Raw genomic sequence first — 42,594 nt, 5'->3', positions numbered from 1 at the left:
GGCGCGGCCTGGGCCGTACCGGCGGCCACGGCCGAACCGGCCATGACCAGACCGGCCAGACCCGAAGCCCGCAGCAGCGTACGACGCGACGAGGCCGAGGTGTGATGGTGCGGAACGCTCATGCGGACTTCGCCTTCCGAGAAGTGCCGAAAGTGAGGAAGCGTTCCTGCGGTGGACTGCCGTGAGGCGGATGGCTGAAAAGGGTCCGGCCGTCGGATGTCCACGACGCAGTGGGCAGGCGTCGGAAGCGGGCCGGAAGGGGTAAATCGCCAGTGACGGAAGAATGTCACTGCGGTTGGCAGGGAACCTACGGCGGGTTATGTCGATCGGTCAAGACCTGAATCCGTCGGAATTCGGCGTGTCACTGTCGGACGCTCCGTCCTCCGCGTCGTCGACCCAGCCCAGCGAGACGCTGATCCGGCGGGCCGCGTCCCGGACCTGGCCGCCCAGTTCCTGGTAGCGCCAGGCCGGCAGGCCGAGCTTGAGACCGGTGATGGAGATGGCCCCGGCGCACACCGACCGGTCGTCGAAGACCGGCGCACCGATGCAGATGATGCCCTCGGCGTCCTCCTCGTCGTCCAGGGCGTAGCCGACCCGTGCGATGTCCCGCAGATGCGACAGGAAGGTGGCGGGGTCGGTGATCGTGCGGGAGGTGCGCCGGGGCAGCCCGAACCGCTCGACGACCGCGGCGGCCTCGCTCTGCGGCATGGCGGAGAGCAGGGCCTTGCCCAGCCCCGTGCAGTGCGGCAGCTCGCGCTGGCCCATCCGCAGATCGAGCCGGACGCGCTGGTCGAGCTCGACCTGGTCCACGACGACCGCGTGGCCGTCCTCGGGCACGGCGAGCCGGGACGCCATGCCGGTGGTCCGGGTGAGCTCGCTCAGCACGGGCCGGGCCACCCCGCGCAGGGAGACCTGGGAGCGGGCCCGGTCGCCCAGCCGGGCCAGGCTCATGCCGAGCCGGTAGCGGCGGTTCATGCCCTCGCCGTCGTCCGAGACGAGGCCGTAGGCGCGCAGGGTCTGGAGCATGCCGAAGGCGGCGCTCTTGGAGATCGAGCAGGCCTGGCCGACCTCCGTGACGCTCAGGCCGTTGCCCTGCGTGGGGGCGGCGAGCGCTTCGAGGATGTCCGCTGCCCTGGCCACGCTCTTGACCCAGTACTTCGGTTCTTCTGTGGCAGAGCTGTTCGTCATAGCAGAACAGCGTAGTGCCTCCGGGGGAGCCGGAAGGCGCTTTCGTCGTGAAAGAAGCGCGACAGCCAGCCTTCTGATGCCTGGAGGGGGGTTGACCGGCCCCAACGCCGCACGTAATATCCAGGCACTGTTCTGCTCTACAGAACAGTGTTCGGAAAAAGCGAGACGCACCACCCAAGCACCACGGATCATCCTCTTCCTGCGGCGACTGCCGGGCGGATGGCGCCAGGGACTCACGGGCCGGGCAGGGCCTGCGAAAACCGACGACTTTCGACGCAAGGAGCAAGCGATATGAGTTCAGGCCCGGTAGGCAACGATTCCGGAGCCCGACTCGCCGAGCGCGCCCGCCAGGTCGTACCCGGCGGCGTGAACAGCGGTCAGCGCAGCGTTCCCGGACTGACCGACCTGGTCGTCACCGGGACCGACGGCGCACGGTTCCGTACCGCCGACGGACGCGAGTACACCGACTTCCACTCGGCGTTCGGCCCGCCGCTGCTCGGTCACAACGACCCCGACGTGGCCCGCGCCACCGCCGAGGCCGGTGCCGCCCTCGGCCACATGGGCGTCGGCGTCACCGAGGGCGAGGTCCTCCTCGCCGAACAGCTCACCGAGCTGATCCCGTCGATCGAGAAGGTGCTGCTCACCAGTACCGGCAGCGAGGCCACGTTCCACGCGCTGCGCGTCTCCCGCGCCGCCACCGGCCGCCGTCTGGTCGTCAAGTTCCAGGGCTGCTACCACGGCTGGCACGACGCGGTCAGCCTCAACGTCATCTCCGCCCCCGAGAAGGTCGGCGGCCACGACCCGATCTCGACCGGCATCCTGCCCGAGGTCCTCGAAGCCACCCTCGTCCTGCCGTTCAACGACAGCGAGGCCGTCCGCCGCACCTTCGCCGAGCACGGCGCCGACATCGCCGCCGTCATCGTCGAACCCGTTCCGCACAACGTCGGCGCGCTCCTGCCGTACCAGGAGTTCCTCACCACGCTGCGCGAGGAGACGACCAGGGCCGGCAGTGTCCTGATCTTCGACGAGGTCATCACCGGCTTCCGGCACGACATCGGTGGCTGGCAGAAGATCTCCGGCGTCACCCCCGACCTCACCACCCTCGGCAAGGCCATCGCCAACGGCGCCCCCGTCGGTGCGATCGGCGGCCGCGCCGACCTGATGGACCTCTTCTCCACCCGTCCCGGAGCCCCCGCCTTCTTCGCGGGCACCTACAACGGCCACCCGTCCGTGGTCGCCGCCGCCCTCGCCACCCTGCGCAAGCTCCGCGAGGAACCGGTCCACGAGCACGTCTTCCGGCTCGGCGAGCGCGTCCGCACCGAACTGACCGGACTCTACGAGCGCCTCGGCGTGCCCGCCGTCGTCACCGGTTACGGCTCCGTCTTCGTCAGCTACTTCATGCCGGGCGAGACCCCCCGTACCTATGCGGACCTGCTGAACAACGATGCCTCCCTGTTCGTCGGCTACCGTCGCAAGCTCCTCGACCACGGCCTGTTCGAGCTGCCGCTCAACCTCAAGCGCAGTCACATCAGCTATGCCCACACCGATGCCGACGTGGACCGCCTGATCGAGGGCACCGAGGCCGCGGTCGGGGCCGTCCTCGCCGACGGCGGTGCCCGCGACCTGGAGAACACCTCGACCATGGGCGGAGCGACCCGCTGATGCTGACCGTCAACCGCACCCGCCCCGCAGGCCCCGCCGGACGCATCAGCCGCGTCGAGACCCTGATGCTCGGCACCTCCTGGCGCGACTTCGGTTACGTCCGGGTCCACACCGACGAGGGCCTGACCGGCATCGGCGAGATCACCCACCCCTACCGGGTCCGCGAGGTCTGCGCGCTCACCGAGGCACTGGCGCAGCGCCATCTCATCGGCGCCGATCCCTTCGACATCGAGGAACTCTGGCTCCGCGTCTACCAGGGCGACTTCCTGCGCGGCGGCGACATGGGCGGCGTCGCCCTGTCCGGCCTCGACCAGGCGATGTACGACCTGATGGGCAAGGCGCTCGGCGTCCCCGCATACCGGCTGACCGGCGGAGCGTGCCGCGACAGCGTACGTGTGTACGCCAACGGCTGGTACACCGGCGAGCGCGAGCCCGAGACCTTCGCCGCCAAGGCGAAGGAGACCGTGGCGAAGGGCTTCACCGCCCTCAAGTTCGACCCGTTCGGCCCCGGGCTGCACGAGCTGGAGCGTGCCGAACTGCGTCGCTCCATCGACCTCGTGGCCGCCGTCCGCGAAGCCATCGGGCCGGACGTCGACCTGTTCATCGAGGGCCACGCGCGGTTCGCCATGCCGACCGCCGCCCGACTGGTGCGCGAGTTGGAACCGTTCGACATCGGCTGGTTCGAGGAGCCGATGCCCTGGACCCACATCGAGCGCTACGCGGAGCTGCGCCATCGCGCCGCGTTCCCGATCTCCGGCGGCGAGCACTTCCACAACCGCTACGAGTACAAGCAGCTCTTCGCCACCGACGCGGTCGACATCATCCAGCCCGACCTCTCGATGGCCGGCGGCTTCACCGAGGTCAGGAAGCTCGCCGCGATCGCCGACACCCACGGCATGCTCGTGGCCCCGCACAACTCCAACTCGCCGCTCTGCACCACCGTCTCGGTGCACGCGACGCTCGGAATCCCCAACTTCAAGATCCTCGAAACCTTCGACGGGCTCCTGGAGGACTACGTCTTCGACGCCCTCAAGGGCACCCTCCCGATCGTCGACGGCCATATCGGACTGCCGACCGCTCCGGGGCTCGGTGTCGAACTCGTCGACGAGGTCTTCGAGGAACACCCGCCCAGCCACCGCTTCTGGAACATGTTCGCGGACGGCTGGGAGAAGCGGAACCGGACATGATCGTCGACGTCCACTCGCACCTCTTCCGGCACAGCCACGACTTCACCGACCCGTTCAAGTCCGACTCCGCCCGCGCCCACGCGGGCGAGGTCGACCTCACGGTGAAGTGGGAGGAGTACGCCGCCACGGCGCCCGAGGGCACCCGCACGATCGTCGTCGGCGGCAAGGCGCGGCGCAGCGGGCTCTGGGTCGACGACGCGGCCGTCGCCTCGTACGTCGGACAGCACCCCGACCGGCTCATCGGCTACCTCTCCCTCGACCCCACCCAGCCCGGCTGGCAGGACGAACTCCGTTACGGCCACCAGGAACTGGGCCTGCGCGGCATCAAACTGATGCCGATGTACGCGGGCTTCGACCCGGCCGCCGAGGAGTACGACGAGCTGTACGGCTACGCCGAACGGCACGGACTCCCGCTCCTGGTGCACACCGGCACGACCTTCGTGTCGAAGGCGCCCCTGGAGTGGGCGATGCCCCGCCATCTGGACGCGGTCGCCATCCGCCACCCCGAACTGCGGATGGTCCTCGCCCACCTCGGCCACCCCTTCGAGGGCGAGTGCATCGCGGTCATCCGCAAACACCCGCACGTGTACGCGGACATCAGCGCCCTGCACTACCGGCCCTTCCAGCTCTGGCACAGCCTCCGGCTCGTCCAGGACTACGGGGTCTTCGACAAGCTGATGTTCGGCAGCGACTACCCGTTCACGACGGTCGACGACTCGGTGAAGGGGCTGCGGGAGATCGCCCGCATCCCCGGCATCCCCGGACTGCCGCCGCTCGACGTGGACGCGGTGGAGGAGATCATCCACCGGCCGTCGCTGGACCTGCTGGGGCTGAGCGGCTGACCCGGCCGTTCCCCACGAACCTGTCGACCGGCGCCCGGGGCCGCCCCCCTGTCCGAGGGCGCCGGCCGGCAGCCGGGCCGCCGCGCTCCCACCCCAGTGTCCCTGCGCGGCGGCCCGGACCCCTCCGGCGGACCAGGGCCGGAACCACCGCACCCCTCTTCGTACCTCTCCGCCTGGAGGAACCCCGTCATGACCGCAGCCGTCCCGCCCCGCGGAACCGACCGCTTCGACCTGACCGGCCGCACCGCGGTCGTGACCGGGGCCGCCCGGGGTCTCGGCCGGTCCTTCGCCGTCGGGCTCGCCGAGGCGGGCGCCGATCTGGTCCTTGTCGACCTGCCCGGTGCCGACGGTGTCGCCGAGACCGCGGCGGCCGTCGAGGCGATCGGCCGCCGGGTCCACACCTACGGCCAGGACCTCGCGGACATCGACGCGCTGCCCGGCTTCGTCGATGCCGTACGCGCCGAGGCCGGACCGTTGCACATCCTGGTCAACAACGCGGGAACGGCGGCACTGGAACGCTTCAACGAGATCACCCCCGCGAGCTGGTCGCACATCATGCGGGTCAACGTCGACGCCGTCTTCTTCCTCAGCCAGCGCATCGCCGAACACATGACGGCGGACGTCGTCGCCGGCCGCATCATCACCATCACCTCGAAGAACGCCCTGGTGGCGGAGGCGGGCCTGGCCCACTACAACGCCTCGAAGGCCGCCGCTCAACTGCTCACCGAGACCTTGGCGGTCGAACTCGCCCCGCACGGCATCACCGCCAACACCCTCGCCCCCGGCATGGTCGAGACCCCCATCGACGGAGAGTTCCCCTTCGACCGGGAAGCCTTCGAATCCGCCTACCACGAGCGCATCCCGCTCGGCAGGTACGCGCAGCCCGACGAATGCGTGGGCGCACTGCTGCTGCTCGCCTCGGACGCCGGCGCGTATCTCACCGGGGCGCGCATCGTCGTCGACGGGGGAGTGCTGGCCGACCAGATGCCGCGGATGCGCTTCATGCCGCCGTACCGCAACACGATCTGACGTCCGCGCCTCGTCCCGCCGTACCGCAACACGATCCGACGTCCGCGCCTCGTCCCGCCGCACCGCAACACGATCCGACGTCCGCGCCTCGTCCCGCCGCACCGCAACACGATCCGACGTCCGCGCCTCGTCCCGCCGCACCGCAACACGATCCGACGTCCGCGCCTCGTCCCGCCGTACCGCAACACGATCCGACCGCGACCGACCGGCAGTCGGTCCTCATCGAGCACGCATCGACACAGCGAGGAGCACCTCCGCCATGTCCGTCAATGCATCGTCCCCGAACCCGTCCTCCGCCTCGTCGCGTCGTACGCTGCTGCGGGCTTCGGGTCTGGCCGGTCTGGTCATGGCCGGTTCGGCCGTGGCCGCCGGTACGGCCCAGGCCGCGCCGTCGCACACCGGCGACGTACTGTGCCTCGACACGGTCGCCGAGCTGCGCGCGCTGAACACCAGGCCGCTCGACGACGGCACCCAGGTCCTGATCGCCGGATACCACACCCCCGGCGACGGCGGCGCGATGGCCGTGCGCTGGAACAAGAAGTCCGACGCCGCGCACAACGGCGGAACGGTCATCGCACCCACCGGCACCAAGTCCGGCCGCTGGCACCAGCTCCACCACGGCACCGTCGACTTCCGCACCTTCGGCCACTTCGACGCCGAGGAACCGGCCGACGCCGCCCTCGACGCGATGATCACCGACCAGAGCATCCACCGCGTCGAGGCCCACACCGACCTCCTGTTCACCCAGCGCCACCTGTTCGCCCGCTCCCACATCGAACTCGACTTCGGCGGCCACCGCATACGCACCGAAGGCATCGAGAAGAACACCCACGACAACCCCTTCGGCGCCGTCCTCTCCTTCCGCGGCACCGTCACCGACACCACCGTCGAACACGCGCTCTCCGGCAAGGTCATCGAACTCACCGACACCTTCCCGGTCCCCGACGCCAAGGCGTTCGAGGTCGGCCAGTGGTGGTCGGTCCAGGTCGAACCCGTTGTGGGCGGCGGCCGTGACGAACGCGAACTGCAGAAGCTCGTCGAGATCACCGAGATCATCGACGCGGACCACATCCGGATCGGCTACCTCAACGGCTGGGAACTCGCCGAGGGCCGCACCCTGACCTGGACCCGCGTCGAGCCGGTCCGCGACACCCACGTCCGCAACATGGTCTTCGAGGGCGCCGGCCCCGACGAGTACACCGGCTCGCACCCCGTCAGCTTCGAGTACGCCGTCGGCTGCGACGTCTCCGGAATCCACGCCACCGGGACCTTCTGGCCGGTCATCATGCGCCGCTGGTGCACCCGGTTCCGCACCGAGGACTGCTCCCTGAAGAATCCGCCCACCGTCGAGTACGGCGGCGCGGGCTACCTCACCCAGCAGATCTACTGCCTGTACGGACGGGTCGCGGACTGCACGACCAGCAACGTCCGTCATCTCAACGACCTCACCGCCTCCGCCTACTGCACCGTCGTGAACTGCCACGGCGACGGCGACGACGCGGGCGGCAACCCCTTCACCACCCACGGCCAGTACGAGCACGATCTGCTCTTCGACGGCAACTCGGGACTGATGGACATAGCCAACTCCGGTGCGCAGTGGGGGATTTCAGCCAAGCGGATCACCGTACGCAGACATGTCTGCTCCTGGTTCACCGCCAACACCAAGATCACCGATCTGACGCTCGAAGACATCACGGTGATCGCGCGCCCCACCTTCGACCAGGCCGGCACCCTCACCGTCAACGCCGACGGCGCCCAGGTCCGCGGCTGCACGGCCAAGACCTTCGCCGTCGCCCAGCGCTCCGCCCGTTCCACCCGGCCGACCACCATCAGCGACTGCTCCTTCGAGCCGCCCGCGGGCGCCGTCCTCGTCCAGACCCCGGTCACCGCGCCCGTCCACTTCGTACGCTGCGTCTTCAAGGGCGTCGACGGCGCGATCCTGCGCGGTGCGGGGCCCGTCCGCTTCACCGACTGCACCGTCACCGGCTCGGACGACGCGGCCCCGCTCTCGGTCGGATCGGCGGATCTGCGGATCGACGGCGGCAGTTACGACAACACCGGCATCGAGCTCAGTGCCGTACGCGACCAGCGGATCACCGTGACCGGCGGCGCCCGTCTCACCGGCAGCAACAAGGCCAAGGCGCTGCTCGGCCGCGCGGCCGGGCCCGGCAGGGTGACCTGGGACATCTCCACGCTCGGCAGCGCCGCCTCTGGACCGGACACCGCGCATGTGCGCATCGCCGACGGCGCGAACCACTACGCGGCGACCGGCAGCCGCTTCACCGGCGGCACGCTCCACCTCGCCCCGGAAGCCCTGGACTCGGTCCTGCACACCGCGTGCGTCGAGGACGGCACCCGGCGCAGCGCGATGCCCGCGAACGGCGGCTCGGTACGCACGGACGGGAACCTGACCCTGTGACCGCCGTCGTCAGGACCGCGACCCCGGCCGACGACCCGGCCCTGGCCGCCCTGTGGCAGCGCTGCTTCGACGCTCCCCAGATCGCCCGCCTGCACGCGCTGGACCCCGACCGCCACCGCCACACGTTCGTCGCGCAGAACGGTGCGGAGGGCGGGATCGACGCCGTCGTCGTCTATGTGCCGAGGCTGATCCGCGACGCGCACGGCACGCCGCAGCGGGTCGGCGGCATCGGCAGCGTCGCCACCCGCCCCGAGGCCCGCGGCCAGGGGCTGGTGCGGCGGCTGCTGGTGGAGGCCGAGCGCACCATGACGGCCGAACAATGCGCCTGGTCCCTGCTGTTCACCGGGACGCCCGGCGTCTACCGGGGCTCGGGGTGGCAGGAATTCGGCAGTACGTACACCGAGGGGGTGCTGGTGCCCCCGACCGCCTCCGGGGCGTTCCGGGTCCGCGGAGTCACCCCGCGGGACGCCGTGGAGGTGACCGCGCTGCACCACGCGTACAACGCGAACAGGCCGCTCAGCTCGTTGCGGGGACCGGAGGACTGGGCGGTGCGCGTACCCGCCTGGTACGGCGCGCCCGACCGCTCGCTCGTCGCGGTGGACCCCGCGACGGGCAGGCTCGTCGGCTGGATCGTGGCCCAGCACGAGGGGGAGTGCGTGGAGGTGCGCGAATTCGCGGGTGCGCCCGAGTGCCTGGGCGAGCTGTTGGCCGCCGTCGGTGCGCGGGGCCGGGCCGCAGGGCTGACCCGGGCGAGGGTCAGGCTCCCGGACGGTCCCGAGGTACGGACGGCCCTGCCGGCCCTGCTGGCCGACCCCCGGACGGTGGTGGAGCACGTGGGCATGGCACGACCGCTGCACGCCACCGCCGAAGCCGTCCGGGCCACGGTCACGGCACCGGGCGCGGTCCACTGGTACGGCGACTGTTTCTGAGGGCCGGGCGCTCGTCGGAACGGGGGAACGGCCGTGACACCCATCGGTCCGGCCGGGAACGCCGTGGCGTACTACGCCTTGTCCGTCGGCGTCGGCTCGTCGTACGCCGACGTCCCCGAGTCCAGCAGGGGCTCCTGGGTCTTGAGGTGGGCCGGGGCGAAGGCCCGCAGCGCGTGGTAGCCGGTGATCACCACGATGGTGCCCAGCGCGATGCCGCTCAGCTCGAAGTTGTCGGTGATCTTGAGACTGACCCCGCCGACGCCGATGATGATGCCCGCCGCGGCCGGAACCAGGTTCAGCGGGTTGCGCAGATCGACCTTGGCGTTCAGCCAGATCTGGGCGCCGAGGAGGCCGATCATGCCGTACAGGATGACGGTGATGCCGCCGAGCACACCGCCGGGGATGGCGGCGACCACCGCACCGAACTTGGGGCAGAGCCCGAAGAGCAGGGCGAAGCAGGCGGCGGCCCAGTACGCGGCGGTGGAGTAGACGCGGGTCGCGGCCATGACGCCGATGTTCTCCGAGTACGTGGTGTTCGGCGGACCGCCCACCGCCGTCGACAGCATCGACGCGGCGCCGTCTGCGGCGATCGCGGTGCCCAGCTTGTCGTCCAGCGAGGCGCCGGTCATCTCGCCGACGGCCTTGACGTGTCCGGCGTTCTCGGCGATCAGCGCGATGACCACGGGCAGGGCGACAAGGATCGCCGACCACTCGAAGCTCGGCGCGTGGAAGGACGGGAGCCCGATCCAGTCGGCCTTGGCGACGCCCGACAGATCGAGCCGCCAGTGGTCGACGGCCTCGGCGCCGCCCGCCGGAGAGTGGATCTTGCCGAAGATCCGGTCGAGGACCCAGGACAGCGCGTACCCGAAGACCAGGCCCAGGAAGATCGCGATGCGTGAGAAGAACCCGCGCAGGCACACCACGGCCAGTCCGGTGAACAGCATCACCAGCAGTGCCGTCCACTGGTCCTGCGGCCAGTACGTCGACGCGGTCACCGGAGCCAGGTTGAATCCGATCAGCATCACGACGGCGCCGGTGACCACCGGCGGCATCGCCGCATGGATGATCCGCGCACCGAACCGCTGCACGGCGAGACCGGCGAGGAAGAGCACCACACCGACGGCGAACACCGCGCCGGTGACCACGGCGCTGCTGCCGCCGCTCGCCCGGATCGTCGCGGCGACCCCGACGAACGAGAGCGAACAGCCGAGGTAGCTGGGCACCTGCCCGCGCGTGGCCAGCAGGAAGATGGCCGTCGCGACACCCGACATCATGATCGCCAGGTTCGGGTCCAGGCCCATGAGCACCGGGGCGACGAACGACGCACCGAACATCGCGACCACGTGCTGGGCACCGAGCCCGAACGTACGGGGCCAGGAGAGCCTTTCGTCCGGCCGGACCACGGCCCCCGGTGCGGGGGTCTTCCCGTCGCCGTGCAAGGTCCAGCGCACGCCGAGGCCCATGGTCGCTCCCTGTGTGTAGGTGCGGAGTCCAGTGCCTCGCCCGGCATGGTGCTCACCGCAGAAATGATCAGCGCAATGGTAATGCCGGAACGCACCGCGCTCGCGGCCGGGCTGTGGGCCGGCCGCTAGCGCACGAAGGGCTGCGGGGGCCGGGCTGTGGGCCGGCCGCCCCGCGTACGAAGGACCGCAGGGGCAGAGTCTGTCCAAGGCGGTCGACCATCTGCTGCCCGCCGCGACCGGGGCCGCCCCTGGTTCCACCCGGAGCCGGAGTTCCACCGGTACGCGGCCGGTCACGTCGTGCACGTCGCCACCGACACCGGCGAGGCGAAGGCCCGCGCCGCCCTCGGACGGCTCCGGGCGCTGCCCGACGGAGACCTGTGGGCGCTGCGCCCCGCAGCGCAACAGCTCGACCCGATCGCCGGCCGAACCGCCCGCCGCGCCCCGCGGAGCCGAGGACTCAGGGGCGCGGCTCGGCGGCTGTCGCGCTCGGAGCGCCGGCGTCCGAGGACGACACCGACGACACCGCCCGGCGGTCACCCGCCCGCAGCACCCCGGCCCCCAGCACCAGACCGAACGCCAGCACCGTCACCAGGCCGAACGACACGACCAGCGAGGTCGCCTCGGCCAGCGAGCCGATCGCGGACGGGGCGATGAGCCCGGAGGTGTACGTGATGGTGGCGACGCCCGCGATCGCCTGACTCGGGTTCGGCCCGCTGCGCCCGGCCGCCGCGAAGGCGAGGGGGACGACCACGGCGACGCCGAGGCCCAGGAGACCGAAGCCGCACATCGCGAGCGGCGCGCTCGGTGACGTGACCACCAGGAGTCCTCCCACCGTCGCCAGGGCGCCGCCCACCCGCACGGTCCTGACCGCTCCGAAGCGGTCGACGACCTTGTCGCCGACGATCCGGGCGACCGCCATGGTGAGCGCGAACGCCGTCGTGGACGCAGCGGCGAGCCCGGCGGAGGTGTCCATGATGTCCCGCAGATAGACCGCCGACCAGTCCAGGCTGGCCCCCTCCGCGAACACCGCGCAGAAGCCCACCGCGCCGATGATCAGCGCCGACTTCGGCGGCAGCGTGAAGCGCGGCGGCGGCTCTTCGTCCGGCTCGCTGCGCAGATCCAGCACGCCGCGGCAGGCGAACAGGCCGAGCGCGGTGAGGACGAGGGAGGCGAGGGAGTGGTGCAGCCGGGCGTCGGCGCCCAGATGCGCGGCGACGGTGCCCGCGGCCGAGCCGATGAGCGCGCCCACGCTCCACATCCCGTGCAGCCCGGACATGATCGACTTGTCGAGGCGGTTCTCCACCTCGACGCCGAGGGCGTTCATCGCCACGTCCGACATGCCGGCCGTCGCGCCGTACACGAAGAGCGCCGCGCACAGCGTCAGCAGATTCGGCGCCAGCGCGGGGAGGACCAGCGCCAGCGTCCACAGGGCCAGCAGTCCGCGCAGCGCGGTCCTGGCGCCGAAGCGATGGCTGATCGCGCCGGCCAGCGGCATCGAGAGCGAGGCGCCGATCGCCGGGAACGCGAGGGCGAGACCGAGCTGCCCGGCGCTGACCCCGGCATGGTCCTGGATCCAGGGCACCCGGGTGGCGAAGCTGCCGGTCACCGCGCCGTGCACGGTGAAGACCGCGGCCACGGCGAACCTGGCCCGCCGCACCTGTTCCATGCCGAAGACCGTCTCGGTGGAATCCGTCGTCATACCGCCGTGCCCTCCCCTGGGAATCCTCTGTCACCGGCCACCCCGGTGCCCGTCTTCACGGTGCGCGCAGTAAACTATCAGGAACCCTGCCTGATAAATAGCCCACCCGCTCCACCCGTGCGGCAGTGATCTGGAAGGATCCCGGCATGCCCGCATCACCGAGCACCGCCCGAGCCATCAACGACCGGCTCGCCCTGCGACTGCTCCAGCAGGACGGCCCGCTGACGGCCACGCAGTTGAAGACCCTGACCGGTCTCTCCCGCCCCACCGTCGCCGACCTCCTCGAACGGCTCCGGGGGGCCGGCCTGGTCCGGGTGGTCGGCGAGTCGGGCGCCGAGCGCCGCGGTCCCAACGCCCGGCTGTACGGGATCGTCGCCGACCGTGCCCACCTCGCCGCGCTGGACGTGCGCACCGGCAGCGTCGCCGTGGTCGTGGCCGACCTGCTCGGCGCCACGCTGGCCGAGGCCACCCTGCCCATCGGTGGCGACACGGGCACCGAGGCCGCCGCCGAACAGGCCGCGGCACTGCTGGAACGCACCGTCCGCGAGGCGGGCGCCGCCCCGCTGCACAGCGTCGGCATCGGCGCGCCCGGCCTGATCGACCCCGTCACCGGCGAACTGCGCGACACCACCGGGCTGCCCGCCTGGCACCGGCGACTGGTGCGCGTGCTCCAGCAGCGGCTGCCCGCCACCGTGCTGGTCGAGAACGAGACCAATCTCGCCGCCGTCGCGGAGCACCGCATCGGCGCGGCCCGCGAACGCGACACCTTCGTCCTCTTCTGGCTCGGGCACGGCGTGGGCGCGGCCGTCATGCTGGACGGGCAGCTGCGCCGCGGGGCCTCCGGCGGCGCGGGCGAGATCGGATTCCTGCCGGTCCCCGGCGCGATCGGCACCCCGTCGGCCGTCAATTGCGACGGAGGTTTTCACTCGCTGGTGGGTTCCGCCCCGGTCTGTGCACTGGCCGCCGCCCACGGCATCGCGGCGCCTGCCGAAACGTCCGACGGGGACAAGGAGCCGGGCGCCGCGTTCGCCGTACGGGCCGCGCTGGCGGGGGAGGGGGAGAGCGAGGCGTTCCTGGACGCCCTTGCCGAGCGGCTCGCACTCGGCGCCGCCGCGATCGCCTCGGTCCTCGACCCCGGCTGTGTGCTGCTGGCGGGCGAGGTCGGCCACGCGGGCGGCGACGCGCTCGCGGCACGGGTCGAGGAGCGGCTGGCCGGAATGTCCCCGCTGCGTACCGAGGTGAGGGCCGGGCGGCTCGGCGGTGCCGCGGTGCTCCGCGGCGCGCTGCTCGCCGCACGGGAGTCGGCCCAGGACGAGCTGTTCGCCCCGGCCGACTGAGCCGCTCGGCGAGAAGGTGCTCGAACAGCGCCTCCCCCGCCCGCCCCTTCCGGGCCGGAGAGGTCCCCACCGTCCGGCAGTCACCTGGCCGCCGGGTGCCGGGGCGGCTCGTGTCCGGTCACTCGGTCCGGTGCGTCCGTGACGCCGACCGCACCAAGTGACCGGGGGCGAGCCGGTCACCGCCGGGCGGTCGGGAGGGCCGGCAGGCCCCGAGGTCCGGCCAGGTGCCCCGGTCACCGGCGGATCCGGGCGTCTCGCCCTTCGTCCACCCCTTGGCCTTCCACCGGCGCGAGCCGTGGCCGACCGCCGTACCGGCGCCGTACTCGGAGCCCGCGCTCCGCGTTCCGCGCCGCCTGTGAGCCACTCCACAGACGCACACCCATATGGCCCATCGGCGGGCATGGCACACTGATCGTGTACCAGCAGCAGCGCACTCCGGGGTCGGTGAAATTCCGAACCGGCGGTTATAGTCCGCGACCCGTCCGCATCCAGCGGCCGGTTGACCAGGTGGGATTCCTGGACCGACGGTTAAAGTCCGGATGGGAGGCAGTGCGCGGCGGGCCGTTTCACGGGTACGCCGCCGTCGGCGGATGGTCTTTCGGGCGACCGATCCATCCGTTCGTTCCGGCATTTCGGCGTCCCCGCGTCGCGTTCCCGCTTCATCTGTCGTCATCGACAGGCCCCGGAGTCCGTGCCCGAAGAGGCAGGAGGACCCGGTGGCCACCGCAGCCGACATCACCGCCATGCGCCGAGCGATCACGCTCGCGGCCCGCGGTCTCGGCTCCACCAGTCCCAACCCGGTCGTCGGCTGTGTCGTCCTCGACGCCGCGGGACACCAGGTCGGGGAAGGATTCCACCAGCGTGCCGGCGGGCCGCACGCCGAGATCCACGCCCTGCGCGCCGCAGGCGACGGAGCCCGGGGCGGCACCGCCTACGTCACCCTCGAACCCTGTAACCACACCGGTCGCACCGGCCCCTGCGCCCAGGCCCTCGTCGAAGCCGGTGTCGCCCGGGTCGTCTACGCGGTCGGTGACCCGAACCCGCAGGCCACCGGTGGTGCGGACACCCTGCGCGCGGCCGGGATCAAGGCCGAGCAGGGGCTACTGGCGGACGAGGCCGCGGCGGGCAACACGGCCTGGCTGACCTCGGTGCGCCTCGGCCGCCCGTACGTCCTGTGGAAGTACGCGGCGACCCTGGACGGCCGGATCGCGGCCGCCGACGCAACCAGCCGCTGGATCACCTCTCCCGAATCCCGCGCCGACGTCCACCGGCTGCGCGCCGAGGCCGACGCGGTCGTGGTCGGCTCCGGCACCGCCCGTACCGACGACCCCCAGCTCGGTGCGCGGGGTGTCGAAGGCGCCGTGCAGCCTCTGCGGGTGGTCGTGGACACCGACGCCACCGCCGTACGCCCCGGGGCCCGGGTTCTCGACGACACCGCGCCCACCCTGATCGCCGTCGCCGACGACGCCGACACCCGCCGTCTCCCCGAAGGGGTCGTCCTGCGGCTGCCGCGCGCCGCCACCGGCCCCGGCCTGGACATCCCCGCCCTGCTCGCCGCCCTGTACGGGCGCGGCATCCGCTCCGTACTCCTCGAAGGCGGCCCGACCCTGGCCGGGTCGTTCGTCGCCGCGGGAACGGTCGACAAGGTCGTCGGCTATCTCGCACCCGTACTGCTCGGCGCCGGTCCCGCGGCCCTCGCCGACGCCGGAATCTCCACCATCGCCGAGGCGTTGCGCCTCGATGTGACCGAGACCGTCCGTATCGGCCCCGATCTGCGCATCACCGCCGTCCCCGGCCCTGCCCGGAAGGGAAACTGAGTGTTCACCGGAATTGTCGAAGAACTGGGTGAAGTCACCGCCGTCGAGGAACTCGGCGACGCCTCCCGCTTCCGCCTGCGCGGTCCCGTGGTCACCGAAGGCGCCAAGCACGGCGACTCCATCGCCGTCAACGGCGTCTGCCTCACCGTCGTCGACCTCGGCGACGGCGAGTTCACCGCCGACGTGATGGCCGAGACCCTGAACCGGTCCAGCCTCGGGGCCCTGGAAACGGGATCCCGGGTCAACCTGGAACGCCCCATGGCGGTCGGCGGCAGGCTGGGCGGTCACATCGTCCAGGGCCATGTCGACGGCACCGGGCGCATCGTCGAGCGCAAGATCTCCGAGAACTGGGAGATCGTGAAGATCTCCCTCCCGGCGGACCTGACCCGTTACGTGGTGGAGAAGGGGTCGATCACCGTCGACGGGGTCAGCCTGACCGTCGTGGACGCCGGACCCGACTACTTCACCATCAGCCTCATCCCCACCACCCTCGCGCTGACCACGCTCGGCATCAAGGAGCCCGGCGACCCGGTCAACCTGGAGGTGGACGTCATCGCGAAGTACGTCGAGCGGCTGCTCGGCCACACTCCGCGGCAGCCCGAGGAGCCGGCGAAGTGACCGCGCTGAACTGGCTGAACTCGCAGGCGTTCACCGTCTTCGGTCAGCACATCATCTGGTCCGACATGATCGGCAACACGGTCGGTCTGATCGCGCTCACCCTGGGCTGGCTCCGCTCGATCTGGACCTGGCCCGCCCAGCTCCTGTCCGGCGTCGTCCTGGTCGCCGCCAACGTGTCCGTGCACCAGGCGGGCAGCGTCGGCAAGCAGCTCGTGGTCGTCGCCGTCGCCGTCTGGGGCTGGCAGCAGTGGACCCGGGGCAGGCGACAGGCCCAGGACGGCTCCATCGCCGTACGGTTCGCCACCTGGCGCGAGCGCGGCCGGCTGCTCGGCGGCGCCGCGCTCGGCACCCTCGCGGTCGGCGGTCTGTTCACCGCCTTCCCCTCGCTCTCCTGGAGCCCGTGGGCGGACGCGTACATATTCGCCGGCACGCTCGTCGCGATGTTCGCCCAGGCCCGCGGCATGGTCGAGTTCTGGTTCGCCTGGCTGCTGGTCGACCTGGTCGGCGTACCGCTGAACTTCCACAGCGGTCTCGCCTTCTCCGGACTCATCTACGTCGTGTACGGCGCCCTCGTCCTGTGGGGCATGCGCGACTGGTGGCTGCGTTCACGGACCCCCGCTCTGGAAGGAGCCACGGCATGACTGCCCAGCCCACCTGGTTGCACCGGGACCACGGGAGCGCCGTCGAGGACCTCACGCTCGACCCCGTCGAGCAGGCCATTCGCGACATCGCCGCCGGACGGCCCGTCGTGGTCGTCGACGACGAGGACCGCGAGAACGAGGGCGACCTCGTCCTCGCGGCCGAGAAGGCCACCCCCGAGATCGTCGCGTTCATGATGAGCGAGTGCCGCGGCCTGATCTGCGCACCCATGGAGAACGACGAGCTGGAACGGCTCGAACTCCCGCAGATGGTCGACCACAACACCGAGTCGATGCGTACGGCGTTCACCGTCTCCGTCGACGCGTCGGCGGCCCACGGCGTGACCACCGGCATCTCCGCCGCCGACCGGGCCGCCACCCTCCGGCTGCTGGCCGGCGGCGAGGCGGGCCCCGGCGACTTCGTACGGCCCGGCCACATCTTCCCGCTCCGCGCCCGCTCCGGCGGTGTGCTGGTCCGCAACGGCCACACCGAGGCCGCGGTCGACCTCGCCCGGCTCGCCGGGCTGCGGCCCGCCGGAGCGATCGTCGAGATCGCCGGCGAGGACGGCGTGATGCTGCGGCTGCCCCAGCTGATCCCGTTCGCCCGCAAACACGGCCTCACGATCATCTCCATCGAGGACCTGATCGCCTACCGCCGTACCTCGGAGCCGACCGTCCGCCGCGAGGCCGAGGTGCGGCTGCCGACGGGCTTCGGCGCGTTCACCGCGTACGGCTACCGCTCCACGGCCGACGGCGTCGAGCATGTCGCGCTCGTCCACGGCGACATCGCGGACGGCGACGACGTCCTGGTGCGGATCCACTCCGAGTGCCTGACCGGCGACATCTTCCAGTCGCAGCGCTGTGACTGCGGGCCCCAGCTGCACGCCTCCATGCGACGGATCGCGGAGCGGGGCCGCGGCGTCGTCGTCTACCTGAGAGGTCACGAGGGGCGCGGCATCGGCCTGCTGTCCAAGCTGCGCGCCTACGAACTCCAGGAACGGGGCGTCGACACCCTCGACGCCAACCTGGAGCTCGGTCTGCCGGCCGACGCCCGGGACTACGCGGCCGGCGCCCAGATCCTCAAGGACCTCGGCGTCCGGAGCCTGCGGCTGATGACCAACAACCCCGACAAGACGGCCGCCGTCCTGCGGCACGGTCTGGCCGTCACCGGCCGCGAGCCGATGCCCGTCCAGGCCGGCGAACACAATCTGAGCTACCTGCGCACCAAGCGCGACCGCATGGGGCACGACCTGCCCTGGCTCGACGCCGCCCCGGTATCGACCTGCGGCAACCAGTGAACGATCACGGAAACGAGTGGTGGGAGAGACATGAGCGGCAAGGGCGCACCCGAACTGTCCGTACGCAACTGCGGTGACCTGCGCGTGGCGGTCGTCGCCGCGCAGTGGCACGAGAAGGTCATGGACGGACTCGTCGACGGCGCCCTGCGCGCCCTGCACGAGCTCGGCATCGACGAGCCGACCCTGCTCCGGGTACCCGGCAGCTTCGAACTCCCGGTGGTCGCCAAGGTCCTCGCCGGCCGGGGCTACGACGCGATCGTCGCCCTCGGAGTGATCATCCGCGGCGGCACCCCGCACTTCGAGTACGTGTCCCACGGGGTCACCAACGGTCTCACCCAGGTCGCCGTCGACACCGGAGTCCCGGTCGGGTTCGGCGTACTCACGTGCGACACCGAGGAGCAGGCGCTCGACCGGGCCGGGCTGGACGGGTCCAACGAGGACAAGGGGCACGAAGCCGTCACCGCGGCCGTCGCCACCGCCGCCACGCTGCGCACCGTCAGCGAGCCCTGGCGCTGAGTGGAGGGGGTGGACCCCGTACCCTAAGGACCATCATGGCGAACAAAACCTTTGAAGAGCTCTTCGCCGAGCTGCAGCTCAAGGCCGCCGACGGCGACCCCTCCACCTCCCGCACCGCCGAGCTGGTGGACAAGGGCGTCCATGCCATCGGCAAGAAGGTCGTCGAAGAGGCCGCCGAGGTCTGGATGGCCGCCGAGCACGAGAGCAAGGACGCCGCCGCCGAGGAGATCTCGCAGCTGCTGTACCACGTCCAGGTGATGATGGTCGCCCGCGGGATCTCGCTCGACGACGTCTACGCCCACCTCTGAGCACGACCTCCGCACCGCACTCCGTACGACCGCACATCGCATACCCGGACAAGACCCCCTCCTCGCAAAGGAAACCTGACCTCATGCTGCGCATCGCCGTCCCCAACAAGGGTTCACTCTCCGGGCCTGCGATGGCGATGCTCCATGAGGCCGGCTACCAGCAGCGCAAGGAGTCCAAGGAGCTCGTCCTCGTCGACCCCGAGAACGAGGTCGAGTTCTTCTACCTGCGGCCCCGCGACATCGCGATCTACGTCAGCTCCGGCCGCCTCGACATCGGCATCACCGGCCGGGACCTGCTGCTGGACTCCGGCGCCGACTCCGAGGAGATCCTCCAGCTCGGCTTCGCCCGCTCCACCTTCCGTTACGCCACCAAGCCCGGCACGGCCCAGGGTCCGCAGGACTTCGACGGCAAGACGATCGCCACCTCCTACGAGGGCATCGTCGCCAAGCACCTCGCCGACGTCGGTGTCAACGCCTCCGTCGTCCACCTCGACGGCGCGGTCGAGACGGCCATCGAACTCGGTGTCGCCCAGGTCATCGCCGACGTCGTGGAGACCGGCACCAGCCTGCGCAACGCCGGGCTCGAAGTCATCGGCGAGCCGATCATGAAGTCGGAGGCCGTCGTCGTCCGGCGCACCGGCGCACCGGACGACGACCCCAAGGTGCGGCAGTTCCTCCGCCGCCTCCAGGGCGTCCTGGTCGCCCGCTCCTACGTGATGATGGACTACGACTGCCGTGTCGAGCACCTGGAGCGCGCGGTCGCCCTCACCCCGGGCCTGGAGTCGCCGACCATCTCCCCGCTGCACCACGAGGGCTGGGTCGCCGTCCGTTCCATGGTCGCCGCCCGGGAGGCCCAGCGGATCATGGACGATCTGTACGATCTCGGGGCCCGCGCCATCCTCACCACCGCCATCCACGCCTGCCGCCTCTGACGGCCGGCGACCACCGGAAGACAGAAGAAACACGATGTCCGCCCCCACGCCCCGGCCCGAACTCCCCGCACTCCCGGTCACGTTCCGGCCGACCCGAACCCGGGTGGTCCTGCTGACCGTGGGGGCGGCGATGTTCGTCGTCATCACCGTCATCGCCATGACCCTGGAACAGCTGAGCGCGGGGGAGCGGTCCAGCTTCGTCTTCACCGCGCTGCTCTTCTTCGGCGTGCTGGCGCTGCTCAGCCGCCCGAAGGTGGTCGCCCACGAGGACGGGGTGACCGTGGTCAATCTCACCCGGACGCGTCGGCTGTCCTGGGCCGAGATCCTCCGTGTCAACCTGCGCGTCGGTGACCCCTGGGTCTTTCTCGACCTGAGCGACGGGACCAGCATGCCCGCCCTCGGTATCCAGCCGGGAATCGCCAAGCAGCAGGCCATCCGCGACGCCCGCACGCTGCGCGCCCTCGCCGAGAACCGCGGCACCGGTACGGACAACGGCTGAGCCCCCTGCCCCGCAGGGCCGCTTCTTGTTTACTCTGGAGGACGGCGGCGCTCCGCGCGCCCCGCCCCGCACGAGAGGTCCATGAGGCCGGCGGGGCTTTCCTGCGACCCAAGGAGTGACTCCTTCCAGCAATGGACGGATCGTCCGGTAGTACCTGCGCCGCCCCTTCCCCGGAGGCGGCGGAATGACCATCCCCCTGCTGCTGCTCGGCGCAGCGTTCCTTCTCATCCTCGCCAACGGATTCTTCGTGGCAGCCGAATTCGGGCTCGTCACGGTGGAGCGGCCGGACGCCGAGCGCGCCGCCGCAGCGGGCGACCGGCGGTCCCGCACCGTCGTCGAAGCCCTGCGCGAACTCTCCTTCCAGCTCTCCGGCACCCAGCTCGGCATCACCATCACCTCGCTGGTGGTCGGCATGCTCGCCGAACCGGCACTGGCCCAGCTGCTGGACGGCCCCCTCACCGCCACCGGTCTGCCCGACGGGGCCGTGTCCGGCATCAGCGTGCTGATCGGGATGATGGTGGCCTCCGCCGTACAGATGGTCATCGGCGAACTCGTGCCGAAGAACTGGGCGGTCTCCCGGCCGCTCCAGGTCGCCCGGTTCGTGGCCGGCCCCCAGCACCGGTTCTCCGCCGCTCTCCGGCCGGTGATCAGCCTGCTGAACACCGTCGCCAACCGGATGGTCCGGCTGCTGGGCGTCGAACCCACCGATGAGCTGGCCTCCGCCCGCACCCCCGGGGAACTGGTCTCCCTGGCCCGCCACTCGGCCGAGGCCGGCACCCTCGAACAGGACACCGCGGATCTCTTCGTACGGACCCTGTCGCTCGCCGGACTCACCGCCCAGCACGTCATGACCCCACGGGTGAAGGTCAGCGCCCTGCAGTCCTCGGCGACCGCGCAGGACGTCCTCAACCTCACCCGCGCCACCGGCCTCTCCCGCTTCCCGGTCTACCGGGAGCGCATCGACGAGGTCATCGGCATGATCCACCTCAAGGACGCGCTCGCCGTGCCTGCCCAGGACCGGCTGCGCACCTCGGCCGGCCGGATCGCCGTACCGCCGCTGCTGGTGCCCGAGACGCTGCCCGTCGAACAACTGCTCCAGCGGCTGCGCAACGAGCAGCCCATCGCCGTCGTGGTCGACGAGTACGGCGGCACCGCCGGAGTGGTCACCCTTGAGGACATCATCGAGGAGCTCGTCGGCGAGGTCCGGGACGAGCACGACGCCGAAGGCGCCGACCGGCCCGAACTGGCCCCCGCCGCTCCCGAGGACGGCCGCCCGGCCTGGGAGGCCGAGGGCAGCTGCCGGGTCCTGACCCTGCGCCGGATAGGACTCGACGTACCCGACGGCCCGTACGAGACCGTGGCCGGACTCGTCGCCGATCTGCTGGGACGCATCCCCGCCCCCGGTGACCGGGCCGAACTGCCCGGCTGGCGGATCTCCGTCCGCCAGGTCGGCCACTACCGCGCCGAGAAGGTCCGCTTCGTACGCACGGTGGAGGCGGCCGATCCGGTGACCGCGGCCCCGCTGTCCCAGGACGCACTGGAGGCCGTGCGATGAGCCTCGTCCAACTGCTCTTCGCCGGGCTTCTCGTGCTGGCGAACGGCTTCTTCGTCGGAGCCGAGTTCGCGCTCGTCTCCGTACGGCGCAGCCAGATCGAACCGCTCGCGGCGGCCGGTTCGGGCCGGGCCCGCCGGACGCTGTACGGGCTGGAGAACCTGCCGCAGATGATGGCCGCCGCCCAGTTCGGCATCACCGTCTGCTCGCTGACCCTCGGCGCCGTCGCCGAACCGACCGTGGCCCATCTGCTGGAGCCGGTCTTCCAGACGATCCACCTGCCCGAGGGCCTCATCCATCCGCTCGGCTACGTCCTGGCGCTGGTCTTCGTGGTCTTCCTCCACCTCGTCATCGGCGAAATGGTCCCGAAGAACCTCGCGATGGCGGCGCCGGAGAAGACCGCGCTCTGGCTCAGCCCCGGCCTTGTGGGCTTCGCCCGTGTGTGCCGCCCGGTCACCTCCGCGCTGGGCGCCTGTGCCCGGCTGGTGCTCCGGCTCTTCGGTGTCGAACCGAAGGACGAGGTGGAGGCCGTCTTCACCAGCGAGCAGCTCAACCGGCTCGTCGAGGACTCCGGTCAGGCCGGGCTGCTGGAGCCGGAGGCGCAGGAGCGGCTGGAGGACGCGCTGGAGCTGGGCAGCAGGCCCGTCACCGACGTGCTGCTCAGCCGGGCCTCACTGGTGACGGTGGACCCCTCCGTCACACCGCGCCGGATCGAGGAGCTGACCGTACGGACCGGCTACTCGCGTTTTCCCGTGTGCGCGGAGGGCGGCGGCCCGTTCATGGGCTATCTGCACGTCAAGGACGTGCTGGACCTGGAGGACGGCGAGCGGGCCGTCCCCCAGCACGTGTGGCGGCCGATGGCGACCGTGCGGGCCGAGCTGCCCCTGGACGACGCCCTGACCGTGATGCGCCGCGCGGCGACGCATCTGGCGCAGGTCGCCGACGCGTCGGGCCGGGTCCTGGGTCTGGTCGCCATGGAGGACGTGCTGGAGATGCTGGTCGGTGAGGTACGCGACCCGGCCCACCGGGTCTCCGTGCCCCGCCGGACGGCGGAGACGACCACCGGCCACGGCGAACTCACCGCAGCGGTCCGCTGACCACGCCGTGCTCCGCGATGCCGGAGGGCCGACCCCGGCCCTCCGGCATCGCCCACGTCACAGCGTCGGCGGCTCCTGCGGCCCCCGGTCCACCGGCCCACGGCCGGACAGCACCTCGCCGTACGCCTGCATCAGGTCCGGCAGCCGCAGCGTGGCCAGGTCGTCCCGGCCCGGCTCGGCCGCGTAACCGGAGAGCCGCAGGTCGCGGTAGGCGCAGCTCTTCTCGTACAGCGTGCGCAGGAACCGCCCGTTGCCCAGCTCGTCGATCCAGCCCTGCTCGACCACATGGCCGCTGATGGAGCGCAGCTCCTCCAGGGACTCCTCGTCCCACGCGTCACCGTTCTCCGCGGCCAGCACCTCACCGATCGAGGTGAGTTCCAACGGCCGGTAGCTCGGGAAGTCCACCCGGGTGGTGAACCGTGAGGAGAGCCCCGGATTGGTGGCCAGCAGCCGGTCCATGCCTTCCGGATAGCCCGCGAGGATGACGACGAGATGGTCCCGGTTGTCCTCCGCACGTTTGAGGAGGACCTGGAGGGCCTCGTCGCCGTACGCGTCGCCCTTGCTGTAGCCGGTGTTGGAGAGGCTGTACGCCTCGTCCACGAAGAGCACCCCGCCGAGGGCCGAGTCGATCAGCTCATTGGCCTTCACGGCGGTCTGCCCGAGGAACTCGCCCACCAGATCCGCGCGCTGGGCCTCGACGAGATGGTCGCCCCCCAGCAGGCCGAGTGCGTAGAAGACCCGGCCCAGGATGCGGGCCACCGTGGTCTTACCGGTCCCGGAAGGGCCGGAGAAGACGAAATGGCGTTTGGGCGGCTGCACGGGCAACCCCTGGCCGGCCCGCAGGCGCGCCATGTTCAGTTGCGCCGACAACGCCTTGACCTGGCGCTTTACGGGCTCCAGGCCGACCATGCGCTCCAGCTCCGCCAGCGCTTCGGCGAGCAGCACCGGATCGCTGGACCCGGCGGGGAAGGGCGCCGACGGCTGACCGGGCACCGCCGTCTTCCGCCGGGTTCCGCCGGACGGCGGCGGCATCCCATTGCCCACGAGCCCCGGGATCTCGCCACCGGGCCGCAGCTCCCGCCCGTCCACCAGATCGGTGCCCAGCAGCGACTCCCCGTCCGGCTGCGCCTCCGCCACGGTGTCCGTGCCCAATCCGGCCAGGGACAGGGCGGTGAGACCGGCCTCGTCGCTGCCTTCGAGACCGTCGTAGTCCGCGATCGCGGCGAGCCGTGCCGAGGTGTCCATGAACGCGGGGTCGATCCGGTGCACCGCCCGGTAGAGCGGCAGGGCGGCCGCGCTGCGGCCGGTGCCCTCGTGCGCGCGGGCCAGCCAGTAGCGCAGCTCCTTGCGCTGCGGCTGTTCGCTCCGGCAGCGCATCAGGGCGGTGGAGAGCAGCGGTTCGGCCTGTCCGTACATCTCCAGCCGTACCCGTGCCATCCCGCCGAACAGCCCCGCCTCGATGCCGAGCATCGGATCGTCGATCAGCTGCTCGGTGTGGCGCACGAGCTGGTCCCAGTCCTTGACCAGATAGGAGCGGCAGGCGTGCAGGAAGCGCACCTGCGGGTCCGCGTCCACCGGCGGGAGGCCGGCCAGCGCGCGGTCCAGCTCGGGGACATGGCGTCCGTCCAGCCAGTGCGAGGCGTGCGCGAGGAGCAGATCGCGCGGGCTCTCCAGCACCGGTTGCACCCACCAGCCCAGCCAGTACCAGGAGTTGAGCGTGCGCCGATGGCGGGTGCGCTGCTCGCCGAAGCGGTCGCGATGACGGTACATGCGCAGCAGCGCCGTCGTGGTGTCGATCCTCAGCGCATGGAGGCCGAGCCAGCCGTCCGCCATGCCGGGATCGATCCGTACCGCAGCCCTGAACTCCTCCTCGGCCTGTGGGTAGGCGCCCATGGTGTAGGCGTCCACGCCGCGCAGCCAGGCGAGGTCGGCCGGGGCCTGTGCGCCCTGCGTGCCGATGTCCATCTGGTCCCCCACAAACCGTGCCCCCAGGATGTCCCGCCGCACGACCCGCCCGCCGAGGCGCGCCGAATCACTGGGCCACGGACGGGAATTGACCGCACCGAGAGGCATCGTACCTGCGCAGGGAGTGTGCGACTAAGAGCGTCGTAGGCAGAAGGGAGACCGTGACCGAGGGTGAGCGGAATCCGTCTAACCGGCGTACGGGCGGGGGTGCGAGGGCAGAACGAAGCCCCCGATCACGGGGGAACAACCGGGGGCTTCGTGTCCGCGAGGGCTCCGAAAAGCCGCACATTGAGAACGTAAGACCTGTACCGCCCTCGGGTCAAGCGGAGTTGAGGTACTTCCGAGCCGATTTCCGGGCACTCAGGACAGGGGGACGACGTGCTCACGATCCGTGACGGAATGGTTCGCTCCTGCTGCCGCGCCGGGCCCCTCCAGCCACTCGTACCCCACGGGCAACTGCCGTATCAGGGCATCCGCGTGGGAGCGCGAGGGATCGGCCGAGAAATGCTCCGCCTCGGCCGCCGTCCACCCGTCCCAGAAGGCCGAAAGGGCCGGCCCGTCCCGGCGGCGGCCCCGTGCCCAGGACTCCGCGGCGGCGAGATCCATCCACAGCAGCCGCGCCAGGTGGGGGCGCAGGGCCCTGCGGCCCGCCCCCACTCCTTCGATCAGGACCACCGGTGCGGGCTCCAGGGCGCGTGGCGCCGTGAACGTCCGCGCGGTCCAGTCGTACGGCGCGTAGTGCGCGCGCTCCCCGCGCGACAGCGGCCCGATCACCTGCTCCCGCAGCCGGTCCACCCAGGTGAAGAAGGACTCATGGGTGGCCAGATCGTCCAGATGCAGGACGGGGGCTCCGTCGAGCGCGGCGGCGAGGCGGGACGCGAAGGTGCTCTTCCCCGATCCCGCGTGGCCGTCGACGGCGATCAGCCGCACCGGCCCGCAGGACGGCGCCAGGGCGCGGAGCCGGGTGGCGAGGGGTGCGAGGTCGTTCATGCGCCCCAGCTTACGAGCCGCTCGGAAACAAGCGCAGGTCACGCCAGTGGATCAGACCAATATTGGTTTCCTGGCATGGGGCGAATCGCTGGCCGAATCCGGCCGCGACCCGCGATAGTTGGCGCACTGTCGTGCACCCGCAACCCCATTCCGCCTACGACCGGGGGTCTCGCCCATGAACAGACCGACCTCGCGCAGGACCGTGCTGACCGCCGCGCTCGCGGCAGCGGCCACCGCCGGTACGGTGTCGTCCGGCTCCGCGCACGCCGCCGTCCCCTCCGCCGCCCCGCCCCGCACCCCCTCGGCCGCCTCGTCCGTGGACAACCACTCCTGGCACACGTACAGGGACTGGCGCAGCGGTTCCGGCGCCGGGACACGGGCCGTCGCGGGCCGTCGCCCCGGCCTGGTGATCGGCCACGCCGAGGGGCGCACCGACTACCCGGATCCGCACACCGGCGCGACCGCCACCTGGGAGTACGCGACCTGGACCTCGCCCGTCCACCGGTCCGCCGTCCCGGCGACCGAGGTGATCGCCTCGTGGAACGCCGACACCCCGGAGGGCACCTGGATCCAGATCGAACTCCAGGGTCGCTACTCGGACTCCACCTCGACACCGTGGTACGTCATGGGCCGCTGGGCGGCGGGCGACGGCGACATCCGCCGGACGTCCGTGGACGACCAGACCGACGGCAGGAGTTCCATCTGGACCGACACCTTCTCGGTGGACGACGCGGCCGGCGGGCTGCGGCTGGACTCCTACCGGCTGCGGCTCACGCTCCACCGCACACCGGGAACCCGTCTCACCCCCACCGTCTGGCGGATCGGCGCGATGGCGTCCGACATCCCGGACCGCTTCACCGTGCCCGCCAGCACCCCCGGCCTCGCTCGGGAACTCCTGGTGCCGCGCTACTCGCAGAACATCCACGCGGGCCAGTACCCGGAGTACGACAACGGCGGCGAGGCCTGGTGCAGTCCCACCTCCTCACAGATGATCATCGAGTACTGGGGACGGCGGCCCACCGCCGAGGACCTCGCCTGGGTGGAGCCGGGGCTGGCCGACCCGCAGGTCTGTCACGCCGCCCGGTTCACGTACGACTACCAGTACGAGGGCTGCGGCAACTGGCCGTTCAACGCCGCGTACGCGGCGACCTACCACGGCATGAGCGCGGTCGTGACCCGGCTCGGCTCGCTGACGGACCTGGAGACGCTGATCCGGGCCGGCATACCGGCCATAACGTCACAGTCCTTCCTCAAGGAGGAGCTCACCGGCGCGGGGTACGGGACCTCCGGCCATCTGATGACCGTGATCGGGTTCACCGCGGACGGTGACGTGATCGCGAACGACCCGGCCTCGCCGAACGACGAGGCCGTGCGCCGGGTCTACAAGCGCCGGGAGTGGGAGAACATCTGGCTCCGCACCAAGCGCTACGACGCGAACGGCAAGGTCAGGAGCGGTACGGGCGGTGTCTGCTACCTCTACTGGCCCGCTCGTCCGACACCGGCTCAGCGCCGGGTTCTGAGGTCGTTCGGCCTGCTGTGAGCCGGGACGACGTGGGCGCCGCGATGTCGGCGGCGGTGTGGTTTCCGCCACGAGCGGCGTCCGCGGCCCGTCCCTCCCGGCGTACCCGCCACCGGTCCCGGAGCGGGATCCGGCCGTCCGTCGGCGTCCACCGACACGGAACCGGGTCCCGGGGCAGTGACGGACGTCTCTGCCCCCGGGGCCCGTGATTCCGGCACTGTGGTCGGGCCCTCGGGGGGCACCCACTGCCGACCGGGCGAGATGCCATGACCGCTACTGCTGCCAAAGCCGCCACCGCCCCGGCCACCCGCCGCCGTGCGCGGACCGGCGGTCCCGGGGACGGACCGAAGCCCCTGGAGACCGTGCTGGGGTGGATCCTCGTCGTGGTGATCGCCGTGTTCGTCACCCGGGCCGGCCTCATGTGAGAAGCCGGCCCCGGTGGGTCAGGACCGGCAGGCCACCTTCATCTGGGCGGCGGCGTGGTGGGCCTTCTCCCAGCCCTTGGACCAGTCGTCACCCGCCCGTTCAGCCGCCGGAGGAACGGGTGTACCAGCCGTCGCTGTAGTAGCCGTCCTGCTGGAACCCGCCGCCGGCGGGGGTGGGGCAGCCATGTCCGGCCACGCCGGTGTAGACCACCGTCGACTGCGGCGCGGCCTTCTGCGTGGTGCCGGTCGATGCGCTTCCGGTGCCGGTGTCGCTCCCGGTCGTGGTCGTCTTTCCGCTGGTGGTCGTCTTTCCGCTGGTGGTCGTCTTCCCGGTCGTCTTTCCGTCCTCGGCCGGCTTCCGGTCGGTGGCGCCGGCTCCTCCGGTGTCCCCACCCTCGTTGATCGGTCCGGATCCGTGCGCACCGTCGACGGAGGGGCCGCCGTCCTCCTTGATGCCCTTGCCGGTCGGTGAGTGCTTGCTCCGGTCCTCGCGGGGCGAGGGCACCGCGGACGCGAACGCGCCGGGTAGGTCCCCCGTGCCGGAGCCGAGAACGGTACCGGGTGGCAGCTCCCGGAGCCGGAGCGCACCGAGGGGCTGCGCGTCCCGCTCGGCCTGGACGAGGAGACCCTCTCGCCCGTCTGGCACGACTTCGGCCGCACGCCACACCTGATCGGCGTGGGCGACAGCGAGAGCGGCAAGACCAATCTGCTGCGCCTGCTGGTCCGTGCCATCACCGCGCGGTACACCGCGGCCGAGGCACGCATCCTGGTGGTCGACTACCGACGCGAACTCGTCGACGCCGTACCCGAGGAGTACCGCCTCGGACACGTCGTCGCGGTCGACTCCCTGCGCGAACTGGTCGGCGGCGCGGCCCGCGCCATCAAGACCAGGCTCCCCGGTCCGGACATCGCCCCGTCCCGGATGCGGCGGTGCGACTGGTGGACCGGCCCGCGGCTGTTCGTCCTGGTCGACGACTACGACATGGTCGGTGGCACCGGCTCCTACGACCACCCGTTCGCCCCCCTCCTGGACCATCTCGCGCTCGGCCACGAGGTCGGTCTGCACGTGGTCGCCGTGCGCTCGGCGACCGGCGCGGGCCGTGGTCTCAACGACCAGTTGCTGCGCCGCCTGGACGAGGTCAACACCCCCGGCATGCTGCTGTCCTGCCCGCCGTCGGAGGGCTATGTGTTCGGCAACGTGAAGCCGCGCAATCTGCCGCCGGGCCGGGCCCAGTACATCGTCCGGCGCAAGGCCGCCCTCGTGCAGACCGCACTGGCGGACGAGCCCGGGACGCCGCCCGCGGGCTGATCCGGCCCGATCCGGACGAGAGGCCCGAGGGCCCCGGGGTGCCGCACCCCGGGGTCCTCGGGCCTCCGTACGCCCGCTCACGGCCTGGTGGACGATGGAGAGTGGATCAGCGAGCGGCTTCATGCGGCTTTTGAAACCAAGGCGACGACAACGCCGGAGGCAAAGTCGCATGGCGCGGGGAGCCCGCTCGCCATCGTGCACCAGGCCGTCAGTCGCCCGGCGTAGCGGTCCCCGCCCCGGCCACCCGACGGCGGGCCGCGGGACGCCAGCCGCGCGAACGGCCGCGGGGCACGATCAGCGCGGCCCAGGCGACCAGCAGCGCGAGGGAGCCACCGGCCACCGTGATCCACACCGCCCTGCGGGTGGCGCCCTCGCTGCCGTTCCCCGGCGGCAGCACCACGGAGTCGTCCCGCTCGGCCCGGGTGTGCTCGGCCGGATCCTGTACGGAGGTGACGGCGGCGTACGGGTCCAGGTGCGGCACGTCCGCCGGATAGGCGGTGCGGGTCAGCCGTCGTGCGGTGGCCGCGGCCGAGAGCTCCGGGTGCGCCGACCGTACGAGGGCGGCCGTGCCCGCGGCGTAGGCGGCGGCGAACGACGCGCCCGAACCGATGAAGTGCCCTCCTCCGCGCGGCCCGACGCCCACGACCCCGTCGCCGGGGGCGGCGAGATCCGCGCCGAGCGTGGCCGGTGCGTTGTCCGGACGGGCGCCCCGGGAGTCCATGTCGATGACGGAGAGCACCCCGGGCGCCGACGCGGGCCAGTAGTCGCGCGGCGGCTCGGGCTCCCGGCCCGGGGACGAGCGCATCGGGTCGGGGGTCGCGGCGGCCACGATCAGCGCGTCATGGGCGGCCGCGTACCGCACGGCCGACGCGAGCGCGGGCGAGCCGGAGGCCAGCGCGGGGGAGACCTGGACGACCTTCGCCCCCGCGTCGGTCGCCGCCCGGATTCCGGCGGCGACCGACGCAGCGGTCGCGGTCCCGCGCTCGTCCGTGCCCCGTACCGCGATGATCCGGGACTCCTGGGCGACGCCCGCGACGCGCACGTTCTCGGCGGGGGCCGCCGCGATCAGCCCGGCCACGAACGTGCCGTGGCCGACACAGTCCGTCCCGGCTCCACCGACCACCGAGACCCGGCCCGCGAGGGTGGGCGCGTCGGTCGAGACCCCGGTGTCCACCACCGCGACCTTCACCCCCGCCCCCTTGCCGAACGCCGAGGTACGGGCGAGCTGGAGGTTCTGCTGCTCCCACGGCACCGCCGTGGCCCGCGCCTTTGACCCACCGGTGCACGGATCACCGGCTTCGAGCCGTGCGGGCATCACCGGCAGCCTGACCTTCTGCCCGTCGGCCGCGGTCGCGGGACCGGCTCCCGGCAGGACCAGAGCCGCGGCGAGGAGCGCCGCGGCTCGAAGGCGACCGGTGCGGCGCCGCAGGCCGCACCGTCCACGGGGGCGGGGCGTCATCCGGGCACCGCCTGCGGACGCACGACATCCTCCGGGAGCAGCAGCCGCAGATCGTCCAGACCCGGTGCCGCCATGGCGCTCACCCGGCCCGCCTGGCGCGTCATCATGCCTTCCAGTACCTGCCGGGCCAGCCGCGCGTTGCCGAACGAACGGTCCCTGGGCAGCGCGTCGAAGTACTCCCGCATGACGGCACCCGCCCCCGCACCGCACTCGTATCCGGACGCGGTCGCGTGCTGGCGGACGATGGTGACCAGCTCGTCCGAGGAGTAGTCGGCGAACTCCACCCGCCGGGAGAACCGCGAGGAGAGGCCGGGGTTGGACGCCAGGAAGCGTTCCATCTCACCGGTGTAGCCGGCGACGATCACCACCACCTCGTCGCGGTGGTCCTCCGTCAGCTTCAGCAGCGTGTCCACCGCCTCACGGCCGAAGTCGTTGCCGCCCGAGGCGCCTTCCGGAGTCAGCGTGTACGCCTCGTCGACGAACAGCACCCCGCCCCCGGCCCGGTCGAACACCTCCCGGGTGAGCTGGGCGGTGTGTCCCACGTACCGGCCGACCAGGTCCGCCCTGGCCACTTCGACGAGCTGACCGCGCGGCAGCACACCGAGCGACTTCAGCAGCTCGCCGTAGAGCCGGGCGACCGTGGTCTTGCCGGTGCCGGGCGGCCCGGTGAAGACCAGGTGGTGGCTGATCCGCGGCGCGGGCAGCCCGGCCGCCTCCCGCTTCTTCGCGGTGGCCAGCAGATTGACCGGATCGGTGACATCACGTTTGACGGCGGCCAGCCCCACCATGTCCCCGAGCCGGGCGAGCGGATCGCTCTCCGTCCCGCCGTCGGCCGTCTGCCCGGACACCGCGGCGGCGGCCTCCTCGCCGACGTCCTCGGGCAGCAGCCGGGTGAGGTCCAGTTCATCGGCGTCGGGGAGCGCGGCCAGCCGGTACGCCTGACGGTCCACCATTTCCTCGAACACCTGCCGGGCGGCCCGGCCGTTGCCGAAGCCGGCGTCCCTGGGCATCCGCTCGAAGTGCGTGGCGAGCGCGGTGAGTGTCGACTCGTCGAGCTCGTACCGGTGATGGGCACACATGCTCTCGATGATCGAGACCAGTTCGGGGACCGCGTAGTTCTCGAACTCGACCGTACGCGAGAAGCGCGAGGCGAGCCCCGGGTTGGAACCGAGGAAATCACGCATCTCGTCGGCGTATCCGGCGGCCACCACGACCACGTCGTCGCGGTGGTCCTCCATCAGCTTCAGGAGCGTGTCGACGGCCTCACGGCCGAAGTCTGCGCCCGAGCCCCGCCCGTCCGACAGCAGGCTGTACGCCTCGTCGATGAACAGCACCCCGCCCAGGGCCCGTTTGAACGTCTCGGTGGTCTTGATGGCGGTTCCGCCGACGATCTGCGCCACCAGGTCCGCGCGCGAGACCTCCACCAGGTGACCGGAGGGCAGCGCACCCAGTTCGGCGAGGATCGCCCCGTACAGCCGTGCCACGGTCGTCTTGCCGGTGCCGGGCGGCCCGGAGAGGACCAGATGGCGGCTCATCGGCGGAGCCGGCAGGCCGAGGCGGGCACGCCGCTGGGCGAGCTGGATCAGATTGACCAGCGTGCGCACCTGGTGCTTGACGTTCTCCAGGCCGATCAGCGCGTCGAGTTCGGCCAGCGGGCCGCCCTCGCGGGCCGTCCCGGCATCGTCCCCCGAGGCGCCCGTCCCGGCCGGGTCGGTGCCCTCGGCCTCGCCGGGACCCCAGGCGTCCCGCTTGCCGTTGCCCGTACTGGTCAGCTGCTCGACCGCCAGCCGGTCGCCCGCCAGGGCCTGCACCAGACCGCCGCCCTCGTTGTCCCGGGCGGTGCAGTTGACCACCGACACCGCGGCCGTGGTCTCCACCCGGAAGCCGTCCCGTCCCGAGCCGCCGACCTCGCAGGCGGTGAAGGCGCCCCGGCCGCCCTGGGCCGGCAGCACACCGTGTCCCGCCGCTGCGGTGAACCGCAGCCGGGTCGCGGTCAGTTCGCCGCCGTCCTCGACCAGGACACCTGTGTCCGTGGACTCCTGGACGTCGCAGTCCCGGACGGTGACACTGCCGCCCGCCGCCACGGAGATGCCGTGCGCGGCGCCGCGCACGGCGCCCCCGCCGACGTAGACGCTGCCGTCGTCGGCGACCCGGATCCCGGCGTCACCGGGGCGGTCGATCTCGCAGTCCTCCAGCCGGCCGCGGCCGTCCTCGACGACCTCCACGCCGTTCCCCTTCGGCGCGCCGATCCCGGCCCTGCGCACCAGAGGGTTGGCGCCGGACCGTATCCGGACGCCCGTGCCGCCGGCGTCGAGCACTTCGAGGCGGTCCAGCTCGGCGACCGACTCCTCCTCCAGCAGTACGCCCGTCTGCGCGCAGTCCCGGACGGTCAACCCGATCAGCACCGGGGACGCCGAGCCCCGCACATGCAGCGCGGCGTCCTGCGCCGAGTCCAGCCAGCAGTCCTCGAAGGTGCCCCGGGCCCGGTCCGACACGAGCAGCCCGGGGCCCTTCGTACGGGCGGTGCGGCACCGGCGCAGCAGCGGATCGGTACCGCCCGACAGGACGATGCCCGGCCCGCTCGTGCCGGTCACCCGGATGTCCTCCAGCACCGTCCGGGCCGACGAGGAGAGGTGGAGGCCGACACTGGTGTCGTGGACCACGGTCCGCAGCACCCGGGTGGTGCTCTGCTCCTCCAGCGCGATGGACGGCTTGTCGGTGGAGGAGATGTCGCACTCCTCGACCGAGCCCTGGCCCTCGCCGTTGGCGAGAACCCCGTTGGCGCGGGCGTCGCGGATGGTGCAGCCCCGCAACGTGATCCGGCCGCGCTCGCCGATCACCACACCCGAGGTGCCCAGGTGCTCCACCGTGCAGGACTCGGCGGAACTCTCCACCACCGAGGTCACCACCAGCCCCGCGCCGCGCGGATTGCTCACCCGGCAGTCCCGCAGGGCCACCGAGCCGGCACCGCGGGCCGGCAGGGCGGTCCACGAGGCGCCGGTGATGTCGCAGCCGTCCATCGCGATCTGACCGCGCGGGGTGTCCACGACCGGCAGCTCCTCGTCCCGGCCGCGCAGCACCAGGTCGGTGAGCATCACGGCTTCGGCCTGGAGCACCACGGCGCTGCCGTGCGGCGGGCATATCTCGACGCTGCCGCGGGACTGCTCGGCGACGACGGTGACGGGGACGGTGATGACCAGACTCTCGGCATAGGTGCCGGAACGGACGCTGATCACCGCGCCGTTGCGCGCCCTGGCCAGCGCCTCCCCGATCGTTCGAAAGCCGTCGGGCCGCTCTGGGCAGACCGTCAGAACCTGGCGTGACAAGCGGAATCCTCCTCCTTGGGGCCACACCTCGGTCCGGGGAACACATTGTCGGAGTGGGTGCGGCACCATCATGCCGGAGTGGGTCGCGGGAGCTTCGTCCGGAGCGGGAACGCCGCGTGAACCACCGCCGGTCGGACCCTTTTGGGGCCGATCCGACGTGGACGAAACGGGGCGGAAGGCCGATCGGCCCGCCGCCCCGCTCCTTCTGTCGTGACCTCTTGTCCGGATCGTGCCGGGCCCGCGTGCCCCGCTCGCCGATCCGAGGACCTAAGGGGTGTCCCGTAATCCCTGGCGGGCGCGCGACGACAGCTACGGCACCTCGCCGCGTTGTCGGAAAGTCCGCATACATCCAGTATGCGGACGTCCCTCCGCCTTGCGATGCACCGCATCTGACGCCGCGCACTGATCCACCACGGATTACGGGACACCCCTTAGTCGATGGCCTTGATCAGCTCGCCGTCGGAGGTGTCGCCGCTGAGCTCCCAGAAGAAGGTGCCGCCCAGTCCCTGCTGGTTCTTGTAGGTCATCTTGGTGGCGATGGTGGCCGGGGTGTCGTAGCTCCACCAGTTGGTGCCGCAGTGCGCGTACGCCGTACCGGCGACGGTGCCGGTCGCCGGGCAGCTGTCCTTGAGCACCTTGTAGTCCTCGATGCCTGCCTCGTAGGTGCCGGGTGCGGCGCCGGTCGCGGTGCCGCCGGGCGCGTCCTGGGTGACCCCGGTCCAGCCGCGGCCGTAGAAGCCGATGCCGAGCAGCAGCTTCGAGGCGGGGACGCCCTGGGCCTTCAGCTTGTCGATGGCGGCCTCGCTGTTGAAGCCCTCCTTCGGGATGCCGCTGTAGGAGGTCAGCGGGGAGTGCGGAGCGGTCGGCCCCTTGCCGTCCCAGGCGCCGAAGAAGTCGTACGTCATCGGGTTGTACCAGTCGACGTACTTCGCCGCGCCGCCGTAGTCGACGGCGTCGAGCTTTCCGCCGTCGGAACCGTCGGCGGAGATCGCCGAGGTGACGAGATGGTCCGCACCGAACCTGGAGCGCAGCGCGGCGAGCAGGTTGCCGTAGGCGTCACGTCCGCTGGTGTCGCAGGTCAGGCCGCAGGCGTTGGGATACTCCCAGTCGATGTCGATGCCGTCGAAGACATCGGCCCAGCGGGGGTCCTCCACCAGGTTGTAGCAGGACTCGGCGAAGGCGGCCGGGTTCTTCGCCGCCTCGCCGAAGCCGCCGGACCAGGTCCAGCCGCCGAACGACCAGATGACCTTGAGGTCCGGATGAAGCTTCTTCAGTTTGCGCAGCTGGTTGAAGTTGCCGCGCAGGTCCTGGTCCCAGGTGTCCGCCACACCGTCGACCGACTGGTCGGCCGTGTAGGCCTTCTCGTAGTCGGCGTAGGAGTCGCCGATCGCGCACTTGCCGCCGGTCACGTTGCCGAAGGCGTAGTTGATGTGCGTGAGCTTGTCGGCCGAGCCCGAGGTCTCGATGTTCGCGACGTGGTAATTGCGCTGGTAGACACCCCAGTTGGTGAAGTAACCGACCACCTTGTCACCGGCCGCTGTGGGGGCGGCCCGGTCGGCTGCGGGGGCCGCGGCCCGCGGGGTGGGGGCCGCGCCGGCCGGTGCGGTGCCCGCGACACCCAGCAGGGCGGCGCCGAGGGCGGCGGTACAGGTGGCTGCGGCGAGCGCCTTGAAACGGGCGCGGGGATACTGCGGTCCAAACATCTTGTCTCCTCGTGGGGGAGGGAACTCGCGAGTGGGGGGCGTGCTTCCGGCCGTCCGGTCGAATTGGCATGAACGCGGAAAGTCCGGTTGGGGTGGAACCGTAGATGGACTAGACCAGTTGGGTCAATGGTTCGGACCAATCTCGGTGATCGTCCCGCCCGCCGCCGAGTCGCTCCGCCACCCCGTGACGGATATCGTCCGATCGGGCATACTCAAGCCGCCACAGCCGCTGGCCAGCAACTCTCGTAATCCGAGGGGTGGGCATCGGTTGAGCAGCAGTGCTCTTCCGGGCCCCGCCCGGAAGCCCCCCGGCGGCGCCGCCCACACCCCGCGCGCGCGACCGTCGCAACGCCCGACAGGGAGGAGAGCGCCGTCATGTCCGACCGTGCCCCGCAATTGGTGGAACGCCGTCTGCCCACCGAGGAGTCCCGGCAGCTCGTCGCACTCGTGCGCGACATAGCCCAGCGAGAGATCGCGCCACGGGCGGCCGAGGAGGAGGACGCGGGCCGGTTCCCGCGCGAAGTCTTCACCCTCCTCTCCGAGTCCGGACTGCTCGGGCTGCCCTACGACTCGGCCCACGGCGGTGGTGACCAGCCGTACGAGGTCTACCTCCAGGTCCTGGAGGAGCTCGCGACCGCCCGGCTCACCGTCGGTCTCGGCGTCAGTGTCCACTCCCTCGCCTGCCACGCCCTCGCCGGATACGGCACCAAGGAGCAGCAGGCCGAACACCTCCCGGCGATGCTCGGAGGGGGTCTGCTGGGTGCCTACTGCCTCTCCGAACCCGCCTCCGGCTCCGACGCCGCCTCGCTCCGCACGAAGGCCGTACGGGACGGCGACGACTGGGTCCTCACCGGCACCAAGGCGTGGATCACCCACGGCGGCATCGCCGACTTCTACACGGTGCTCGCCCGCACCGGGGTCGAAGGCCCCCGGGGCATCACCGCCTTCCTGGTCCCGGGCGACGCCGAGGGGCTGAACGCGGCCGCCCCCGAGAAGAAGATGGGCATGAAGGGATCGCCCACCGCCCAGCTGAACTTCGACGGCGTACGGGTCGCCGACGCGCGCCGGATCGGCGAGGAGGGGCAGGGCTTCGCGATCGCTCTGTCCGCACTCGACTCCGGCCGCCTGGGCATCGCCGCCTGCGCGATCGGAGTCGCCCAGGCGGCCCTGGGCGAGGCCGTCGCCTATGCCACCGGACGGCAGCAGTTCGGCCGTCCCATCGCGGACTTCCAGGGCCTGCGCTTCATGCTCGCCGACATGGCCACGCAGATCGAGGCGGGCCGCGCGCTGTATCTGGAGGCGGCCCGGCTGCGCGACGAGGGAAAGCCCTTCTCGCGCCAGGCGGCCATGGCCAAGCTGTTCTGCACGGACGCGGCCATGCGGGTCACCGTCGATGCCGTCCAGGTGCTCGGAGGATACGGCTACACCCTCGACTTCCCCGTCGAGCGGCTGATGCGCGAGGCCAAGGTGCTGCAGATCGTCGAAGGCACCAATCAGATCCAGCGGATGGTCATCGCGCGCCACCTCGCGGGTCCTGAGACACGCTGATCCGCAGCGGCCGCTCCGACCACACGGGCGTCGTCATGATCCGGTTCCACTCCTGGTCGAGGCGGCCCGGCAGGGTCCGGCCGGAGCCCTCCCAATGACGCAGCAGGGCCCGGTAGATGGGCGGATCGGTGGAGTGCGGCACCGTTCGCGGTGCCGGCCGGGGAGGCGCGGGCTGCGGCACCGGCTGTGAACCGGGCTGCGGAACCGATTCTTCGGCGGTGGGATCGGCGAGACGGAGACGACCGGGACCGGCCGTTGAATGCAGCGGGGTCATGCCTGGCCAACGGCGTCGGGCGGGCCCTGGTCACTGCCCGGCCGATTCGCGAGCCCGTTCGCCCGGGTCCCCGGGCGGCGGAGTCTTCGGCAGCGGGCACCACGCCGGTCGGGCCGTCGTGGTGCGGCACAGCTGTGTCGTGCGGACCCGGAGGGGTCCGGGCGGTCCCGCGCGGACGCGGGGGCGGTCTCAGGCGGCTTCGCGCCGTATCCGCAACGGTCGCGACCCGGGGCCGCCGGCGTGCGAGAACGGCTGCATCCGCCAGTCGAACCCCTGAGGAAGCGTCAACAGCAGCCCCGTCTCCTGCTCCTGGAGGTCGAGCGACTCGTCGGCGGGCCGGGCGTGCGACGCCGCGCGGCCCGTGCCGTCGCAGACCGTCAGGACGAACGGGTTCCACGGGGTCGGGCACAGCGCGTGCTCCGGCAGTACGTCCTCGTCCGCCAGCAGCGCGATCGGCTGCGCGCAGTCCGGGCAGATCACTCGGTACATCTCGAGCGTGTCGTACGCGTCGGGAGCGATGTCCTCGACCGGATCAGCGGGATCCGGCTCGGTACGACGGGTGAGCTTCAGGCTCTGCATGGGAAATTCCCCCCTCGGGTGGGCCGACAAGGCGCCACGGCCTCGACCACAGCAAGCACTTCCCGTCGTGCCTCGGCCGTAACCGCCAGTGGGGTGGCTACCGCCCCGTAAACCTGTGGCATTCGTCACATGCTCGCCTCGGGTGCCCTTCCGGGGTCCTCGCCGCTGTGCCTGGAGGCGCCCGGGGCAATAGATTGATCCACATGGAGGAGCTGGACCGACAGATCGTGGAGTTGCTCGTCAAGGACGGGCGGATGAGCTACACCGACCTGGGCAAGGCCACGGGCCTGTCCACCTCGGCCGTTCATCAGCGTGTCCGCAGGCTGGAGCAGCGCGGGGTGATCCGGGGCTATGCCGCGGTCGTCGACCCCGAGGCCGTCGGCCTGCCGCTCACCGCCTTCATCTCGGTGAAACCCTTCGACCCGAGCGCGCCGGACGACATCGCGGACCGGCTCGCGGGCGTCCCGGAGCTGGAGGCGTGCCACAGCGTCGCGGGTGACGAGAACTACATCCTCAAGGTGCGGGTCGCGACGCCGCTGGAGCTGGAGCACCTGCTCACCCGGATCCGTTCGCTGGCCGGCGTGTCCACCCGGACCACCGTCGTCCTCTCCACGCCGTACGAGGCCAGGCCCCCGCAGATCTGAGGGGGCCGCGGAGCGGGCGGGTCCGGGCAGGCGCGAGACTGGTCCCATGACCGAGAGCACCGCCCCCCAGAGCGAACACCGCACCGTGCTGCTGCGCGGTGGAGACGTCCACAGCCCCGCCGATCCGTTCGCCACCGCCATGGTCGTCGAACGCGGCCATGTCGCCTGGGTGGGCTCGGAAGGAGCCGCCGACGCCTTCGCGAGCGGCGTCGACGAGGTGATCGACCTCGAAGGCGCGCTGGTCACCCCCGCCTTCACCGACGCCCATGTCCACACCACATCGACCGGACTGGCCCTCACCGGCCTCGACCTCTCCGGTGCCCGGACCCTCGGCGAATCGCTCGGTCTGCTGCGCGCGTACGTGGCGGCGCACCCGGCGGACCGGGTCGTCCTCGGTCATGGCTGGGACGCCACGCGATGGCCGGAGCAGCGCCCGCCGTCGCGCGCCGAACTCGACGCCGCCGCCGGTGGACGGCCGGTCTACCTGCCCCGTGTCGATGTGCACTCGGCGGTGGTCACCACCGCCCTGCTCGATCTGGTCCCGGGGGTCACCACGCTGACCGGGTACCACCCCGACGCCCCGCTGACCGGCGCCGCCCACCACGCGGTGCGCTCCGCGGCCCACGGCGCCGTCTCGCCGCAGCAGCGCGCCGACGCCCAGCGCGCCGCCCTGCGCCACGCCGCGTCGCTCGGCATCGGCACTGTCCACGAGTGCGGCGGCCCCGACATCTCCGACGAGGAGGACTTCGTCGCGCTGCTGAAGCTCGCCGCCGCGGAGAACGGACCGCGGGTCTTCGGGTACTGGGCCGAGCGGGTCGCCGACGAGAAGGACGCGCGTCGCGTCCGGGAACTCGGCGCGATCGGCGCCGCCGGGGACCTCTTCGTCGACGGCTCCCTCGGCTCGCACACCGCCTGCCTGCACGAGCCGTACGCCGACGGTCCGGCCGGACATACGGGTACCGCCCACCTGGACGCGGCGGGGATCGCCGCCCATGTCACCGCCTGCACCGAGGCCGGGCTGCAGGCCGGCTTCCACGCCATCGGCGACGCGGCGGTCACCGCCGTGGTGGAGGGCGTCCGGGTCGCCTCCGAGACGCTCGGCCCGGCCCGGATCCGGGCCGCCCGGCACCGTGTCGAGCACGCCGAGATGCTCACGCCCGAGACCGTGGCCGCCTTCGCGGAACTGGGCCTGACCGCCTCCGTGCAGCCCGCCTTCGACGCGGCCTGGGGCGGCGAGGAAGGCATGTACGTCCAGCGGCTCGGGGCCGAGCGGGCCAGGACCCTCAACCCGTACGCGGCGCTCCTGCGGGCCGGCGTGCCGCTGGCCTTCGGCTCGGACAGCCCGGTGACCCCGCTGGACCCGTGGGGCACCGTGCGGGCCGCCGCCTTCCACCGCACGCCCGAGCACCGGATCTCCGTGCGGGCCGGCTTCACCGCTCACACCAGGGGCGGCTGGCGGGCCGTCGGTCGCGACGACGCGGGGACCCTGGTGCCCGGCGCCCCGGCCGACTACGCGATCTGGCGCACCTCCGACCTGGTGGTTCAGGCACCGGACGACCGGGTGGCCCGTTGGTCGACCGACCCGAGATCGGGAACGCCCGGACTGCCGGATCTCACCCCGGGCGCGGAGCTCCCGGTCTGTCTTCGCACCGTGGTCTTCGGACAAACGGTCTTCGTACGGCCGAACGAGTGACGTCCGGACATTTCGCACCGCCGATCGAAGAAGCCCCTGTTCCGTCGCGACCTGCGGATCTTCGCTACTGACCAGGCAAGTTCCGTAAACATTGCAGGTCAGGCGGCTATTGACAGAACGCGCCCACCGGCCGGTAGGTTCGGCCGAGTCCACCACAGGACGTCCGACCGGTTAAACCTCCACGCAGTCGTCGAACGCCGCTGGGTCATGGGGTGGTGTGCCGCACCGGCGCACCACCACTGACAGCCAGGTTCAGCGCCCGCGCCTCGGGGGCGAGGGAAGGTTTCAGCCGGACGGTAGGTGCGACCCGGGTGGGGCCCGGACGTTCAGTAGACAACGGCTCTAGGTCGATCCGCAGCCAGCGGGTCCCGGGTCGGCCCGAAGGGCGCTGGGCCCCCATCCGTAGTTCCGTCGCTCTCCCCTCAGGGAGTCTGTCCGCACTTCCCTCCATCTGTCCGCGGCAGTGCCCGTTCCCGGCCGACCGTGTCGGCAACGGGCCCCCGCGCGCTGGATATGGTGTGCACCTGCGTACGGACTTAAGGGGCAGTAAGTGAACGACGGCGGTCAGAGGCGATACGGCCCGCTGGGCAGAACCCTGGTGATCATTCCGACCTACAACGAGGCCGAGAACATCAAGCCGATCGTCAGCCGGGTGCGCGCCGCTGTGCCGGAAGCCGACATCCTGGTCGCCGACGACAACAGCCCCGACGGCACGGGGAAGATCGCCGACGAGCTCGCCTCCGCGGACAGCCAGGTCCAGGTGCTGCATCGCAAGGGCAAGGAAGGGCTGGGTGCGGCCTACCTCGCAGGGTTCGACTGGGGCATCGAGCACGGTTACGGCGTGCTCGTGGAGATGGACGCCGACGGCTCCCACCAGCCCGAGGAACTGCCCCGGCTGCTCACCGCGCTCAAGGGCGCGGACCTGGTGCTGGGCTCGCGCTGGGTGCCGGGCGGACGCGTGGTCAACTGGCCCAAGTCCCGCGAAATGATCTCCCGTGGCGGCAGCACGTACTCCCGGCTCCTCCTCGGCCTGCAGACCAGGGACGTCACCGGTGGGTACCGGGCCTTCCGCGTCGAGACCCTGCAGGGCATCGGTCTCGACCGGGTCGCCTCGCAGGGCTACTGCTTCCAGGTCGACCTGGCCCGCCGCGCCATCGATGCCGGATATCACGTGGTCGAGGTTCCGATCACCTTCGTCGACCGTGAGATCGGTGACTCGAAGATGAGCCGCGACATCCTGGTCGAGGCGCTCTGGCGGGTCACCTCGTGGGGGGTCACCTCCCGTACGAACCGGGTCCTGGGCCGCAAGGCGATCTGATCCGGCGGGGGCGGCGGGCTCCGGTCCGCCGCTCGTGATCACCCCCATACGCCGCTCGGACGCGCGTACGGGCACACTGGGGACCATGACGACCGGCAGCACACCGCCCCCGACCGCCCCGAGGCGTTCACGCGCCCGCACCTTCGTCCCCCTCGCCATCGCCGCCTGGGCGGTGCTGGAGATCTGGCTGCTCACCGTCGTGGCCGACGTGGCGGGCGGTTTCACCGTGCTGCTGCTTCTGGTCGCGGGGATCGTGCTCGGGGCCGCGGTGATGAAGCGGGCCGGCCACCGGGCCTTCCGCAACCTCACCGAGACGCTCCAGCGGATGCCGGGGCAGCCCGGGGCCGCCGCTCCGCAGACCGCGCCCCAGGGAAGCAGGGGCAATGGCTTCCTGATGCTCGGCGGGCTGCTGCTGATGATCCCGGGGCTGATCTCTGACGTCGCGGGGCTCCTGCTGCTGGTGCCGCCGGTCCGTTCGGCGCTGGGCCGGTACGCGGAGCGGTCGCTGGAGCGCCGGATGCGTGCGGCGACCCCCGGCAGCCTCTCCGACGCCTTCCAGCAGGCCAGGATTCACCGGCCGGACGGAAAGGTCGTGCAGGGTGAGGTCATCCGTCAGGACGGCGCACAGCCGGGTTCCCGTCCCGACGAGGGCCCCCGGCCGCCGCTGACTTCCTGAGCACCGACCCGCGACGCGACAGAGCCGCGGGGGGGGGGGCCCACCAAGCGGGCGGCGCCGACCCCCGGCGCGGGGCGCCCGGCCGCCAGCCCCCCCCGAGACGACACCGAGGCCCAGCGCGGGCGGCGCGGAGGCA

General features: G+C 71.7%; 34 protein-coding genes, 2 pseudogenes and 1 riboswitch. Of the genes and pseudogenes, 26 read left to right on the top strand and 10 right to left on the bottom strand.

The window, feature by feature from the left end; translation table 11 throughout:
- Positions 1 to 330: 330 nt before the first annotated feature.
- On the bottom strand, positions 331 to 1,188 hold the full coding sequence (locus ACIOHC_RS38505) for an IclR family transcriptional regulator (protein WP_401846216.1): 858 nt from the start codon (positions 1,186 to 1,188) through the stop codon (positions 331 to 333).
- Positions 1,189 to 1,479: 291 nt separating this feature from the next.
- On the opposite strand from ACIOHC_RS38505, the gene ACIOHC_RS38500 reads away from it, so the two are divergent.
- The 6 genes from ACIOHC_RS38500 (at position 1,480) to ACIOHC_RS38475 (ending at position 9,256) form a co-directional block, all read left to right on the top strand.
- Complete coding sequence (locus ACIOHC_RS38500) at positions 1,480 to 2,850, top strand: aspartate aminotransferase family protein (protein ID WP_351087199.1); 1,371 nt, start codon at positions 1,480 to 1,482, stop codon at positions 2,848 to 2,850.
- Entirely contained in the window at positions 2,850 to 4,037 is a 1,188-nt protein-coding gene (locus ACIOHC_RS38495) for a mandelate racemase/muconate lactonizing enzyme family protein (RefSeq protein ID WP_351087201.1), read from the top strand. The genes ACIOHC_RS38500 and ACIOHC_RS38495 overlap by 1 nt, the downstream gene beginning before the upstream one ends.
- Positions 4,034 to 4,879 (top strand): amidohydrolase family protein, encoded by an 846-nt coding sequence (locus tag ACIOHC_RS38490; protein ID WP_351087203.1) that lies wholly within the window; start codon positions 4,034 to 4,036, stop codon positions 4,877 to 4,879. Before ACIOHC_RS38495 ends, ACIOHC_RS38490 begins: the two co-directional genes overlap by 4 nt.
- Positions 4,880 to 5,068: 189 nt before the next feature.
- A complete protein-coding gene (locus tag ACIOHC_RS38485) occupies positions 5,069 to 5,908 on the top strand; it encodes an SDR family NAD(P)-dependent oxidoreductase (RefSeq protein ID WP_401846214.1) in 840 nt (279 codons plus the stop codon).
- A 259-nt stretch (positions 5,909 to 6,167) separates the two neighbouring features.
- A complete protein-coding gene (locus ACIOHC_RS38480; RefSeq protein WP_401846212.1) occupies positions 6,168 to 8,327 on the top strand; it encodes a peptidase C14 in 2,160 nt (719 codons plus the stop codon).
- Positions 8,324 to 9,256 carry a GNAT family N-acetyltransferase gene (locus ACIOHC_RS38475; RefSeq protein WP_351084362.1) on the top strand — a complete coding sequence of 311 codons (933 nt, stop codon included), beginning with the start codon at positions 8,324 to 8,326 and terminating at the stop codon, positions 9,254 to 9,256. Before ACIOHC_RS38480 ends, ACIOHC_RS38475 begins: the two co-directional genes overlap by 4 nt.
- A gap of 71 nt (positions 9,257 to 9,327) precedes the next feature.
- Here ACIOHC_RS38475 and ACIOHC_RS38470 read toward each other — a convergent pair whose 3' ends face one another.
- Entirely contained in the window at positions 9,328 to 10,719 is a 1,392-nt protein-coding gene (locus ACIOHC_RS38470; protein ID WP_376216878.1) for a uracil-xanthine permease family protein, read from the bottom strand.
- A gap of 172 nt (positions 10,720 to 10,891) precedes the next feature.
- On the opposite strand from ACIOHC_RS38470, the pseudogene ACIOHC_RS38465 reads away from it, so the two are divergent.
- Positions 10,892 to 11,142 (top strand): annotated as a pseudogene (locus ACIOHC_RS38465) (alginate lyase); the annotation flags it as partial.
- Positions 11,143 to 11,176: 34 nt separating this feature from the next.
- Here ACIOHC_RS38465 and ACIOHC_RS38460 read toward each other — a convergent pair.
- Positions 11,177 to 12,418, bottom strand: a complete 1,242-nt coding sequence (locus ACIOHC_RS38460; RefSeq protein ID WP_351084357.1) for an MFS transporter — start codon at positions 12,416 to 12,418, stop codon at positions 11,177 to 11,179.
- A 146-nt stretch (positions 12,419 to 12,564) separates the two neighbouring features.
- On the opposite strand from ACIOHC_RS38460, the gene ACIOHC_RS38455 reads away from it, so the two are divergent.
- The 11 genes from ACIOHC_RS38455 (at position 12,565) to ACIOHC_RS38405 (ending at position 23,030) form a co-directional block, all read left to right on the top strand.
- Positions 12,565 to 13,755 (top strand): ROK family transcriptional regulator, encoded by a 1,191-nt coding sequence (locus ACIOHC_RS38455; RefSeq protein WP_351084355.1) that lies wholly within the window; start codon positions 12,565 to 12,567, stop codon positions 13,753 to 13,755.
- A gap of 426 nt (positions 13,756 to 14,181) precedes the next feature.
- Positions 14,182 to 14,312, top strand: a riboswitch (FMN riboswitch).
- 159 nt (positions 14,313 to 14,471) lie between these two features.
- Positions 14,472 to 15,572, top strand: a complete 1,101-nt coding sequence (ribD, locus tag ACIOHC_RS38450) for a bifunctional diaminohydroxyphosphoribosylaminopyrimidine deaminase/5-amino-6-(5-phosphoribosylamino)uracil reductase RibD (protein ID WP_389636832.1) — start codon at positions 14,472 to 14,474, stop codon at positions 15,570 to 15,572.
- On the top strand, positions 15,573 to 16,190 hold the full coding sequence (locus ACIOHC_RS38445; RefSeq protein ID WP_351084351.1) for a riboflavin synthase: 618 nt from the start codon (positions 15,573 to 15,575) through the stop codon (positions 16,188 to 16,190).
- Positions 16,187 to 16,831 (top strand): nicotinamide mononucleotide transporter family protein, encoded by a 645-nt coding sequence (locus tag ACIOHC_RS38440; protein WP_351084349.1) that lies wholly within the window; start codon positions 16,187 to 16,189, stop codon positions 16,829 to 16,831. The genes ACIOHC_RS38445 and ACIOHC_RS38440 overlap by 4 nt, the downstream gene beginning before the upstream one ends.
- The gene (locus ACIOHC_RS38435) at positions 16,828 to 18,126 is read left to right on the top strand and encodes a bifunctional 3,4-dihydroxy-2-butanone-4-phosphate synthase/GTP cyclohydrolase II (protein ID WP_351084347.1); all 1,299 of its coding nucleotides are present in this window, start codon (positions 16,828 to 16,830) and stop codon (positions 18,124 to 18,126) included. The genes ACIOHC_RS38440 and ACIOHC_RS38435 overlap by 4 nt, the downstream gene beginning before the upstream one ends.
- 30 nt (positions 18,127 to 18,156) lie before the next feature.
- Entirely contained in the window at positions 18,157 to 18,642 is a 486-nt protein-coding gene (gene ribH, locus ACIOHC_RS38430) for a 6,7-dimethyl-8-ribityllumazine synthase (RefSeq protein ID WP_351084345.1), read from the top strand.
- A gap of 35 nt (positions 18,643 to 18,677) precedes the next feature.
- A complete protein-coding gene (locus ACIOHC_RS38425) occupies positions 18,678 to 18,950 on the top strand; it encodes a phosphoribosyl-ATP diphosphatase (RefSeq protein WP_073739434.1) in 273 nt (90 codons plus the stop codon).
- A gap of 83 nt (positions 18,951 to 19,033) precedes the next feature.
- On the top strand, positions 19,034 to 19,882 hold the full coding sequence (gene hisG, locus ACIOHC_RS38420) for an ATP phosphoribosyltransferase (RefSeq protein ID WP_351084342.1): 849 nt from the start codon (positions 19,034 to 19,036) through the stop codon (positions 19,880 to 19,882).
- Positions 19,883 to 19,916: 34 nt separating this feature from the next.
- On the top strand, positions 19,917 to 20,381 hold the full coding sequence (locus ACIOHC_RS38415; protein ID WP_351084340.1) for a PH domain-containing protein: 465 nt from the start codon (positions 19,917 to 19,919) through the stop codon (positions 20,379 to 20,381).
- Positions 20,382 to 20,565: 184 nt separating this feature from the next.
- Entirely contained in the window at positions 20,566 to 21,936 is a 1,371-nt protein-coding gene (locus ACIOHC_RS38410; protein WP_351084338.1) for a hemolysin family protein, read from the top strand.
- Complete coding sequence (locus ACIOHC_RS38405) at positions 21,933 to 23,030, top strand: hemolysin family protein (protein ID WP_351084336.1); 1,098 nt, start codon at positions 21,933 to 21,935, stop codon at positions 23,028 to 23,030. The genes ACIOHC_RS38410 and ACIOHC_RS38405 overlap by 4 nt, the downstream gene beginning before the upstream one ends.
- Before the next feature lie 57 nt (positions 23,031 to 23,087).
- Here the strand turns inward: ACIOHC_RS38405 and ACIOHC_RS38400 are convergent, their stop codons facing one another.
- On the bottom strand, positions 23,088 to 24,995 hold the full coding sequence (locus ACIOHC_RS38400; protein ID WP_351084334.1) for an AAA family ATPase: 1,908 nt from the start codon (positions 24,993 to 24,995) through the stop codon (positions 23,088 to 23,090).
- 360 nt (positions 24,996 to 25,355) lie between these two features.
- On the bottom strand, positions 25,356 to 25,985 hold the full coding sequence (locus ACIOHC_RS38395; RefSeq protein ID WP_351084332.1) for a hypothetical protein: 630 nt from the start codon (positions 25,983 to 25,985) through the stop codon (positions 25,356 to 25,358).
- 175 nt (positions 25,986 to 26,160) lie between these two features.
- On the opposite strand from ACIOHC_RS38395, the gene ACIOHC_RS38390 reads away from it, so the two are divergent.
- Together ACIOHC_RS38390 and ACIOHC_RS38385 are read left to right on the top strand one after the other, a co-directional pair.
- Positions 26,161 to 27,525 (top strand): peptidase C39 family protein, encoded by a 1,365-nt coding sequence (locus ACIOHC_RS38390; protein WP_365694249.1) that lies wholly within the window; start codon positions 26,161 to 26,163, stop codon positions 27,523 to 27,525.
- 245 nt (positions 27,526 to 27,770) lie between these two features.
- Positions 27,771 to 27,929, top strand: a complete 159-nt coding sequence (locus tag ACIOHC_RS38385) for an SCO1431 family membrane protein (protein WP_351084328.1) — start codon at positions 27,771 to 27,773, stop codon at positions 27,927 to 27,929.
- A gap of 100 nt (positions 27,930 to 28,029) precedes the next feature.
- Here ACIOHC_RS38385 and ACIOHC_RS38380 read toward each other — a convergent pair whose 3' ends face one another.
- Positions 28,030 to 28,575 carry a hypothetical protein gene (locus ACIOHC_RS38380; RefSeq protein ID WP_365694251.1) on the bottom strand — a complete coding sequence of 182 codons (546 nt, stop codon included), beginning with the start codon at positions 28,573 to 28,575 and terminating at the stop codon, positions 28,030 to 28,032.
- On the opposite strand from ACIOHC_RS38380, the pseudogene ACIOHC_RS38375 reads away from it, so the two are divergent.
- Positions 28,495 to 29,238: pseudogene (locus ACIOHC_RS38375) on the top strand (FtsK/SpoIIIE domain-containing protein); the annotation flags it as partial. The gene ACIOHC_RS38380 and the pseudogene ACIOHC_RS38375 overlap by 81 nt on opposite strands.
- 208 nt (positions 29,239 to 29,446) lie before the next feature.
- On the opposite strand, the gene ACIOHC_RS38370 reads toward ACIOHC_RS38375, so the two are convergent.
- The 3 genes from ACIOHC_RS38370 to ACIOHC_RS38360 all read right to left on the bottom strand — a co-directional run bounded on the left by ACIOHC_RS38370 (position 29,447) and on the right by ACIOHC_RS38360 (position 35,726).
- Complete coding sequence (locus ACIOHC_RS38370) at positions 29,447 to 30,697, bottom strand: S8 family serine peptidase (RefSeq protein ID WP_401846204.1); 1,251 nt, start codon at positions 30,695 to 30,697, stop codon at positions 29,447 to 29,449.
- Positions 30,694 to 34,023: a right-handed parallel beta-helix repeat-containing protein gene (locus tag ACIOHC_RS38365; RefSeq protein ID WP_401846201.1), complete on the bottom strand. Its 3,330-nt coding sequence runs from the start codon at positions 34,021 to 34,023 to the stop codon at positions 30,694 to 30,696. Before ACIOHC_RS38365 ends, ACIOHC_RS38370 begins: the two co-directional genes overlap by 4 nt.
- Before the next feature lie 431 nt (positions 34,024 to 34,454).
- Positions 34,455 to 35,726, bottom strand: coding sequence for a glycoside hydrolase family 18 protein (locus tag ACIOHC_RS38360; protein ID WP_351084320.1), 1,272 nt, complete (start codon positions 35,724 to 35,726; stop codon positions 34,455 to 34,457).
- Positions 35,727 to 36,101: 375 nt separating this feature from the next.
- Between ACIOHC_RS38360 and ACIOHC_RS38355 the strand changes: the two genes are divergently transcribed.
- A complete protein-coding gene (locus ACIOHC_RS38355) occupies positions 36,102 to 37,274 on the top strand; it encodes an acyl-CoA dehydrogenase family protein (RefSeq protein ID WP_351084318.1) in 1,173 nt (390 codons plus the stop codon).
- A 463-nt stretch (positions 37,275 to 37,737) separates the two neighbouring features.
- Here ACIOHC_RS38355 and ACIOHC_RS38350 read toward each other — a convergent pair whose 3' ends face one another.
- Positions 37,738 to 38,127, bottom strand: a complete 390-nt coding sequence (locus tag ACIOHC_RS38350; protein WP_351084316.1) for a hypothetical protein — start codon at positions 38,125 to 38,127, stop codon at positions 37,738 to 37,740.
- A gap of 203 nt (positions 38,128 to 38,330) precedes the next feature.
- Between ACIOHC_RS38350 and ACIOHC_RS38345 the strand changes: the two genes are divergently transcribed.
- The 4 genes from ACIOHC_RS38345 to fxsA all read left to right on the top strand — a co-directional run bounded on the left by ACIOHC_RS38345 (position 38,331) and on the right by fxsA (position 42,458).
- The gene (locus tag ACIOHC_RS38345) at positions 38,331 to 38,771 is read left to right on the top strand and encodes an Lrp/AsnC family transcriptional regulator (RefSeq protein WP_328892807.1); all 441 of its coding nucleotides are present in this window, start codon (positions 38,331 to 38,333) and stop codon (positions 38,769 to 38,771) included.
- Between the two features lie 46 nt (positions 38,772 to 38,817).
- Positions 38,818 to 40,464 carry an amidohydrolase gene (locus ACIOHC_RS38340; protein ID WP_351084314.1) on the top strand — a complete coding sequence of 549 codons (1,647 nt, stop codon included), beginning with the start codon at positions 38,818 to 38,820 and terminating at the stop codon, positions 40,462 to 40,464.
- A 550-nt stretch (positions 40,465 to 41,014) separates the two neighbouring features.
- On the top strand, positions 41,015 to 41,782 hold the full coding sequence (locus tag ACIOHC_RS38335; RefSeq protein ID WP_351084312.1) for a polyprenol monophosphomannose synthase: 768 nt from the start codon (positions 41,015 to 41,017) through the stop codon (positions 41,780 to 41,782).
- An 85-nt stretch (positions 41,783 to 41,867) separates the two neighbouring features.
- Entirely contained in the window at positions 41,868 to 42,458 is a 591-nt protein-coding gene (fxsA, locus tag ACIOHC_RS38330) for an FxsA family membrane protein (RefSeq protein WP_401846196.1), read from the top strand.
- Positions 42,459 to 42,594: the final 136 nt, after the last annotated feature.

The organism is Streptomyces sp. NPDC088252 (assembly GCF_044740965.1).
Lineage (GTDB): Bacteria > Actinomycetota > Actinomycetes > Streptomycetales > Streptomycetaceae > Streptomyces.
This window is presented reverse-complemented; position numbering and strand designations above follow the sequence as displayed.

What these genes read in the sequence shown, in the direction of transcription:
- ACIOHC_RS38505 (WP_401846216.1), bottom strand. Translation starts at nt 1,188, where the DNA reads ATGACGAACAGCTCTGCCACAGAAGAACCGAAGTACTGGGTCAAGAGC.
- ACIOHC_RS38500 (WP_351087199.1), top strand. Translation starts at nt 1,480, where the DNA reads ATGAGTTCAGGCCCGGTAGGCAACGATTCCGGAGCCCGACTCGCCGAG.
- ACIOHC_RS38495 (WP_351087201.1), top strand. Translation starts at nt 2,850, where the DNA reads ATGCTGACCGTCAACCGCACCCGCCCCGCAGGCCCCGCCGGACGCATC.
- ACIOHC_RS38490 (WP_351087203.1), top strand. Translation starts at nt 4,034, where the DNA reads ATGATCGTCGACGTCCACTCGCACCTCTTCCGGCACAGCCACGACTTC.
- ACIOHC_RS38485 (WP_401846214.1), top strand. Translation starts at nt 5,069, where the DNA reads ATGACCGCAGCCGTCCCGCCCCGCGGAACCGACCGCTTCGACCTGACC.
- ACIOHC_RS38480 (WP_401846212.1), top strand. Translation starts at nt 6,168, where the DNA reads ATGTCCGTCAATGCATCGTCCCCGAACCCGTCCTCCGCCTCGTCGCGT.
- ACIOHC_RS38470 (WP_376216878.1), bottom strand. Translation starts at nt 10,719, where the DNA reads ATGGGCCTCGGCGTGCGCTGGACCTTGCACGGCGACGGGAAGACCCCC.
- ACIOHC_RS38460 (WP_351084357.1), bottom strand. Translation starts at nt 12,418, where the DNA reads ATGACGACGGATTCCACCGAGACGGTCTTCGGCATGGAACAGGTGCGG.
- ACIOHC_RS38455 (WP_351084355.1), top strand. Translation starts at nt 12,565, where the DNA reads ATGCCCGCATCACCGAGCACCGCCCGAGCCATCAACGACCGGCTCGCC.
- ACIOHC_RS38435 (WP_351084347.1), top strand. Translation starts at nt 16,828, where the DNA reads ATGACTGCCCAGCCCACCTGGTTGCACCGGGACCACGGGAGCGCCGTC.
- ribH (WP_351084345.1), top strand. Translation starts at nt 18,157, where the DNA reads ATGAGCGGCAAGGGCGCACCCGAACTGTCCGTACGCAACTGCGGTGAC.
- ACIOHC_RS38425 (WP_073739434.1), top strand. Translation starts at nt 18,678, where the DNA reads ATGGCGAACAAAACCTTTGAAGAGCTCTTCGCCGAGCTGCAGCTCAAG.
- hisG (WP_351084342.1), top strand. Translation starts at nt 19,034, where the DNA reads ATGCTGCGCATCGCCGTCCCCAACAAGGGTTCACTCTCCGGGCCTGCG.
- ACIOHC_RS38415 (WP_351084340.1), top strand. Translation starts at nt 19,917, where the DNA reads ATGTCCGCCCCCACGCCCCGGCCCGAACTCCCCGCACTCCCGGTCACG.
- ACIOHC_RS38410 (WP_351084338.1), top strand. Translation starts at nt 20,566, where the DNA reads ATGACCATCCCCCTGCTGCTGCTCGGCGCAGCGTTCCTTCTCATCCTC.
- ACIOHC_RS38405 (WP_351084336.1), top strand. Translation starts at nt 21,933, where the DNA reads ATGAGCCTCGTCCAACTGCTCTTCGCCGGGCTTCTCGTGCTGGCGAAC.
- ACIOHC_RS38400 (WP_351084334.1), bottom strand. Translation starts at nt 24,995, where the DNA reads ATGGACATCGGCACGCAGGGCGCACAGGCCCCGGCCGACCTCGCCTGG.
- ACIOHC_RS38395 (WP_351084332.1), bottom strand. Translation starts at nt 25,985, where the DNA reads ATGAACGACCTCGCACCCCTCGCCACCCGGCTCCGCGCCCTGGCGCCG.
- ACIOHC_RS38390 (WP_365694249.1), top strand. Translation starts at nt 26,161, where the DNA reads ATGAACAGACCGACCTCGCGCAGGACCGTGCTGACCGCCGCGCTCGCG.
- ACIOHC_RS38385 (WP_351084328.1), top strand. Translation starts at nt 27,771, where the DNA reads ATGACCGCTACTGCTGCCAAAGCCGCCACCGCCCCGGCCACCCGCCGC.
- ACIOHC_RS38370 (WP_401846204.1), bottom strand. Translation starts at nt 30,697, where the DNA reads ATGACGCCCCGCCCCCGTGGACGGTGCGGCCTGCGGCGCCGCACCGGT.
- ACIOHC_RS38360 (WP_351084320.1), bottom strand. Translation starts at nt 35,726, where the DNA reads ATGTTTGGACCGCAGTATCCCCGCGCCCGTTTCAAGGCGCTCGCCGCA.
- ACIOHC_RS38355 (WP_351084318.1), top strand. Translation starts at nt 36,102, where the DNA reads ATGTCCGACCGTGCCCCGCAATTGGTGGAACGCCGTCTGCCCACCGAG.
- ACIOHC_RS38350 (WP_351084316.1), bottom strand. Translation starts at nt 38,127, where the DNA reads ATGCAGAGCCTGAAGCTCACCCGTCGTACCGAGCCGGATCCCGCTGAT.
- ACIOHC_RS38345 (WP_328892807.1), top strand. Translation starts at nt 38,331, where the DNA reads ATGGAGGAGCTGGACCGACAGATCGTGGAGTTGCTCGTCAAGGACGGG.
- ACIOHC_RS38340 (WP_351084314.1), top strand. Translation starts at nt 38,818, where the DNA reads ATGACCGAGAGCACCGCCCCCCAGAGCGAACACCGCACCGTGCTGCTG.
- fxsA (WP_401846196.1), top strand. Translation starts at nt 41,868, where the DNA reads ATGACGACCGGCAGCACACCGCCCCCGACCGCCCCGAGGCGTTCACGC.